This is a genomic window from Streptomyces antioxidans (genome assembly GCF_000968685.2).
GTDB lineage: Bacteria > Actinomycetota > Actinomycetes > Streptomycetales > Streptomycetaceae > Streptomyces > Streptomyces antioxidans.
In genome coordinates, this window is the sequence record NZ_LAKD02000032.1 from 114819 (window position 1) to 172489 (window position 57671).

General features: G+C 72.3%; 44 protein-coding genes and 3 pseudogenes (1 of these 47 only partly in view). 18 read left to right on the forward strand and 29 right to left on the reverse strand.

What is annotated here, in order from left to right; translation table 11 throughout:
* Together VT50_RS13715 and VT50_RS13720 are read right to left on the reverse strand one after the other, a co-directional pair.
* Positions 1 to 246, reverse strand: partial view of a HelD family protein gene (locus VT50_RS13715; RefSeq protein ID WP_046086624.1) — the 5' end (the start) only. 2097 nt of this gene lie to the left of the window's left edge; 246 of the gene's 2343 nt are visible here — the first part of the coding sequence; its start codon is at positions 244 to 246; the stop codon falls past the left edge of the window.
* Positions 247 to 383: 137 nt separating this feature from the next.
* Positions 384 to 1263, reverse strand: a pseudogene (locus VT50_RS13720) (NAD(P)-dependent alcohol dehydrogenase).
* Positions 1264 to 1300: 37 nt separating this feature from the next.
* On the opposite strand from VT50_RS13720, the gene VT50_RS13725 reads away from it, so the two are divergent.
* Positions 1301 to 1624, forward strand: a complete 324-nt coding sequence (locus tag VT50_RS13725) for a helix-turn-helix domain-containing protein (protein WP_046086626.1) — start codon at positions 1301 to 1303, stop codon at positions 1622 to 1624.
* A 1-nt stretch (position 1625) separates the two neighbouring features.
* On the opposite strand, the gene VT50_RS13730 is transcribed toward VT50_RS13725, so the two are convergent.
* The 3 genes from VT50_RS13730 to VT50_RS13740 form a co-directional block, all read right to left on the reverse strand.
* On the reverse strand, positions 1626 to 2147 hold the full coding sequence (locus VT50_RS13730; RefSeq protein ID WP_046086627.1) for a CAP domain-containing protein: 522 nt from the start codon (positions 2145 to 2147) through the stop codon (positions 1626 to 1628).
* Between the two features lie 350 nt (positions 2148 to 2497).
* Positions 2498 to 4189, reverse strand: coding sequence for a phospholipid carrier-dependent glycosyltransferase (locus tag VT50_RS13735; RefSeq protein WP_046086628.1), 1692 nt, complete (start codon positions 4187 to 4189; stop codon positions 2498 to 2500).
* 109 nt (positions 4190 to 4298) lie between these two features.
* On the reverse strand, positions 4299 to 4862 hold the full coding sequence (locus VT50_RS13740; RefSeq protein WP_046086629.1) for a TetR/AcrR family transcriptional regulator: 564 nt from the start codon (positions 4860 to 4862) through the stop codon (positions 4299 to 4301).
* Positions 4863 to 5023: 161 nt separating this feature from the next.
* On the opposite strand from VT50_RS13740, the gene VT50_RS13745 reads away from it, so the two are divergent.
* A complete protein-coding gene (locus VT50_RS13745) occupies positions 5024 to 6589 on the forward strand; it encodes an MDR family MFS transporter (RefSeq protein ID WP_046086630.1) in 1566 nt (521 codons plus the stop codon).
* A 47-nt stretch (positions 6590 to 6636) separates the two neighbouring features.
* On the opposite strand, the gene VT50_RS13750 is transcribed toward VT50_RS13745, so the two are convergent.
* The 7 genes from VT50_RS13750 to VT50_RS13790 form a co-directional block, all read right to left on the reverse strand.
* Positions 6637 to 9507, reverse strand: coding sequence for an NHLP bacteriocin export ABC transporter permease/ATPase subunit (locus tag VT50_RS13750; protein ID WP_046086631.1), 2871 nt, complete (start codon positions 9505 to 9507; stop codon positions 6637 to 6639).
* 1 nt (position 9508) lies between these two features.
* Positions 9509 to 11791: an NHLP family bacteriocin export ABC transporter peptidase/permease/ATPase subunit gene (locus tag VT50_RS13755; RefSeq protein ID WP_075200369.1), complete on the reverse strand. Its 2283-nt coding sequence runs from the start codon at positions 11789 to 11791 to the stop codon at positions 9509 to 9511.
* Positions 11788 to 12594 (reverse strand): HlyD family efflux transporter periplasmic adaptor subunit, encoded by an 807-nt coding sequence (locus VT50_RS13760; RefSeq protein WP_046086632.1) that lies wholly within the window; start codon positions 12592 to 12594, stop codon positions 11788 to 11790. Before VT50_RS13760 ends, VT50_RS13755 begins: the two co-directional genes overlap by 4 nt.
* Positions 12595 to 12701: 107 nt before the next feature.
* Positions 12702 to 12920, reverse strand: coding sequence for a hypothetical protein (locus VT50_RS13765; RefSeq protein ID WP_046086633.1), 219 nt, complete (start codon positions 12918 to 12920; stop codon positions 12702 to 12704).
* Positions 12921 to 13468: 548 nt separating this feature from the next.
* The gene (locus VT50_RS13770) at positions 13469 to 14488 is read right to left on the reverse strand and encodes a glutathione S-transferase family protein (RefSeq protein WP_046086656.1); all 1020 of its coding nucleotides are present in this window, start codon (positions 14486 to 14488) and stop codon (positions 13469 to 13471) included.
* 488 nt (positions 14489 to 14976) lie between these two features.
* Positions 14977 to 16704: a helix-turn-helix domain-containing protein gene (locus VT50_RS40415; RefSeq protein ID WP_046086634.1), complete on the reverse strand. Its 1728-nt coding sequence runs from the start codon at positions 16702 to 16704 to the stop codon at positions 14977 to 14979.
* A 133-nt stretch (positions 16705 to 16837) separates the two neighbouring features.
* On the reverse strand, positions 16838 to 17446 hold the full coding sequence (locus VT50_RS13790) for a TetR/AcrR family transcriptional regulator (protein WP_053048588.1): 609 nt from the start codon (positions 17444 to 17446) through the stop codon (positions 16838 to 16840).
* Positions 17447 to 17621: 175 nt separating this feature from the next.
* On the opposite strand from VT50_RS13790, the gene VT50_RS13795 reads away from it, so the two are divergent.
* The 4 genes from VT50_RS13795 to VT50_RS13810 all read left to right on the forward strand — a co-directional run bounded on the left by VT50_RS13795 (position 17622) and on the right by VT50_RS13810 (position 23806).
* Positions 17622 to 18845 carry a cytochrome P450 gene (locus VT50_RS13795; protein WP_046086635.1) on the forward strand — a complete coding sequence of 408 codons (1224 nt, stop codon included), beginning with the start codon at positions 17622 to 17624 and terminating at the stop codon, positions 18843 to 18845.
* Positions 18846 to 19020: 175 nt separating this feature from the next.
* Positions 19021 to 20163, forward strand: coding sequence for an amidase domain-containing protein (locus VT50_RS13800; RefSeq protein ID WP_046086636.1), 1143 nt, complete (start codon positions 19021 to 19023; stop codon positions 20161 to 20163).
* 201 nt (positions 20164 to 20364) lie between these two features.
* On the forward strand, positions 20365 to 23034 hold the full coding sequence (locus tag VT50_RS13805; protein WP_078840733.1) for a beta-glucosidase family protein: 2670 nt from the start codon (positions 20365 to 20367) through the stop codon (positions 23032 to 23034).
* A complete protein-coding gene (locus tag VT50_RS13810; RefSeq protein WP_046086637.1) occupies positions 23012 to 23806 on the forward strand; it encodes an SDR family NAD(P)-dependent oxidoreductase in 795 nt (264 codons plus the stop codon). Before VT50_RS13805 ends, VT50_RS13810 begins: the two co-directional genes overlap by 23 nt.
* Positions 23807 to 24050: 244 nt before the next feature.
* Here VT50_RS13810 and VT50_RS41345 read toward each other — a convergent pair.
* Positions 24051 to 24792, reverse strand: a pseudogene (locus VT50_RS41345) (ATP-binding cassette domain-containing protein); the annotation flags it as partial.
* A 123-nt stretch (positions 24793 to 24915) separates the two neighbouring features.
* Positions 24916 to 25527, reverse strand: a pseudogene (locus VT50_RS41350) (ATP-binding cassette domain-containing protein); the annotation flags it as partial.
* A gap of 486 nt (positions 25528 to 26013) precedes the next feature.
* Between VT50_RS41350 and VT50_RS13820 the strand changes: the two are divergent.
* Positions 26014 to 26664 carry a hypothetical protein gene (locus VT50_RS13820; RefSeq protein ID WP_240529166.1) on the forward strand — a complete coding sequence of 217 codons (651 nt, stop codon included), beginning with the start codon at positions 26014 to 26016 and terminating at the stop codon, positions 26662 to 26664.
* A 36-nt stretch (positions 26665 to 26700) separates the two neighbouring features.
* Here VT50_RS13820 and VT50_RS13825 read toward each other — a convergent pair whose 3' ends face one another.
* The 5 genes from VT50_RS13825 to speB all read right to left on the reverse strand — a co-directional run bounded on the left by VT50_RS13825 (position 26701) and on the right by speB (position 31001).
* A complete protein-coding gene (locus VT50_RS13825; protein WP_046086640.1) occupies positions 26701 to 27453 on the reverse strand; it encodes a class I SAM-dependent methyltransferase in 753 nt (250 codons plus the stop codon).
* Positions 27454 to 27677: 224 nt separating this feature from the next.
* Positions 27678 to 28190, reverse strand: coding sequence for a GNAT family N-acetyltransferase (locus VT50_RS13830; RefSeq protein WP_046086641.1), 513 nt, complete (start codon positions 28188 to 28190; stop codon positions 27678 to 27680).
* 60 nt (positions 28191 to 28250) lie between these two features.
* Positions 28251 to 28457, reverse strand: a complete 207-nt coding sequence (locus tag VT50_RS39970) for an aldehyde dehydrogenase family protein (protein ID WP_338058322.1) — start codon at positions 28455 to 28457, stop codon at positions 28251 to 28253.
* A 47-nt stretch (positions 28458 to 28504) separates the two neighbouring features.
* Entirely contained in the window at positions 28505 to 30046 is a 1542-nt protein-coding gene (locus VT50_RS13840) for a purine-cytosine permease family protein (RefSeq protein WP_046086643.1), read from the reverse strand.
* Positions 30039 to 31001, reverse strand: coding sequence for an agmatinase (speB, locus tag VT50_RS13845; RefSeq protein ID WP_046086644.1), 963 nt, complete (start codon positions 30999 to 31001; stop codon positions 30039 to 30041). The genes VT50_RS13840 and speB overlap by 8 nt, the downstream gene beginning before the upstream one ends.
* A gap of 110 nt (positions 31002 to 31111) precedes the next feature.
* Between speB and VT50_RS13850 the strand changes: the two genes are divergently transcribed.
* Positions 31112 to 32572 carry a PucR family transcriptional regulator gene (locus tag VT50_RS13850; protein WP_078840734.1) on the forward strand — a complete coding sequence of 487 codons (1461 nt, stop codon included), beginning with the start codon at positions 31112 to 31114 and terminating at the stop codon, positions 32570 to 32572.
* Between the two features lie 45 nt (positions 32573 to 32617).
* Here the strand turns inward: VT50_RS13850 and VT50_RS13855 are convergent, their stop codons facing one another.
* From VT50_RS13855 to VT50_RS13865, 3 genes are read right to left on the reverse strand one after another with little or no spacing between them, the layout of a single operon-like run.
* The gene (locus tag VT50_RS13855; protein WP_046086645.1) at positions 32618 to 33424 is read right to left on the reverse strand and encodes a methyltransferase; all 807 of its coding nucleotides are present in this window, start codon (positions 33422 to 33424) and stop codon (positions 32618 to 32620) included.
* Positions 33425 to 33472: 48 nt separating this feature from the next.
* Positions 33473 to 33931 carry an RrF2 family transcriptional regulator gene (locus VT50_RS13860; RefSeq protein ID WP_046086646.1) on the reverse strand — a complete coding sequence of 153 codons (459 nt, stop codon included), beginning with the start codon at positions 33929 to 33931 and terminating at the stop codon, positions 33473 to 33475.
* A 33-nt stretch (positions 33932 to 33964) separates the two neighbouring features.
* Positions 33965 to 35161, reverse strand: coding sequence for an acyl-CoA dehydrogenase family protein (locus VT50_RS13865; protein ID WP_046086647.1), 1197 nt, complete (start codon positions 35159 to 35161; stop codon positions 33965 to 33967).
* Positions 35162 to 35316: 155 nt separating this feature from the next.
* On the opposite strand from VT50_RS13865, the gene VT50_RS13870 reads away from it, so the two are divergent.
* The gene (locus VT50_RS13870; RefSeq protein WP_046086648.1) at positions 35317 to 38334 is read left to right on the forward strand and encodes an ATP-binding SpoIIE family protein phosphatase; all 3018 of its coding nucleotides are present in this window, start codon (positions 35317 to 35319) and stop codon (positions 38332 to 38334) included.
* Positions 38335 to 38386: 52 nt separating this feature from the next.
* Here the strand turns inward: VT50_RS13870 and VT50_RS13875 are convergent, their stop codons facing one another.
* A complete protein-coding gene (locus tag VT50_RS13875; protein ID WP_046086649.1) occupies positions 38387 to 39127 on the reverse strand; it encodes an SDR family NAD(P)-dependent oxidoreductase in 741 nt (246 codons plus the stop codon).
* Positions 39128 to 39300: 173 nt separating this feature from the next.
* Between VT50_RS13875 and VT50_RS13880 the strand changes: the two genes are divergently transcribed.
* Entirely contained in the window at positions 39301 to 40119 is an 819-nt protein-coding gene (locus VT50_RS13880) for an SDR family oxidoreductase (protein ID WP_046086650.1), read from the forward strand.
* A gap of 42 nt (positions 40120 to 40161) precedes the next feature.
* Positions 40162 to 41895 (forward strand): IlvD/Edd family dehydratase, encoded by a 1734-nt coding sequence (locus VT50_RS13885; protein ID WP_046086651.1) that lies wholly within the window; start codon positions 40162 to 40164, stop codon positions 41893 to 41895.
* Between the two features lie 117 nt (positions 41896 to 42012).
* On the opposite strand, the gene VT50_RS13890 is transcribed toward VT50_RS13885, so the two are convergent.
* From VT50_RS13890 to VT50_RS13905, 4 genes are all read right to left on the reverse strand, one after another.
* The gene (locus VT50_RS13890) at positions 42013 to 43023 is read right to left on the reverse strand and encodes an alpha/beta hydrolase fold domain-containing protein (RefSeq protein ID WP_046086652.1); all 1011 of its coding nucleotides are present in this window, start codon (positions 43021 to 43023) and stop codon (positions 42013 to 42015) included.
* 161 nt (positions 43024 to 43184) lie between these two features.
* Positions 43185 to 43976, reverse strand: a complete 792-nt coding sequence (locus VT50_RS13895; protein WP_046086653.1) for a TIGR03943 family putative permease subunit — start codon at positions 43974 to 43976, stop codon at positions 43185 to 43187.
* Positions 43973 to 44986: a permease gene (locus VT50_RS13900; protein ID WP_079343831.1), complete on the reverse strand. Its 1014-nt coding sequence runs from the start codon at positions 44984 to 44986 to the stop codon at positions 43973 to 43975. The genes VT50_RS13895 and VT50_RS13900 overlap by 4 nt, the downstream gene beginning before the upstream one ends.
* Before the next feature lie 120 nt (positions 44987 to 45106).
* On the reverse strand, positions 45107 to 46261 hold the full coding sequence (locus VT50_RS13905; RefSeq protein WP_046088360.1) for a Gfo/Idh/MocA family protein: 1155 nt from the start codon (positions 46259 to 46261) through the stop codon (positions 45107 to 45109).
* A gap of 112 nt (positions 46262 to 46373) precedes the next feature.
* On the opposite strand from VT50_RS13905, the gene VT50_RS13910 reads away from it, so the two are divergent.
* The 7 genes from VT50_RS13910 to VT50_RS13940 all read left to right on the forward strand — a co-directional run bounded on the left by VT50_RS13910 (position 46374) and on the right by VT50_RS13940 (position 55149).
* Entirely contained in the window at positions 46374 to 47393 is a 1020-nt protein-coding gene (locus VT50_RS13910; protein WP_046088361.1) for a LacI family DNA-binding transcriptional regulator, read from the forward strand.
* 168 nt (positions 47394 to 47561) lie between these two features.
* A complete protein-coding gene (locus VT50_RS13915) occupies positions 47562 to 48206 on the forward strand; it encodes a TetR/AcrR family transcriptional regulator (RefSeq protein ID WP_078840854.1) in 645 nt (214 codons plus the stop codon).
* 86 nt (positions 48207 to 48292) lie between these two features.
* Positions 48293 to 49522, forward strand: coding sequence for a cytochrome P450 (locus tag VT50_RS13920; protein ID WP_046088401.1), 1230 nt, complete (start codon positions 48293 to 48295; stop codon positions 49520 to 49522).
* Positions 49523 to 49664: 142 nt separating this feature from the next.
* Positions 49665 to 51299: an NAD(P)-binding domain-containing protein gene (locus tag VT50_RS13925; RefSeq protein ID WP_078840849.1), complete on the forward strand. Its 1635-nt coding sequence runs from the start codon at positions 49665 to 49667 to the stop codon at positions 51297 to 51299.
* 9 nt (positions 51300 to 51308) lie between these two features.
* Positions 51309 to 52427, forward strand: a complete 1119-nt coding sequence (locus VT50_RS13930; protein WP_107424796.1) for an alpha-hydroxy acid oxidase — start codon at positions 51309 to 51311, stop codon at positions 52425 to 52427.
* Positions 52424 to 53875, forward strand: coding sequence for a cytochrome P450 (locus VT50_RS13935; protein WP_046088364.1), 1452 nt, complete (start codon positions 52424 to 52426; stop codon positions 53873 to 53875). Before VT50_RS13930 ends, VT50_RS13935 begins: the two co-directional genes overlap by 4 nt.
* Positions 53872 to 55149: a cation:proton antiporter gene (locus VT50_RS13940; RefSeq protein WP_046088365.1), complete on the forward strand. Its 1278-nt coding sequence runs from the start codon at positions 53872 to 53874 to the stop codon at positions 55147 to 55149. Before VT50_RS13935 ends, VT50_RS13940 begins: the two co-directional genes overlap by 4 nt.
* 86 nt (positions 55150 to 55235) lie before the next feature.
* Here the strand turns inward: VT50_RS13940 and VT50_RS13945 are convergent, their stop codons facing one another.
* Complete coding sequence (locus tag VT50_RS13945) at positions 55236 to 56813, reverse strand: class I adenylate-forming enzyme family protein (RefSeq protein ID WP_078840850.1); 1578 nt, start codon at positions 56811 to 56813, stop codon at positions 55236 to 55238.
* 187 nt (positions 56814 to 57000) lie between these two features.
* Entirely contained in the window at positions 57001 to 57606 is a 606-nt protein-coding gene (locus tag VT50_RS13950) for a GOLPH3/VPS74 family protein (protein WP_046088366.1), read from the reverse strand.
* Positions 57607 to 57671: the final 65 nt, after the last annotated feature.

Consider the following 57671-nt stretch of genomic DNA (forward strand, 5'->3'; position numbering starts at 1 on the left):
GTAGTCGCGGCCGTCGCGGAACAGCAGCCGCCCGAAGCACAGCCCACGCTCCCCCGCCTCGAACGCGGCGAGCAGCCCGGACCGCTCGGCCACCAGCACATCGCGCTCCAGCCGCGCCTGGAAGGTGGTGCCCCCCAGGGACAGGGCCTCGGTCACCGATTCCTCGGCCCGTGCCCTGAGCTCGGCGAGGCGACCGTTGAGCAGATCGAGGAATTCTTGCTCACGGCCCCATTCCTCATTTGACAATTCGACTCCCGCCGGGATACGGTGACTTCATCAGGTTTCCTTGTGCCCCAAATGGAATGGCATACGGAAATCCCCAATATACGCAGAGAAACGCCCCGGCCGTCAAGGCGGCCGGGGCGTTTCTCTGTTTTATGGCCTCATCTCACCTGGATGACGTGTTTGCCGCGAACACCACCGACACCCAAGGCGCGATGGGCCTCCGCGATGCCGAAGAGCGGATGAACGGTGTCGACGACCGGCCGGATCGCCCCGTTCTCCACCTACGCGGCGAGGTCCACGAAGAGCCGGTGCAGGGGTTTCCCGTGGAGAACCGCACCCGCCGGGTGCCGTGCACGGTGGAGAGGAGCATGGCGCCGAGCGAATGCAGCGGGCGGTCGGCGTCGAAGGCGATGGCCACCATCCGCCCACCGGGCGCCAGCATCCCGCGATAGGCGCCGAGCTCGGTGCCCACCGTGTCCAGCACGGCGTCGAACGGCCCGAGGGCGGCCGGGCCGGTGGTCCGGTGGTCACGCGCCTCATCCGCGCCGAGCTCCCGGACGAGGTCGAGCGCCTTCGCCCCGGCGAGCGGGGCGACATGGGCGCCGAGCGCGTGTCCGAGCTGGACGGCGACACTGCCGACGCCACCGGCCCCGCCACGCACCAGCAGCCGCTCGCCACTCATCAGGCCGGTCTTGTCGCGCAGCGCCGTGATGGCCGTGGCGCCGACCGCGGGCAGCGCCGCGGCCCGGACCAGATCGACGCCCTCGGGGCGAAGGAGAGCTGACGGGGCCGGACGGCCACGTACTCGGCGGCCGCCCCGAACGTCAGGTGCGGCATCGCGCCCCACACCCGGTCGCCCACCCGGAGATGGCGCACGGAGGAACCCACCTCGGCGAGCTCCCCGGCGATGTCGACGCCGGTGCCCTTCGGGAACCTCCTCCCGGTCACCAGCTTCAGCCTGCCCGCCCGGCCCGAGAGCTCGCCGCCGTTCACACTCGTGGCATGCACGCGCACCAGCACCTCACCCGGACCGGCCACCGGCTAAAGATCGGACCGGCCACCGGCCAAAGAGGGGTTGCGGTCCGATGCGGCGTCCAACCACCGGCGTGTCCTCGAGGCGGCCCGGACGCTGTTCGTCTCGCGTGGGCTCGATGTGCCGATGGCCACCATCGCCCGTCGTGCCGGGGTGGGGGTGGCCACGCTCTACCGGCGCTTCCCCACCAGGGAGGCGCTGGTCACCGAGGTGTTCTCGGACGAGTTCGCCGTCTGTGCGACGGTCGTCGCCAAGGCCGCGGGGCGGCTGCGGTCCTTCGAGGCGGGGCGGGCCGAACCGGCCCGCCCCCTCCCGCCACCCGCCCCGCTGGGGCCGGGCCGGTCGCCCCGGACATCCGGGGGATGAGCTATCGGGCGGTGCCGAAGTCCTGCGTCCAGTAGTTGCCGGGCTGTGCCACGCCGACGCCGATCTCCTTGAAGTCACAGTTCAGGATGTTGGCCTTATGGCCGGAGCTGTTCATCCAGCCCTCCATGACGCTCTTGGGCGAGTCATAGCCGTAGGCCACGTTCTCGCCGTAGCTGCTCCAGGAGTAGCCCGCGCGCTCGATCCGGTCGCCCGGGGAGGAGCCGTCGGAGCCGGTGTGCGACATATTGCGGTGGGCCGCCATGTCCTCGCTGTGGTCCTGGGCGGCCTTGGTCAGCTTCTTGTCCACAGTCAGCGGCTCACAACCGGCCTTGTCGCGCTCGCTGTTGACGAGGTCCACCACTTCCTGCTGGTCGGTGGCGGCCGCGGAGGCGGTGGAGGGGGAGCCGGTGGATGCGGCGGACTGTGACGCCATCGCGGCCGAGGGAACGCCCACGGCGGCCACGGCGAGCGCGGTGATGGCTATCTTGCGGCGGGGCGTCGTGCTGCTGCGGTGCTTGCTCATGCGGGACCTCACACTCGGTTGAGGCCCGTCATTCTTGGAGCCGCCCGCCACACGAGCAACACATGTGTTCGTACGACACGAGTGCGTAGTGAGGGCGGAACTTGCGCTCAGCGACGAGTCATGCTGAAGGGGTTCCGGGGAAGGCCACGGCGGCCCGACGCGCCATCAGGAAATCGCGGCGAACAGGCGGGTGGGTGGCGGTCCGGACGCGCCGGAGTCGCAGCGATGGGGAAACCACCATGTCCGACAGTGCAGACAAAGGCCACTATGCCGCCTCGTCGATATGCACCGCTACGACCCTTTTACTCTGGCGCTCGATGTGAGAGATGTCATGACATGACAGTGGGCGGTCAACGGCGGTAGATGGTGATCGAGTGGCCGACCTCGTCGATCGGACGGCTGCCGTCGATCAGCGCCGCCAGCCGTCCGGTGGCCCGGGCGGCCGAGGAGTCCGAGACCACCAGCAGTCCGCGCACCCGCTCCGGGGCGGCCCGGCGCGGGTCGGACGCATGGACGCCGTAGGCGGACGGCACACCGCTGCCCTTGTAGACGAGCCAGATCCGCTCGCCCCGGTAGCGCTCCCGCAGACGGTCGGCCAGCCGCCCCAGGTCCTGCCCCCAGTCCACGTTCGAGTCATGCAGCCGCAGATGGGTCCGGGACGGGCCGCCGAACGCCTCATTGGAGTACGGCAGGTAGTAGGGATACGTCCGCAGCGAACTGACCGCGACGAACAGCACGAGACCCAGCGCGGCCCCGTACGCCCAGCGCCGCCGTACGGCCGTCAGCCCGGCCGCCGCCACCGCCAGGAACATCGGCAGGAAGACCGCGTACCTGACACCGAGGTTGCGGGCCCCGTCCAGGGCGGCGAGCAGCAGTACGGCGGCGGGGAGGAGCACATACGGCGCGGCGGGCCGCAGCCGGGGCACCACCAGCGTCGTGACCGCCCCCGCCGACCAGAGCGCCAGCATGCCCAGGGGCGTCTTCACCAGCAGTGCGACGGGCAGGTAGTACCACAGCGACCCGACGTAGCGGCGGCCGAGCAGAAAGCCACGCCAGGTGTCCTGCTCGAAGCCGAACTGGATGCGCATCCCGTCGCGGTACGCCTCCGGGAGCGGCAGCCCGTGGACGGCGAGCCCGCGCAGCCCGTGGACGGCGGGCACGGGCCCGGTGGGCGTCCAGCGCAGCCGGGGGTCGACCAGGGCGTACGCGAACCACACCACGGCCACCGCGATCAGCGCCATGGCCACCGCCGCCGCCACTCCGACGGCGAGCGACCGCGCAGGGTCGCGCGGTGCGCGGTGGTGGGCGCGGCGGGCGTACCAGACCGAGCACACGGCCAGGAGCAGCAGCACCGGGACCGCGGCCAGCGTGCTCATCTTCGTGGCGAGGGCGGCGCCCAGCGCCACTCCCGCGAGTGGCAGGTGCCATCGTGGCCGCCGCCGCGCCCGCCACAGCAGCCAGGCCGACGTCAGCAGGAAACCCGCCGCCGGTACGTCGAGCGTGGCGAGCGAGCCGTGTGCGATGACGTCCGGCGAGAAGGCGTACAGGGCCAGCGCCACCGCCCCGCCGACGGGGCCGGTCAACTCGCGGGCGAACGCGAACACCACCAGCCCGAACAGCAGCGTCAGCGCGATCATCGGAAGCCGTGCGCACAGCATCAGCCGCCAGGGGGCGTTGCCCGCCTCGTACAGCACATGCCGTCCGAGCGCCGTCTGGTCACCGGTGAAACCGGCGTCGAGGTGCGGCCGGGCGAACGCCACCCCCGCCGCGACGATGAGCTTGCCCAGCGGGGGGTGTTCGGGGTTGTAGCGCACCCGGTGGTGGTGCAGGGAGTCCACCGCAGCGCCGACGTACACGGGCTCGTCGATGGTCGGCGTCTGCTCCACCGCCGTGGTGACCATCGCGACGGCCATCTGGACGAGGAGCGCCACGACGGCGGCCACCACCAGCCACCGCCGATGCCGCTCGGGCACCGCCGGCCACCGGCGCTTCGGCCCGCCGACGGCCGTGGTCGCACTGTCGATCACACCGGCCCACCGCATAGCGACAGACGCTAACGCCCCCGTGCCCCCGCGTCGGGCATCCGCCGGAAACTCGCGCCAAGTCCGCAGAAGAGTCCGGACGTTGCGGCGGGCATCGGGTGGCCGGCCGCTAACCGGCCGCGGGCCAGCCGTGTTCGAGGAGGGCGAAGGCGGCCTCGATGGCCTGCCGGGCGTCGGCCCGGCCCCGGGCGAAGCCGACGGTCTCCAGCGCGAAGTGGGCGAGCGCCGCACACCCGGGGTCGTCCTCGGGGGCTCCGGTGGCCTCGGCGATGGCGGCGGCGAGCGCGGTTTCGTGCCGCATCCACATGCGACGGCCGTACTCCCGCAGCGCCGGGGTGCTCTCCGTCAGCTCGATGAACCGCGCCATCCCGGGGTCGCCCGCGCCATCGGAGTGCACCCGCAGCGTGTGTTCGCGCAGGGCACGGGGGACGGACACCCCCTCGGGCCGGTCGCGCACGACGGCTATGAGGGCGGCCTCCCGGTCGGAGTCCTGGTCGAAGAGCAGGGCCTCCTTGCTGGGGAAGTGCTTGAAGACCGTGGTGGTGGAGACGTCGGCGGCCTCCGCGATGTCCCGCACGCTCACCCGGTCGAAGCCGCGGTCGAGGAACAGCCTCAGGGCCGCGTCCGCCAGTGCCCGGCGGGTGGCGGCCTTCTTGCGCTCACGGCGCCCCATCGTCTCGCTCACGGGGACCACCCTACCCGTAGGTGGACCGAATAGAAAAGTTGAGTCGTTGCACTTTTTTAGTCAGTGTGCTCTTCTGTTCGGGCCCCGCCCCTTCGGTTCCCCTCTCCCGTAACCCCGTGCCGAGCGCGCAGAGAAGGAAGTGATCAGCCATGTCCGTATCCGACACACCGCCGTCCAGCAGTCCCGCCCCGCCGGAGACCACCCCGAGAGGCGTCCGTCTGGCCCTGCTCGGTGTGTTGCTCGCGATGCTGCTGTCGATGCTCGACTCCACGATCGTCGGCACCGCGATGCCGACGATCGTCGGAGACCTCGGCGGCCTGGAGCACATCTCCTGGGTGGTGACCGCCTACACCCTGGCCACCGCCGCCTCCACCCCCGTCTGGGGCAAGTTCGGCGACCTGTACGGCCGCAAGCACATGTATCTGATCGCCGTCGTCGTCTTCGTACTCGGCTCGGCGCTGTCCGGCGCGGCCCATACGATGACCCAGCTGATCGTCTTCCGGGCGCTGCAGGGGCTGGGCGCGGGCGGGATCGGCGCCGGTGCCTTCGCCCTGATCGCCTCGCTGGTGCCGCCCCGGGAGCGGGGCCGCTACCAGGGCATGACCGCCTCCATCATGGCCATCGGCACCATCGGCGGCCCACTGCTCGGCGGCTTCATCACCGGCCACTTCGGCTGGCGCTGGGCCTTCTTCATCAATCTGCCGCTCGGCATCCTCACCCTGGTCTGGTGTCAGCTGATGCTGCGGCTGCCCGCCACCCGCGCCAAGGCCCGTATCGACTGGCCGGGGATCGCCGTGATGACGACGACCGTCTGCGCCCTCACGCTCGCCGCCACCTGGGCCGGTTCCACCTATGCATGGGCCTCATGGCGGATCCTCGGCCTGTTCGCCGTGGCCGTGGTGGGCGTGGCCGCCTTCGTGGCCCGGCAGCGGCGCGCGGTCGAACCCCTCATGCCGTCGCGCATCTTCACCGGGCACCGCAACTTCTCCCTGGCGTCCTCGCTGATCCTGGTGGGCGGGGTGGTGATGTTCGGCTGCTCGCTGTATCTGCCGCTGTATCAGCAGACCGTCCAGGGCGTCTCCGCCTCCCGCTCCGGTCTGCTGCTGCTCCCCCTGATGATCCCCGTCGTGATCATGTCCCAGATCGGTGGCAAGGTCATGTCCGCCACCGGGCGGTACCGGATCTTCCCCATCGTGGGCACCGTCTGCATGGCCGTCGGCCTGTTCCTGCTGGCCACCATGGACACCACGACCTCCCGCGCGGCCACCGGATGCTTCATGGCGCTGGTGGGCACCGGCATGGGCTGTCAGATGCAGATGGTCACCACGATCGCGCAGAACAGTGTGGAGATGCGCGACATGGGGGCCGCCTCCGCGTCGGTCACCCTCTTCCGCACCATCGGGGGCTCCCTGGGCGTGGCGGTCTTCGGGTCGCTCTTCACCGCTGCGGTACGGGGCCACGCGCCCGCCGGGGCGGAGACGGGCGGGGCCCGACCGGATCCGGCGGCGCTGGCCCGACTGCCGGAGCCCGTCAGGGACGGCTATCTCCACGCGGTGGCCACCGGCACCCAGCGGATCTTCCTGACCGCGGCCGTCGTGTGTGCCGTGGCCTTCGTCGCCGCCCTGTGCGTCCAGGAGGTCCCGCTGCGGGGCAGGCCGGGCCCGGCGGCCCAGCCGCACAGGCCCGAGGAGGCCGCCGCCCCCGCCGCCCCGTAGCGCCTCGGACGCTCCGCCGCCCCGTGGCCCCGGTGGGCCCCGCCTCGCTAGAGCGTCTGGCGCCGCACCAGCTCGTGCAGCTTGCCGCCCGCGATGGCCATCAGCTCGGCCGGGGCACCCTGCTCCACGATCCGGCCGTCCTCCATGACCAGGACGCGGTCGGCGTCCATGACGGTCGACAGCCGGTGGGCGATCACCAGCCGGCTGGCGTTGAGCCGCCGGGTGCTGTCGATGACGATGCGCTGGGTCTCGTTGTCCAGGGCACTGGTGGCCTCGTCGAAGAAGAGGACGCGCGGACGGCGGATCAGCGCCTGGGCGATCATCAGCCGCTGCCGCTGGCCGCCGGAGATGGCGCCACTGCCGGAGATCATGGTCTGCAGCCCCATGGGCATCTGCCGGATGTCCTCGGCCAGACCCGCCAGTTCGGCGGCCTCCATGGCCTCCTCGGGGGTGTACGGCTCGGCGCCGCGGATGCAGTCGAGGATCGTACCGCCCAGGGGCTGGGCGTTCTGGAGTACCACCCCGCACTGGCGGCGCACGGCCGCCTGGTCGAGTGCGGCGAGGTCCTGGCCGTCGTAGAGCACACTGCCGGACACCGGCCGTTCGAAGCCGATGAGCAACCGCAGCAGGGTCGACTTGCCGCAGCCACTGGGACCCACGACGGCCACGAACTCGCCCGGCCGGATCTCCAGCGAGACGTCGTCGAGCACCAGCGGCCCGTCGTCGCCGTAGCGGAAGGTGAGGTTTCTGGCCCGGAGGTCGCCGGAGAGCCGCCCCGGCTGGGCACTGCCGCCGCGCACCTCGGGTGGCTCGTCCAGGATCGGCTTGACCTGCTCGAACATGGGCAGGACCGCCACCGCGGAGACCAGGGAGTTGGTGAGCTGGGTGAGGGAGGTGAGCAGCATGGTCACCGAGGTGTTGAAGGTCAGGAAGGCGCCCGCCGACATGCTCCCCCGCGCCGGACCGGCCAGCAGCATGAACACCGCGAGGGAGACCAGCGGAAGGTAGACGGAGTCCAGCACCTGGGTGAGGTTCTTGATGCGCCCGGTGCGCTGGTGCAGATCGCGGGAGTGGGCGAAGCCACGGGCCCAGGCCGCGTAGGCGAAGTTCTCGGCCGCGGCGACCCGCAGCTTGGGCAGCCCGCGCAGGGTCTGGAACGCCTGGTTGTTGAGCTTGTTCTCGCTCTCCACCAGCCGTCGCTGCCAGCGCACCTGCCACAGCCCCATGCCGAGGAAGACCCCGGAGACCACCAGCAGTACGGCGATCACCGCGAGCGCCAGGGAGGCGCTGTAGTACAGCAGCAGGGCGAGGTTCATCACGCCCACGGTCCCGGCCTGGAGGACCGTCGGGGCGATCCCGGACATCACCCGGCGCATGGTGCTGATGCCCAGGGCCGCGCTGGCCAGCTCTCCGGTGGAGCGCTGGGCGAAGAAGGTGGTGGGCAGCCGCAGCAGCCGGTCCCACACCGCGGGCTGGAGGGTGGACTCCAGCCGCCCCTCCAGGCGCAGCAGGGTCAGGTTCTGCAGCAGCATGAAGGCGGCCGCCACGACACCGGCCACGATCAGGGCCAGGGAGATCTGGACGATGGGGCTCTTCTCGGCACGGGGTACGTAGCCGCCCAGCACCTGGCCGGTGGCGAGCGGCACCAGCGCGCCGAGCGCCACCGTCACCAGCCCGCTGATCAGGAGGTTGCGGACGTCCCCCGCGGCGCCGCGCACGCTGAAGCGCATCAGCCGCCACACCGTCATCGGCCGGTCGGGCAGCGGACGGTAGAACATCACTCCCCGCGGCTCGAACTCCTCCGCGTTGCCGCCGCCCACCCGGATCCGCAGGCCGGAGGCGGGGTTGACCGCCTCGTACCGGCCGCGCCGCCACAGCAGCGCCACCGGGGCCCCGGACTTGGCGCGGTAGCCCACCAGCGGTCCGGTGTCCTCCCGCCACCACTGGCCCTCGAGGCGGACGGCGCGGGTGCGGATCCGGGCGTGGGCGGCGATGCGCTCCACCGGGTCCGTACGGTCGTCGATGGCGCGGCCCCTCGGCGGGTCGGGCAGGGTGATCCCGGCGGCCTCCGCCACGGCGCGGCACACCCCGTGCACGGCGTCGTCGGTGCTCTCCTCCGACGGCCGCCGGTCCCGCCGGGGCCCTCCGATGGAGGCGATCAGCGCCTGGTCGGCGCGGGTGCGCACGGCCTCTCCGGCCCGGATACCGGCCGCCGTACGGTCGGCGTGGGCCCGCTCCATGGTCTCGATCCAGCGGTCCACGGCGGTGCCGAGGCGGTACTGCTGGTTGACCATCCGCTGCCACAGCGCACCGTCGATCAGCAGGTCACCGGCGGCCTGGGCGCTGTACTCGGCGCCGTAGCGCACACTGCCGGGCGGCACCGGGAGCCAGAGCAGGTCCTCGTCGGCCGCCTCCGCCTCGGACGCGGCCCCGCCGTCCAGCGGGGCCTGGAAGAGGACGCCGAGGCTGCGGCTGACCCCGAGCGCCACCGCGTGTTCCAGCGGGGTGGGCGGGGTGTCCTGGAATCCGCCGCCGTACGTGGCGTACGGATCGCCGGACTGGCCGGTGCCGTACGCGTCGTGGGCCTCCGGGCGGTACAGCTCGCGCAGCGGGATGCGGCGCACCAGACAGTCCTGCGAGGGCCGGCCCAGCAGGGTGTGGCGCGGCCCCTCGACCGGGCCGGGGAGCGCCGCGCCCGTCTCCAGGCGGCCGAGGAAGTGCCACTGCCCCTCCTCGGCGGCGTCCACCGCGAAGAGGTCCAGGGCGCCGCCGACGACGAGCCAGAGCACCTGCGGGCCCTCCAGCGGGAGGCTGCGCAGCCCGGCGCAGTCGACGGGCGTGCCGAGGGCGCCCAGCGCCTGGACCACCGCGTCGCCGCCGTCCGCGGCCACCGCCGCGGCCGGGTGAACGGACGCCATGTCAGTGCTCCTTCATCAGCTCGGCGTACGGGCCCCCGGCGGCGGCGAGGTCCTCGTGCCGGCCGCGTTCGACCACCGTGCCGCGGTTCAGGACGAGGATCTCGTCGCTGTCCCGTACGGTGCTGAGCCGGTGGGCGATCACCACACACGCACAGCCGCGGCGGCGCAGGTTGTCCATGACGAGCTGCTCGGTCCGGGCGTCCAGGGCGCTGGTGACCTCGTCCAGCACCAGCACACTGGGGCGGCGCACCAGGGCGCGGGCGATCTCAAGACGCTGCCGCTGGCCGCCGGAGAAGTTGCGGCCGTCCTGCTCCACCCGGCAGTGGATCCCCTCCGGGCGCCGTGCGATCACATCGTCGTAGAGCGCGGCGTCCCGCAGGGCCTCTACCACCGCCTCGTCCGGGATCGAGGGGTCCCACAGCGCCACGTTGTCCCGCACGGTCCCCTCGAACAGGAAGATCTCCTGGTCGACGAAGGAGACGGAGGCGGCCAGGGCGCCGCGGGGGATGTCCTCCAGGCGCTGTCCGTCGATCCGGATCACCCCCTCCCAGGGGGTGTAGAGGCCGGAGACGAGCCGGGAGACGGTGGACTTGCCGCTGCCGGAGGCGCCGACCAGCGCCACCTGCCGGCCGGGGCCGACGAACAGCGAGAAGTCGCGCAGCAGCGGCTCGTCCAGCGGGTTGTAGCCGAAGGTGATGTTCTCCAGGGTCACCTGCCCGGTGAGACGGCGGGTGTCCTCGCGCGGTTCGTCGCGGGTGTAGAGGGAGTCCACCGGGAAGTTCTCCACGTCCTTGAGCCGGGCCACGTCGGCGGAGAAGTCCTGGATGCGCCCGGCCACTCCGTTGAGCCGGGTGATGGGCGCGGTGAAGCGGGTCACCAGCGCCTGGAAGGCCACCAGCAGACCGATGGAGATGTGGCCGTCGACGGCCCGCAGCCCGCCGATCCAGAGGATGAGGGCGCTGTTGAGCGTGGCGAGGGTGGGGGCGACCACGGCCAGTACGGAGCTCGGCACCCCCAGGCGCTGCTGCTCCTCCAGGGTGATGGCGTGCTGACCGGCCCAGCGGCGGAAGTAGCCCGCCTCGCCACCGGTGGCCTTCACCGTCTCGATGAGCTGGAGACCGGTGTACGAGGTGGTGGTCAGCCGCGCGGTGTCGGCCCGCAGCTTCTGCGTCCTGGTGGCCCGCAGCCGCACCACCACCCGTATCGCCACCACGTTGAGCAGCGCCAACCCGATGCCGACGCCGGTGAGTTGGGGATCGTAGGTCCACAGCAGCACGGCGTAGAGCACCACTACGACCCCGTCGACGGCCGCCGCGGCCAGATCGCGGGCCAGCGTCTCGGCCACGGTGTCGTTGGAGCGCAGCCGCTGGACCAGGTCGGCCGGGCTGCGCTGGGCGAAGAAGGTGACGGGCAGCCGCAGCAGATGGCGCAGGAAGCGTGCGCTGCTGAGGGTGGAGGAGATGATGCGCCCGCGCAGCAGGTTGGCCTGTTGGACACCGGTCAGCAGGGCGGTGAGGACCACCGCCACGGCCATGGACGCGAACAGCGGCCGCAGTGTCGAGTCCTGGCCGGCGATCAGGAAGGTGTCGATGTAGGTGCGGCTGAGCGCCGGGACCGCGGCCCCCACCGCCACCAGCAACAGGCTGGCGAGCAGTGACGCGAGCAGGGTGCCGGTGGTGCCGCGCATCCGCGGGGGCAGGGCGCCCAGCACCCCGGGGCGGCGCCCGCCCCGGCGGAAGGACTCCTCGGGTTCGAAGACCAGGACCACACCGGTGAAGCTGGTGTCGAACTCCTCGATGGGCACGAAGCGGCGCCCCTTGTCGGGGTCGTTGATGTGGACGCCGCGCTTGCCGAACCGGCGCCCCATGCCGTCGTAGACGACGTAGTGGTTGAACTCCCAGAACAGGATGGCCGGGGCCTGGACCTCCACCAGGGCCTCGGGCTCCATCTGCATGCCCTTGGCGCGCAGACCGTAGCTCCGGGCGGCCTTGAGCAGATTGCTGGCGCGCGAGCCGTCCCGGGAGACACCGCAGGCGATCCGCAGCTCCTCCAGCGGCACATGGCGTCCGAAGTGTCCGAGCACCATGGCCAGCGACGCCGCACCGCACTCCAGGGCCTCCATCTGGAGCACGGTGGGGGTGCGTACGGTACGGCGCCCTGGCTTCCGCGGCCCGGCTCCGCCACGCGGGGCGCGCCGCCGTCCGCGGGCCGGCTGGGGGCGCCGCGCCCCGCTGCTTCCGGCGGGTGCGGGCCGGGGCGGTCCGGCCTCGTTGGTCGCGGTCACGGGAGCAGCCAATCGATGGGGTGCTGGGCGTCCAGGTGGACGGTGCCGCCGGTCAGGGTCATGGAGCCGAGGGCGAACGGCGGTCCTTCGGGGGATGACCAGCGGTAGCCGGAGCGGGTGCCGCGCTCGCGCTCGAGACGCACCTGGACGGCGACCGGCGGGCCGTGTTTGGAGAACTCCTCGCCCAGTTGCTCACTGCCGAGGTAGGAGCCGATCTGCTGACTGGACTGGGCGGTACGGCCGACGGCCCGCACCTCACCGCGGAGCACCCCGTAGGTCTGCGTGGGCGCGGACTGCACACTGAGGTCGACCGAGGCGCCCACCCGTACCGACGCCGCCCGGTCCGCGGGCACGTACAGGGTGGCGACCAGGGGGTCGTCGGAGTGGCTGACCCGCTCCACGGAGGCCACGTTCGCGCCGGTGTTCAGCACGGCGCCGATCGACGCGGAGAGGGTGGTGAGGCGGCCGGCGGCGAGGGTGCGCACGACGGTGGTGCCACGGGTGGTGCGGACCTTCAGCAGCGGCGCGCCCGCCGGGAGGGTGCTGCCCTCCCGCGCGAGGACGGAGGTCACCTGGCCCGCGATCGGGCTCTGCAGCACATAGCTGCCCTGGCCGTGGGTGAGGATCCCGGTGGCGTCGAGGGTGTTGGACACGGTGCCCGTGACGGCCCATACGGCGGCCCCGGCCATGACCACCACCGTGACCGCCAGCGCCAGCCACCCCTGGGGACGGGCGTAGCGCACCGGCAGGTCGATGTCCTCTGCCGACTGTGCCTTGGAGAGGGCCTGCTGGCGGAACTGCACGAGAGTCTTTCCCCAACCGCGAAGGGAGTGTTCGAAGAGTGTGCCGTGGACCGCCGAGTGCCCCGGACCAGGCAGGCCCGGGGCACAGGGAAGGCGGTAAGTCAGCCTCAGAGGCTGCCGACGACCCCACCGACGATGCCGGTGGTGTTCAGGCCGGTGAGACCGTCAACCGTGCTGGTGGCGGTGCCGACGGCGCCGGTCACCGGGCCGGTGACGGTGTCGACGGTGCCGAGGACGTCGCCCACCGGGTTGCCGATTCCGCCGGCCACGTTGTCCAGTTCGGCGTCGGAGATCTCCTGGGTGGCGACCTTGGGCGCGTTGTTCATTGTTGCGTCTCCCTTGCGGTGACTGTCTCGTTGAGCTTGCAACAGCGCATGGGTACCGAGGGGAATCGGCTCCCACAGCATGGCCACGGGGTTCCGGCGGGAACCGGGGATCCGTGGATGCCTTAGCGCGGACTGGGATGTAACCACGGGTCTCGCCACGCTGCGAGTCGACCCCGGGCCGGAACCGGGCATTCCGCCACTTTCCGATCACATGGCGGGCACAGGCGCGCACCTCGTCGGCGCCGTTCCCTCACAGAAAGGTCACCGAACTCACCGCGCCCCGTGCCCTTTGTGCGAGGTGACGCGCGTCATGTCGGGCCTGACCGCCACGGCCGGGGCCGGGGCGGCGCACCAGCCGGGGCGCACACCCGGGATGTGTGTAACCCGTGTGCCGATCACTTGAAGACCGGGCGAACGAAGCGACATGTGGCGCCGGGCGGCACGGGAACGCGACATGTGCGACGTCAGGTCACCGCGACATGTGCGACGTCAGGTCACCCGGCCCGCGCGACATGTGCGGCGTCAGGCCGCTCGCGGCATACGCGGCGTCAGGCCGCCCGGCCCTCCTCCGGTACCGCCTCGCCGTCCGGCACCGGTCCGGGCGCGGTGCCGTCGCCGAACGGCCGCCCGCCCAGCTCCTCGCGGTGATGCGGCGTCAGCCACCCGGTGAGGTCGGGGCCGAGCGGAACGATGCGACGGGGATTGATGTTGGTGTGCACCTGGTAGTAGTGGCGCTTGATGTGGTCGAAGTCGACGGTGTCCCCGAAACCCGGCGTCTGGAAGAGATCACGGACGTATCCCCACAGCACCGGGTCCTCGCTGAGCTTGTTGCGGTTGCACTTGAAGTGGCCGTGGTACACGGCGTCGAACCTGACCAGCGTGGTGAACAGCCGGATGTCGGCCTCGGTGATGGTGTCGCCGACCAGATAGCGCCGCCCGGCAAGACGCTCGGACAACTCATCCAGCCGCGCGAAGAGCCGCCGGTACGCGTCGTCGTAGGTGTGCTGGTGCTCGGCGAAGCCCGCGCGGTACACACCGTTGTTCACATCGCGGTAGATGCCCTCCGCCACGTCGTCGATCTCGTCGCGGTGCTCCTCGGGGTACAGATCGGGGGCGCCCTCGCGCTGGAGGGCGGTCCACTCGGTGGCGAGGTCCAGGGTGATCCGGTGGTAGTCGTTGGTGACCAGTTGGCCACTGGGGACGTCCACCACCGCGGGCACGCTCACCCCGCCCGGATATCCCGTCTCGCGGGCGTCGTACGCCTCGCTGAGGAACCCGATGCCCAGCACCGGGTCCCGGTCCCCCGGGTCCAGGGTGAAGCGCCAGCTGCGCTCGTCCTGGATGGGGTCGGTGACGGCCAGCGACAGGGCCCGCTCCAGTCCGAGCAGCCGCCGTGAGACCAGCGCACGGCTCGCCCAGGGGCAGGCCCGGCTGACCACCAGCCGATAGCGCCCGGCCTCCACCGGCCAGCCGTCCCGGCCGTCGGCGGTGATCCGGTCGGCGAAGTGCGGCGCGGAACGTCGGAACTCCTTGCGCTCGCGAGGTGTCTCCTGGTCAGCGGTGTTCAACGGGACCACCTACCACCTTCCGAAGCGGGAACCGTCGTGGACGGTCCGGGGCATGGGTCGACTGCCGGGGCTCGTTTGCCACGGTGACATCTACCCGGTTCCACATCTCGGGAAGGGATATTCCTCGCGGAACGGACAGAATGGTGGCAGGGAACGGCCGGGGCCGGGGCGGCGCGCCAAGCGGGCGCCGGGCGCCCTGGTGCCGCTGTCGGGGGCGGTGCCCGCCGTCACTCGGGCTCGGGGACGTGTACCGGCACGTCCCCGAGCGCGCTCCGCGCCCACCGCGGGAAAGAGGCCCTCGGAGCTGTGAGCACCGTACGGCGCCGGGCTGCATCACTCCCCTCGTGGTGATACAGACCGCCCGCCACGCTGGGAGGCGGGGCCTCGTTCCCGCGCGGTGCGGCAGGAGTGACGCTAAAGCCGATCACGCGGGCGGGCAACGGTGCACGGTGCGCACCGCCCGCCCGCGACATGTGCACGGTGCACGGTCAGTCCTCCGGGTGGAGTCCGGTGATGTGCAGGGCGTGCACCAGGTCGTGGATCCCGGAGCCGGTGGTGAGCAGGTCCCGGCTGAGCAGGCGTTCGGCGGCCCGCAGATGAGCCCTGACGGTGTTCCGGCTGAGACCGAGGTGGCGGGCGGTCCGCTGGGCGTCGGTGTTCGCGTCGATCCAGCCGCGCAGGGTGGTGTGCAGATCGCGGCCGCGGGTGTCCTGGAGCGGGCGCAGGAACTCCCGCGCCCAGGCGTGGGCGGGCGCGGTGCGGAACAGCTCCTCCAGGGTGGGCACCGGCCGCACACCGTGGACTCCGAAGCCACCCGCGGAGCCGAAGCCGGTCTCGGAGCCCAGGCCGCCGTCCGGCTGCCCTCCGGTCAGGCAGAAGGCCAGGTCGAGGGCGGCCCGGGTGCGTACATCGCCCAGGTCGAGGCCGAGGGTGGCCTCCACCCGGCCGAGGTGGTGGGAGACGGTGTTGCGGCTGATGTCCAGCAGCCGGGCCACCGCGGACCGGGGAAAGGTGACGGCGAGCCGGGTGATGTCCAGGGTGGCTCTCGGAGTGGACCCCAGGGGCCCCAGCAGCGCGCGGGCCCAGCTGCCCGCCTCGCTATGGGGCAGCAGGGGCACCAGCGGTGTCCGGCCGAGGTACGCGGCCATCCGCTCGGGCGTATGGCGCGCCGCCGCCAGGGCGTGCAGCGCCTGTCCGTACGCCTCGGCCGTCGCGCCGAGCGGATACGGACTGCTGATGCCCAGTGCGTAGAGCGGGTTCTCCCGCACCAGGCGGCGCAGCACCGCGCCCTGGCCTTGGGGCCTCTCGGGGCCGTCGGCGGAGCCGTGGGGGTCGGCGTCGGGCTCGCCCCCGGGCCCGGCGTCGAACCGGCCACCGGCCTCGTCGGCGGACTCCGCGCCGGATCCGTCGGGGTCGGCGGGCCCGTCGGCGGCTCCGTCAGTGGGTCTGTCAGTGGGTCTGTCGGCGGGCCCGTCAGTGGGTCTGTCAGTGGGTCTGTCGGCGGGCCCGTCCGCGCCCTCCTCCGCGACCAGACAGATGAGGTGCTCCTTGAAGGCCGGGCAGTGCACCATCAGGCCCGTGCCGTGGTAGCCCGAGCCGTCCTGGTAGGTCTGCGCCAGCCGGTCCCGGTCCTCCGGCGGGCAGTGCAGCAGATAGACGCGCAGCCGTGCGGCGTCCAGCAGCGCGGGGACGGCACCGGTGGTCATCCGGCGGGCCAGGGTGAGATCCCCGGCCAGCAGGGCGCTGAAGACGGCGAACCGCAGCTGTCGCGCCTTGTACTGATAGCCGCGGAAGGTGGTGTCCGCGTCCTGTGCCCGGTCCAGGAGCGCGATGAGCCCCCCGGCGTGCGAGACCAGCGACGCCGCCTCGCGGGTGGGTGCCGAGGTGCCCGCCACCACCAGCACGGGGCGTGGCGCGTGCGGGCCGAGCGCTTCGAGACGCACCTGGAGGGCGCCGCTCTCGATGGCCGCCGCGGCCATCTGCCCACCGGACAGCCGTGCCAGTGTCGGTTCGAGCGGGGGCAGGATCCGCCGCGGGAAGCGCGCGGTGGAGGCCTCGACGGCGCCCTCGCTGCCGAGCAGCGCGACATCGGCGCCGATCTGATGGCCCAGCCATTCGAGGACCGGCCGCGGATCCGCCCCGGCCCCCCGGCTCATCTGTCGCCGCACCTCGTGCAGCAGCTCGTCCAGCCGCCCGGTGTGGGCCCGTACCTCCACAGCCGTACTCCTTCTCACCCCCGTGCCGCGTCCATCCCGCGCGGACCGATCGGCGGTCCGCGCTCCGGCGTACTTTCTCCGACGTACTTTAAAGACCCGTAAACGGGAGCCCGGACAGCGCCGTGGACCGCGGTCAGGCCACCGAACGGAACAGGCCCTCCAGGGCCATCGCCACCTGGTCGGTGGAGAGCGGGTCGTCGACGCCGCCCGCCTCGTAGATGCCCCGGTCCAGCTTGATGCCGCGGGTCATCGCGCCGAGCAGCGCGGACAGTTCGGTGCCGCGCAGGGCGGGCCGGTGGCCCGCCCGGTCGAACAGGCCGTCCAGCATGCTGCCGATGCGGCGGCTGAACCGCTTCTCGTGGTCCACCAGCGCGGCGGCGGCATCGCCGTCCCGGAGCGCCATCAGCCGGAATTCCAGGTGGATGAAGACCCAACGGGCGTCCAGGCGCTCACCGTTGAAGATCTCGGCGAAGGTCCTGGCGAGCTGGGGGGCCAGGTCCCGTTCGGTGTCCATCTCGTCGATCCGCTCCCCGATGTAGTCGGCGGTGCGGTCGCTGTGCCGCCGGAAGACATCGAGGAAGAGCTTCAGCTTGCTGTCGTAGTTGGAGTAGAAGGCCCCGGTGGTCCTGCCCGCGCACTGACAGATGTAGCCGATCGACGCCCCGTGGAAGCCGCGTTCGGCGAACGCGCGCTCCGCCCCGACGATCAGCGCTTCCACGGTCTTTGACCGCTGCGGCGGCATCGGTGTGCCCCTCTCCCCCAGCTGTTCGGAAACCTGGCCAGATCCGTACGGTAGCCGATCTCCCCCTCTGTTCAGTAGGGAACCCTATCGGTAGCGTTCCCTATCGAAAGGCCACGGCCGACGGCTCCGGGGCGTTCGCCCCGGGACAGTACGAGGATCACGAAGGAGAGCCATCGTGAACGCTCCGACGCCCACGACCCATGACGACCTGCGAGACGTCCACGACCTCCCTTCGTATCCGAAAGAGCGGGACGACTTCGTCAACCCCGCACGAGCGCTGCTCACCGGGCCGCCGATCAGCCCGCTGAGGTTCGCGGGCGGCAGCACCGGCTGGCTGGTGACCGGGTATCACGAGGCGCGGGAGGTGCTGCGGGATGCCCGCTTCAGCGCCGAGCGCTGGCGGGGCGACGACGCGATGCGGCAGGTCCCCGAGTCGATCCGCAGGGACCGGAGCAGCGGGGCGGGGTCGTTCCTGGCCATGGACGCGCCGGAGCACGGCCACTACCGGGGGCAGCTCACCCGGTACTTCACGGTGCGCCGGATGCGGGAGCTGGAGGCCCGCGTCGAGGACATCGTGGCCGACCAGCTGGACACGCTGGAGGCGGCGGGCAAACCGGCCGATCTGGTGCGCCACTTCGCCCTGCCGATCCCCTCGCTGGTGATCTGCGAGATGCTCGGCGTGCCGTACGGGGAGCGGGAGCTCTTCCAGTCCGTCGCCGCGCGGCTGCTCCGCCAGGACCGCACCGACGCGGAGTTCGTCGCCGGGAAGACCGAGCTCGACACCTTCCTGCGCACCCTGGTCAGGGCCAAGCGCGAGGACCCGCAGGACGATCTGATCTCCCTGCTGACCGCCGTCGACGAGCTGACCGACGAGGAGATCGGCGGGATCGCGGGACTGCTGCTGATCGCCGGGCACGAGACCACCACCAATATGCTCAGCCTCGGCACCTTCGCCCTGCTGCGCGACCCCGGACAGCTGGAGCGGCTGCGGGCGGACGAGTCGCTGCTGCCCCAGGCCGTGGAGGAACTGCTGCGCTATCTGAGCATCGTCAACGCCTTCCCCGTCCGCATCGCGCTGGAGGATGTCGTCGTCGGCGGTGTCACCATCACGGCGGGGCAGTCCGTGGCCGTCTCGGTCCCGGCGGCGAACCGGGACCCGGCACTGGTGGACGACCCGGACACGCTCGACGTCGGGCGCCCCCGCAGCAGCCACCTCGCCTTCGGCTACGGCATCCATCAGTGTCTCGGACAGCATCTGGCCAGGATCGAGCTGGTGGCGGGCTACCGCGGACTGCTCCGCCGGTTCCCGGGGCTGCGGCTCGCCGTGCCCCCGGAGGAGGTCCGGATGCGCAGCGACATGGTCATCTACGGGGCGCATGAAATGCCCGTCACCTGGTGACAGGCGCACGAACCGCCCGTCGTCACCTGGTGACGGCGCCGGGCCGGACCCGGCCCGGCCTCCCGGCGGCCTCCCCACGGCCGAAATCGTCACATGAGCTCCACGCACACGGAGTTCATGTGATGATTCGGTGACCCCGGCCCGTCCGGTCCGGGGGTGTGGAGGGGAAATACACGTGAAGTCAACGACCTTCAGATCCGCCGTGGGGGCCGCGCTGACGGCGGCCCTGTCCGCCGTGGTCCTGCCCGCCTCCGCCGCGAACGCCGCGGAGGGCCCGGCGGCGGCCGGCACCGTGGACACCGCGACCGCGCGGTCCTTCGGGCGGCTGGCCGACGCGGTGCTGACCCAGCGCACGGCGGCTCTGCTGGACAACAACGAGCAGTCGGTGCGGCGTGCGGCCCCGCTCGCCGAGCGGAACGTCCGCCTGTCGGCCGGGCAGACCCGGACCGAGGACACCGCGCTGTCCGCACTGCGCACCCGCAAGGCGCGGCTCGCGGCCCTGGGCGAGGCGTACGCCTCCGCCCACACCCGGGTGGCGGTGGACCGGCTACGGGTGGAGGCCGGACGCGCCACGGTCCAGGCCACCGAGACCACGACGCTGGCCTACCGGAAGATACGCGGCGACGAGCCCGCGACCACCGGCTTCCAGGCGCACCACCGGCTGACCTTCGCCGCCACGGCGGACGGGGAGTGGCAGCTGACCGGCCTCACCTCGACCGACGACGGCCCGCTGGCGGTCAATGAGCCCGCCGCGGCGCGGGGGGCGGCGGTCCGGACGACGGCCCAGCAAGAGGCGAAACCCGCCGCCATCTCCAAGCCGTCCCAGCCGCAGACGAAGCCCGCGGGAAGCTATGACTACGCGGCGATGGCCTCGTACGCGGAGAAGTACTGGCAGAACTACAATCCCGCCTACCGGAAGTTCAACGAGGCCGGTGGGGACTGCACCAACTTCGTGAGCCAGTCCCTGAAGGCGGGCGGCTGGGCCAATAAGTCGGGCGACGCCGAGGACTACCGCAGCTGGTGGTACGACACCTCGTACCAGTCGACGTCCTGGGTGGGCGCCAACGAGTGGTCCTGGTTCACGCTCGACGCCAAGCGGGCCACCAACCTGGCGAACGTCTACTACATGGGCGTCGGTGACGTCATGCAGATGGACTTCGACAAGGACGGGTCCAAGGACCACACCATGATCGTCACCTATCGGAGCTCCAGCGGTGTGCCGTACCTGACCTACCACTCGGTGAACACCTACCGGAAGTCCATAGCGAGCATCATCGCCTCGTACCCGAACTCGCTCTACTACGCCTACCGCACCTGAGCCGCCAGCGCGCACCTGTGTCACCCGTGACACCCGTGACAGTGGACCCCGCCTCCGGGCGGGGTCCACCGCGTTCGCGCCCCTCGGCGCGGCGCCGACCGGCGACACCTCGATCCCGAAACCCGGTGCACCCCGGCGAGCGGCCGACCGCGTGATGTGATGTCCGCACGGTCATCGAGCCGCGAGAGATGGAGTGACGCCATGCCGGGCGCCCTGTCACGCCGTTCCGCCGTGTCCCTCCTCGGAGGGGCGATGGCCGTCGCCGCCACGGGCGGGAGCGGATGGCCGGTGGCCGCCGCCGACACCGATCCCGGGTCCGCGTCCGGTCCCGCCACTGGGCACACGCCGGGTCCCGGCCCCCGGGTGGACTCCCTCATCCGACGGATGACCCTCGACGAGAAGCTCGCGCTGCTGCACGGCGCGGAGGATCCCCACAGCCTCGGTCAGGCGGGCTACATCCCCGGTGTCCCCCGGCTCGGCATTCCGGCGCTGCGGCTCGCGGACGGGCCCGCCGGGCTACGGGTCACCCGGCACGCCACCGCGCTGCCCGCGCCGGTGCTGCTCGCCTCCGCCTTCGATCCGGCCCTGGCACGGGAGTACGGGCGCACCATCGGGCGCGAGGGCCGCGCACTGGGCCAGGATGTGCTGCTCTCCCCCATGGTCAATCTCATCCGCACCCCCTACGCCGGGCGCGACTTCGAGACCTTCGGCGAGGACCCGCTGCTGACCTCCGAGCTGGTGGCCGAGGAGGTGCGCGGCATCCAGGGCGAGGGGCTGATCGCCACCGTCAAGCACTTCGCCATGAACAACCAGGAGCACGAGCGGGAGTCGATCGATGTCACCGTCGACGAGCGGACGATGCGGGAGACGGAGCTGGCCGGCTTCGAGGCGGCCGTGCGGGCGGGCGCGGGGGCGGTCATGGGCGCCTACAACAAGGTCAACGGGGTGTTCGCCTGCGAGAGCGGGCCGCTGCTGACCGGGGTGCTGCGCGAGGACTGGGGGTTCGACGGCTGGGTGATGACCGACTGGCACGCCGCCCACAGCTCCGCGGCGGCCCTCGGCGCCGGGCTCGACATGGAGATGCCGGACGGGAAGTACTTCGGCGACGCCCTGCGGAGGGCGGTGGCCGACGGGACCGTGGCGGAGGCCGGGGTGGACCGCGCGGTCGGCCACGTCCTGACCGTCATGGACCGCTTCGGACTGCTGGACGGCAGCGCCCCGCCCCGGCCCGGCCGGGACCCCGGGGCCGGGGCGCGCACCGCGCTGAAGGTCGCCACGGCGGGCGGCGTCCTGCTGCGCAACGAGCGCGGCACACTCCCGCTGACCGGGTCCGCCGCCCGGTCGATCGCCGTGGTCGGGCCCACCGGCTCCGTCCCCTTCGTCAGTGGCGGCGGCAGCGCCCATGTGGTCCCCGACCACGCCGCGAGCCCGCTGGAGACGATCCGGGAGCGCGCCGGACGGGGGGCCCGGGTGGAGTACGCCCTGGGCGAGGACGTGTTCGGCAAGGAGATCCCCGCCGCCGCGCTCTCCCCGGCCACCGGACTGGAGCGGCGGACGGTGGCGGCGGGGAAGAGCTGGGCGTACGACGGCACCCTCACCGTGGCCGGGGCCGATGAGTGGACGTTCGTCCTGCACTTCAGCGGTCCGCCCACCGGCCGCCCCACGGTGCTGCTGGACGGCGAGGAGCTGTTCCCCTTCCGGCCGGGCCTGGGGGAGCAGTTCACCGGTGGCCTCGTCAGCGCCGCCCCGGACGGCCTCGCCGTGCGCCGCGCGACCGTCGGGCTGACCCCGGGCAGGCACCGGCTGAAGGTCACCGCCGAGGGCGGCGGAACGGGGCTGACCTTCCGGCTGCGCCACACCACCTCCGCCACCCGCGCCGCCGACGTGGCGGAGGCCGTGCGTGCCGCCCGCGCCGCGGACGGCGTGGTGGTCTTCGGCTACGAGGACGCCACCGAGGGCAGGGACCGGACCACCATCGCACTCCCCGGCCACCAGAACGCGCTGATCGCCGCCGTCGCCCGGGCCAATCCGCGCACGACCGTCGTCCTGAACACCTCCTCGTGCACCGCGATGCCCTGGCTGGAGCACACCGGCGCCGTGCTCCAGATGTACTACCCCGGGCAGGAGGGCGCCGCCGCCACCACCGCCCTGCTCTTCGGCGACGCCAATCCCGGCGGCAGGCTCACCCAGTCCTTCCCGGTCTCCGACGACCGCCACCCGATGGCCGGAGACCCCCGGCGCTACCCCGGGGTGAACGGCCGTGAGGAGTACTCCGAGGGCGTCCACACCGGCTATCGCTGGTATGACGCCGAGGGGGTGCGGCCCCTCTTCCCCTTCGGCCACGGCCTGTCGTACACCACCTTCGCCTATGCGGGACTGGAGCTGCGTCAGCGCGGAAGCGGCCTGGAGGCGGTCTTCACCGTGCGGAACACCGGGCGGCGGGCCGGGGCGGAGGTGGCCCAGGTGTATGTGGGCCCCTCGCCGGATCTGCCGCTCGACCAGGCCGGGCGGGCGCTGGCGGGATTCCGGCGCGTCCAGCTGCGGCCCGGCCAGGCGCGCCGGGTGACGGTCCGGGTGGCCGCCCGGGCGCTGTCCGCATGGGACTCCCAGCGCCATGGATGGGTACTGGGCACCGGGCGCCGGACCGTGGAAGTGGGCTCCTCCTCGCGCGATCCGAGGCTGCGAGGGCAGATCGAGGTCCGCCATGGCGGGGCCCGCCGTGGGGCCCAGACGTGGCGGAGCGCCACAGTCCCCGAAGGCGCGGAGGTCTGCCCAGGGGACTACGCTAGTATGGCGCGTGTGCAACTAAAGGCGCACGCAAGCAATAGGGCATCGATGAAGGAGCGCCGTGCAGATCGACCTTTCCGGTAAGACCGCCCTGGTCACCGGCTCCACGCAGGGCATCGGATTCGCCATCGCCGCCGGGCTGGCGCGGGCGGGCGCCCGTGTCGCCGTCAACGGGCGTCGGCAGGAGTCCGTCGAGGCCGCCATCCAGAAGCTGGAGGAGGACACGGAGGGCGGCTCGTTCATCGCCGCCCCCGGCGACATCACCACCGAGGACGGCGTCCGCCAGGTCACCGGCGCGGTGCCGGACACCGATGTCCTGGTCAACAACCTCGGCATCTTCGGGGCCACTCCGCCGCTGGAGATCGGCGACGACGAGTGGCGGCGCTATTTCGAGGTGAACGTCCTGGCCTCGGTCAGGATGATCCGGAGCTTCCTGCCCGGGATGAAGGACCGCTCCTGGGGCCGGATCCTCAACGTGGCCAGTGACTCCGCCGTCGTCATCCCCGCCGAGATGATCCACTACGGGATGTCGAAGACCGCGCTGCTCGCCGTCACCCGCGGCTTCGCCAAGGACGCCGCCGGTACCGGCGTCACGGTCAACTCGCTGATCGCCGGGCCGACCCACACCGGCGGGGTCGAGGACTTCGTCTACGAGCTGGTGGACCCCGAGCTGCCCTGGGACGAGGCCCAGCGGGAGTTTATGGCCAAGCACCGGCCACAGTCGCTGCTCCAGCGCCTGATCGAGCCCGAGGAGATCGCCAACATGGCGGTCTACCTCAGCTCCTCCTTCGCCTCGGCCACCACCGGCGGAGCCGTGCGCGTCGACGGCGGCTACGTCGACTCGATCCTCCCCTGACGCCGGGCCACCAGCCGATGGGCGTTGCAGCGGCGGTCTCAGTCCGCTTCCGCCACTTCCCCCGCCGCGGATGTCGTCTCGAGCACGTCCTGGACCTCATCGGCGGCGATCTCCCGCAACTCCTCGCCGACCAGCAGCCACCGGGTGATGCCGATCGACTCCAGGAACGCCAGATCGTGGCTGGCGACCACGAGGGCGCCCTGGTAGGAGTCCAGCGCGCTCGTCAGCTGTCGCACACTGGCCAGGTCGAGGTTGTTGGTCGGCTCGTCGAGCATCAGCAGCTGCGGGGCCGGCGCGGCGAGCATGGTGGCCGCGAGGCAGGCGCGGAAGCGTTCGCCACCGGAGAGGGTGCCCGCGGGCTGCTCCGCACGCGCGCCCTTGAAGAGGAAGCGCGCGAGCTGGGCGCGGATGTGGTTGTCGGTGACACCCGGCGCCCGGCGGGCCACGTTGGCCGCCACGCTCAGCCCGTCGTCCAGCACATCCAGCCGCTGGGGGAGGAACCGCAGCGGTACGTACGTCCTGGCCTCCCCCGACAGCGGGGCGAGTGCGCCGGTGAGGGTGCGCAGCAGTGTGGTCTTACCGGCTCCGTTGCGCCCGACCAGCGCGATGCGCTCGGGCCCGTGCACATGGAGGGTGGCATCGCGCAACGCGCCGTACTGGAGGCGCAGTTCACTCAGGGTGAGCACGGTGCGCCCCGCGGGTACGGCGGTGTGCGGCAGGCTCACCCGGATCTCGGCGTCGTCGCGTACCGCGTCCGCGGCCTCCTCACGCCGCTCGCGCGCCTCGTGGAGACGGTCTTCGTGGAGATCGCGGAGCTTACCCGCCGACTCCTGCGCCGCCCGCTTGCGGCCACCCGCGACGATCCTCGGCGCCCGCCGCTCGGTGTCCATCTTCTTGCTGTTCCGCTGACGGCGTGCCAGTTTGATGTGGGTCTCCTCCAGTTCGCGCTTCTGCCGCCGCACATCCGCCTCCGCGGCCCGCAGCATGCGCCCGGCCGCCTCCTGCTGGGTGGCCAGTGCCTCCTGGTAGGCCGACCAGCCGCCGCCGTACCAGGCCACCGACCCGGCCCGCAGTTCGGCGATGCGGTCCACCCGCTCCAGCAGCTCACGGTCGTGGCTGACCACGACCAGCACCCCGGAACGCCAGGAGTCGACGGCGTCGTAGAGGCGGCGCCGTGCGAACAGGTCGAGGTTGTTGGTGGGTTCGTCGAGCAGCAGCACATCGGGGCGCTCCAGGAGCAGGGCGGCCAGGCGCAGCAGCACGGTCTCCCCGCCGGACAGATGGCCGACGGTGCGGTCGAGTTCGACATCGCCGAGCCCGAGCGAGCCCAGTGCCGCCAGGGCTCGCTCCTCGACGTCCCAGTCGTCGCCGATCGTCTCGAAGTGGGCCTCGTCGACGTCTCCGGCCTCGATGGCGCGCAGCGCGGCGCGCCGCTCGGCGATGCCCAGGGCCTGGTCCACGCGGAGGGTGGTGTCGAGGGTGATGTTCTGCGGAAGGTGGGCGAGGCTGCCGCCGACGATCACCGACCCCTGGGTGGGGCGCAGCCGACCGGCGATCAGCCGCAGCAGGGTGGACTTGCCACTGCCGTTGGTGCCCACGAGTCCGGTGCGGCCCCGTCCGATGCCGAGCGAGAGCCCGTCGAAGACGGGCGTGCCGTCCGGCCACTGGAAGGACACCGCCGAGCAGGTCACGGAGGCGCTGGGGGTGGGGGATGTTGCCATGGTGTTCTCGCATTCGTCAGCGCTGTGAACAAGGGGCTACGTATGCGAGCACCACGCGGCGACCGAGCCGGGAAATGGGGTGCGGCCCTCCGGAGGGTGAGGGACGGCGTATGCACCGAGGTCGCATTCACGCGGGTCACGGGCGGCGGATGGGCCGACTACGGCGTGACGGGCTACGGCTTGTGCCGTACCGCGCGATGATCGCGAACCTCAGATACGCAACGTCCACCTCTATCGGAGACAACAGGACCCCAGCAGTGTACCCCAGCCGTGGCGTGTGAGGTCGTGGCGGCGGCCGGGCGGGGGCCGCGCCGCCACCTTCCTGCCAACCTTCTCCCACTCCCCCGCCGCCGCGCACGGCCACCGTTACGATCACCCGCATGACCTGGCGGCGCATCCACACCGAGAAGCGCCGCCCGTTTCGGATCGCATGGCTCATCGGATCAAGGGACGTGAGAAGTGAACACCCGGTTAAGCATCGCGGCCGTGTCGGCCATCTCCCTGGTGGCGCTCCTGGGCGGTACGACGGTGGCGACGGCGCAGGAGTCCGACCCGGCGCCGAAGTCCTGTGACGGTGTCCGGCTGACCGGCGAGCTCCCCGTACCGGCGCCCGGCCAGGCGGTTTCGGGCCAGATCACCATTGGCCCCGACTGCAAGCCGGAGCGGGTCTCCGTCCAGCGCGGCCCGGCGTCGGCCCGCTCGGCGCACACCGCGACCGCCGCGGTCACCAGCGCCACCGCCACTCATCAGCTGCGTGGCTGGAACGAGATGTACGACTGCTGCAACATCCGTATGACGGGCCTCTACACCGCCTCCTCGTGGGACACCGCGGAGGGCCGCATCACCACGGGCGGCACCGCGGCCTCCCAGGAGTGGAACCGCGAGCCGTGGGACGCCGGCTGGTCGCTCACCTCGCAGAACGCGAAGGACGACTGCGCCACGGACTGCGCCGAGGTCAACTCCGAAGCACACGCCGACTTCGCCTACCAGGGTGTCTTCGACCCGACCGGCGACTGGTACAACAACACCCACCACTCCTACGTGCGGTTGGCCGCGGACGGGACGGCGAGCTGCCGCTTCGATGTGGAGCTGCGGCACACCTTCGTCGGGTGGAACTGGCAGTACGGCTGCGAGTAACCAGCTCCGGTGCCGCCGGCCGCCGGCGGCACCACCTCAGGCCGCAGTGGTCCCCGCCCCCGTCGGACGCCGAAAGAGGGCCGCCCACAGGAACGGCTCCCCGAACAGCGGGGAGCCGGACGGCTCGTCGTGCATGCGGCGCAGCTCGATCTCGGTCAGCCCGGAGAAGATCCAGCGCAGCGAATCCGGTGTGTAGGCGAGGCCACCGTGCAGCGCGGACTGCCGGTAGAAGGCCGCGTCGGGGAGTTCGGAGCCCATGGCGCCCGCCGCGAAGCAGGTGAGGGCGAGATGGCCGCCGGGGGCCAGGGCGCGTTCGAGGAGCGCGAGGTAGCTGATCCGGCGGTGCGGTGGCAGATGGTGGAAGCAGCCGGAATCGCAGATCAGGTCGTACGGTCCGGCCAACTCACCGGCCGTGAGGGCGAAGGCGTCGCCACGGTGGAACCGGATCTCGGCCCCTGCCTCACGGGCACGCTCCTCGGCCCAGGAGATGGCCGTGGGCGAGAGGTCGACGGCGTCCACGGCGAAGCCGTGGGAGGCGAGGCGGAGGGCGTTACGGCCGGGGCCGCACCCCAGGTCGAGGGCCCTGCCCGGGGCGATCAGGCCACGGTCGAGATACGACACCAAATGCTCATCGGGCTTGGCCGCGAAGAACGGCACGGCCTCGGAGCGGTCCGCGTAGAAGCCGTCCCACCATGAGGCGCCGGAGGCCGTCCAGCGGTCGGCCTCCGGCGCGAAGAGGCCGTCCAGAAGTCTCAGGACATCGTCCACCGTGCGGATGTTCCGGTCCATTCGCTCCCCTTTCCGAGGACTGAAACATAGCCACGGGTACGGTGAAAGGCCAGCTCAGAGGGTATGCGGCAAGGGCGCGGACGGGCGTCGGCGGGATGCGGGGGCAACGCGGCGGAGGAGTTGTCCGCGGTCGTGGGCAACGGCCGCGGACAGGCCCGTGGAGGGCCACCAAGGGGCCGGTTTCGGCGGCTCCGAGGCGCCTTTTTCAGCGTCCTCGGACTCGGTCAGGGATGAGCGGCGATCTGTCGGCGGAAGCACACCCGGTGCTGCCCTGGGCCGTCGTAATCGCCGTGTACGGGAAGGCCGTTGACCTCACGGTCGCCCTCCTCGAGCATGAACCCCATGGCCCGGTGGAAGGCCACGGACCCGGTGTTCAGGGGCGAGGTGATGGCGTGCACCTCACGGCGGCCCGCCTCGGCGGCGCGCTGGAAGAACGCGGTGTAGAGCCTGCGGCCCACGCCCTGCCCGCGCAGCTCGGGCGCCACGCCGACGAAGTGGATGTACGCCTGGTGGTCGTCGTCCGCCGCGTGGAAACCCACGAGGAACGCCTTGATGCCGTCGCCGTCCTCCAGTACCAGGCTGGTGCCGGAGAAGAACTGCAGAAACAGCCTGGGCAGCAGCATGGAAAGCTCACGCGCCTGGTCGGGGGTGCGTGAGTCGCCCCACCACTCCCGCACGCACTCGACGATCGCCCCGTGGTCGGAGACGTGGGCCCGGCGCAGTGTCATCTCTCTCATGTCGCACCAGGCTACGCAGGTACCGCACCGGGCGTGACGGGACGGAGTGGCGGCGGTTGTTCACAGGGCCGTCATGACGTGCTTGACGCGGGTGTAGTCCTCGAAGCCGTACGCGGACAGGTCCTTGCCGTAGCCGGACTTCTTGAAGCCACCGTGCGGCATCTCGGACTGCGACCCCATGTCCAGGTGGGTTACGTTCACGCCGTCGGCCGCGACGCTCAGCGCGGGGGCGATGGCCACCCGCGGATCGCCGGGGTAGACCGGCATGTCCGTGGCCAGGGGGACGGAGAGGTCGACGAGGCGCACGGTGGCTCTCACGCCCCTTCCGCCACCGCGGGCACGGGCGCGCCGGTCTCCGTGGTGATCGGCGGTACGGACGCGTCCGAGGCGCGGACCAGCCGCGGCCCCTCGGGCCCGTACACCTCGCGCGGCTCGGGGAAGAGCCACAGCAGCGCCAGATAGAGGAGCGAGGCGGTGGCGAGGCCCACCGGCAGCGAGATGTCCGCGCCGTCGGCCAGTTCGCCGAGCGGCCCGACGAACTGGCCGGGGACGTTGACGAAGAGCAGCGCGAGCACCGCCGCGGTCAGCCAGGCGCCCATGCCACGCCAGTTCCAGCCGTGGTGGAACCAGTAACGGCCGCCGCGCTGGCGCCGGTTGAACACCTGGAGCGAATCGGGGTCGTACCAGCCGCGCCGGGTCACATAGCCGAGCACCATGATGATCATCCAGGGGGCGGTACAGGTGATGATCAGCGTGGCGAAGGTGGAGATGGACTGGGAGAGGTTGGCGGCGAACCGGCCCAGGAAGATGAACCCGATCGAGAGCACCCCGACGAACAGCGTGGCCTGCACCCGGCTGAAGCGGGTGAACACGCTGGAGAAGTCCAGCCCGGTGCCGTAGAGCGAGGTGGTGCCGGTGGACAGGCCGCCGATGAGCGCGAGCAGGCACACCGGCAGGAAGTACCAGCCGGGCGAGATGGCCAGCAGTCCGCCGACGTAGTTCGGCGCCCCGGCGTCCATGTACGGCGCGGCCTTCTTGGCGATGATCGAGGCGGTGGCCAGGCCGAAGAAGAACGGCAGGAGGGTGGCGATCTGCGAGGCGAACGCCGCCGTGACGACCTTGCGGCGCGAGGTGTCGGCGGGGATGTAGCGCGCCCAGTCGCCGAGGAAGGCGCCGAAGGACACCGGGTTGGACAGCACGATCAGCGCCGAGCCGATGAACGCGGGCCAGAACCCGGGCGTGGACGCGGAGGGGAACACTCCCTGGTAGCCGGGGTCGAAGTCCCCCACGAAGGCGAAGAAGCCGAGGACGAACAGCGTTGAGGCCGCCACCACCGCGATCTTGTTGACGAAGAGCATGAACCGGAACCCGTACACGCACACCGTCAGCACCAGCGCCCCGAAGACCCCGTAGGCGAGGGCGAACGCCCCGTCGTTCTGTGGCACGTCCATCAGCCGGTGGGCGCCGCCGACCAGCGCGTCACCGGAGGACCACACCGAGATGGAGAAGAACGCGATGGCGGTGAGCAGCGACAGGAACGAGCCGACGATCCGTCCGTGCACCCCCAGGTGTGCCGAGGAGGAGACCGCGTTGTTGGTGCCGTTGCACGGGCCGAACACCGCGAGCGGGGCGAGGATCAGGGAGCCGCCCAGCACGCCGAGCACGGTCGCCGCCAGGCCCTGCCGGAAGGAGAGCCCGAAGAGGATCGGGAAGGCGCCGAGCACACAGGTGGCGAAGGTGTTGGCGCCGCCGAACGCGACGCGGAACAGGTCGAAGGGGGTCGCGCTGCGGTCCGCGTCGGGGATGCGCTCGATCCCGTAGCTCTCGACCTCGGTCAGGGCCGGAGAATCACTCATCCGTCTTCTCCCGCTTTTCTTGGAGTGCGAGCAGGCTGATCAGGTCGTAGGCGACATGGGAGGCCGCGACCGAGGTGATCTCGGCGTGGTCGTAGGCGGGCGCCACCTCCACCACGTCCGCGCCGATCAGACGGCATCCGGCCAGTCCGCGCAGGATCTCCAGGAGCTCGCGCGAGGTGAGGCCGCCCGCCTCGGGGGTGCCGGTGCCGGGGGCGTGGGCCGGGTCGAGGCAGTCGATGTCGATGGAGATGTACAGCGGCCGGTCACCGATGCGCTGCCGCAGCTGGTCGGCCACCTCGTCGGCGCCGCGCCGGTAGACATCGGCGGAGGTGACGATGCCGAAGCCCAGCTTCTCGTCCTCGGTGAGGTCCTGCTTCCCGTACAGCGGGCCGCGGGTGCCGACGTGCGAGAGGGCGGAGGTGTCGACGATTCCCTCCTCCACGGCCCGGCGGAACGGGGTGCCATGGGTGTGCTCGGCGCCGAAGTAGGTGTCCCAGGTGTCCAGGTGGGCGTCGAAGTGGAGCACCGCGACCGGGCCGTGCCGCCCTGCGGCTGCGCGCAGCAGCGGGAGCGCGATGGTGTGGTCGCCACCGATGGTGACCAGGCGGGTTCCTGCGGCCTGGAGGGTGCCCGCGGCGTCCTGGATGGTCTCGATGGCCTCGCCGATGTCGAAGGGGTTGACCGCGATGTCGCCGGCGTCGGCCACCTGCTGGGTGGCGAACGGGGACACGTCCAGGCCCGGGTGGTAGGGGCGCAGCAGCCGGCTGGCCTCGCGGACCGCGGCGGGCCCGAAGCGGGCGCCGGGGCGGTAGGAGACACCGCCGTCGAACGGGACGCCCACCACCGCCACGTCGGCCCCCGCGACCTCGTCGAGGCGGGGCAGCCTGGCGAAGGTGGCCGGGCCGGCGAAGCGCGGGACCCGGGAGGAGTCGACGGGTCCTCGGGGTTCGGTCATGGTGGTGCGGTCCCTTCTTGACGTGCGCAGGTGCGGTCCGGTCGAGCGAGTCTGCACAGCGGAGGAACCGCGCGACAATCGTTGCTGGGACAAAGAGTTAGGCTCAATTTGTGGTGAACGACAAAGAGCAGGGTGTGACGGTCGACGATCTGCTGTCGTATCCGGCTCTGCAGCTGCGGTTGATCGCGGGCGGCGCGGGGCTGCACCGCTCGGTGTCCTGGGCGCACGTGAGCGAGCTGGACGACCCCACGCCCTGGCTGCTCGGCTCCGAGATGATCATGACGACGGGGATAGCGATGCCCCGCTCGGCGGCCGGACAGCGCGCCTATCTGGAGCGGCTGGACGACGCCGGGGTGGCCGCCCTGGCGGTCTCCGCCCAGCTGCGGATGCCCCCGCTGCGCCGGGCGTTCTTCGACGCCGCCGAGGAACGGGGGATGCCGGTCCTGGAGATCCCGCTGGCCGTGCCGTTCATGGCGGTGGCGCAGGAAGTGGCCGCCGCCGTACAGGAGGACGCCCGCCACCGGCTGGGCGCCCAGCTGCAGGTGTTCGGCGCGCTGCGCTGGCTGACCTCGGAGAACCTGGACACCGCGACGCTGTTCGGACGGCTGGAGAAGCTGTCCGGGTACGACATCTATCTGTGCACCCCCCAGGGACGGCCGCTGCTGCCGGGGGTGCCCGCGCCCGACGCGTCGGTGATCCCCGGCTCGGCGGACGCCCCGCCGACCATCCCGGGTGGCTTCGCCCTCCCGGTCCCCTCTCCCGGTGGCCCGGCGGGCTTTCTCATCGCCTTCGAACGGGAGGGCGCGCGCCCGGCGGGGCTCGCCGTGGTGCAGCACATCGCCACGGTGGCCGCCCTCCAGCTCGCCATGGTGCGCACCGAACGGGAGACACTGCGCCGCGAGGGCGCGGAGATCCTCGCCGAGCTGCTGCAGGGTGCGCTCGAACCCGCGGTGGCGCGGCGCCATCTGCTGCGCCATTCCATCGAGGGCGAGACCGTGCTGGCGGTGGTCAGGGGCGTCACCGAGGACGCGGTGCTGCGGGCACTTGAGGACCAGCCGTGTCTGCTGCTCAAGCGCGGCGAGGACCGCTATCTGCTCGGTTCGCCCGGCCTGGGGGACGCGGTCGAGTCCCTGCCGGATGTGGCCGCCGGGATGAGCCGCCCGTTCAGCCCCGGCTCCCCGCTGCGGATCGCCCAGCGCGAGGCGCTGTGGGCGGCGTCCCACGCCGTCGCGTCCGGCCGCGCCCTCGTGCGGTACGGCGACGATGTCACCGGCCGCTGGCTGCCGGACGACCCGGCCGCGCTCAGCGATCTGGTCGAGCATGTGCTGGGCGAGGCGCTGCGCTACGACACCGGCCACGGCTCACGGCTGCTGACTTCGGTGCGCACCTGGATGGAGCGCGACCGCCGTACGGACGAGGCGGCCGCGGCGCTCCATGTGCACCCCAACACGCTCGCCTACCGGCTGCGCCGCTTCAGCGAGCTGACCGGCCGCGACCTGTCCACCACGGGCGCGTTCGCCGAGGTCTGGCTGGCGATCCGGGCCGCGAGCCAGCTCGGTCTGCTCGACTGATTGTGGATTCCCGGAGCGTCCGGCGCTCAGTGCGGGGATCCGCGCTCAGTGCGGGCGCCGGCCCCAGCAGGTGATGAGCGGGGCGGTGGTGACGTCCATGCCCTCGCCGCGCAGCTGGTCCAGATGGCGCCCGATCTCCTCCTCGGTGGCCAGGCCGCCCGCCACCAGTCGCCCGCGCAGCTGACGCACGGTGGCCGCCTCCAGCTCCCGGCAGGCCGGGGAGGTCAGCGGGAAGCAGCCCTCGGCGCGGACATCGTGCAGCCCGGCGCCGCGCAACAGCGCGGGCAGGGTGCGGCCGAAGGCGAGGTCCGCCCCGCGCCCGGCGAGCAGCGCGCGGAATCCGCGGCGGATCCGGTTGGCCAGCTCCTCGGCCGGGCCGCGCTCATCGGGGCAGGCCAGGGGCTGGAGCGCCGGATCGGCGTCCTCCACGACCAGCCATCCGCCCGGCCGCACCGCCCCGGCCATCCGGCGCAGCGCCTCGGCCCGGTCGGGCAGATGCACCAGCACCAGCCGGACGTGGACGAGGTCGAAGCCGTCGCCCGGCGGCTCGTCGCGGGCCACGTCATGGCGCCGTACCTCGATCGGTCCGGTGGCCGGGCCGGACAGCCCGGTGAGCCAGGAGGTGTCGATGTCGGTCACCAGCACCTGCCCGGTGGGCCCGACCCGCTCGGCGAGGGCGGTGGGCACCGAGGGCCCGCCCGCCCCCACCTCCCAGCAGCGCCATCCGGCGGCAAGGCCGAGCCGGTCGAGGTGGTCCAGGGTCCAGGGGTCGAAGAGCTCGGCCAGCGCGTCAAAGCGCCGCCCGGCCTCGCGCTGCCGGTTGTCGAGCAGATAGCCGCTCTCGGATGTCATGCGCCCATCCTCCCGCGCCGGACGCCTCCAGCCGGTCAGGCCCGGGACCTAGGGGTTGGTCCACGCCTCCGGGTCCTCGGCCAGGCCCAGGACGTCGCCGGGCAGCTTGGCCGCGGCCACCTCCGCGAGGGTCACCTCGCCGAGGATCTTGCGTACGTTGGCCCGTACCGCGATCCACAGCGGCAGCAGCGACTCCGCGGGGCCGCGGTACGACAGCGCGGGCGGGCGCACTCCCCGCACCGACACCAGGGGGCCGTCGACCACCCGGATCACCTCGGCGATGCTGATGGTGTCCGCCGGACGGGCCAGCCGGTAGCCGCCCTTGCCGCCGCGCTGGCTGGCCACCAGGCCGCCCCGGCGGAGATCGCCCAGGATCCCCTCGAGGAACTTGTGCGGGATGCCCTGCGCGGCGGCGATCACCTCGGCCTTGACGGAGGCGTCCCCCTCCGTCGCGGCCAGTTCCAACGCCGCCCGCACCGCATAGTCCGCCTTCGCCGAGATCCGCATGCGCTGATTATCCGCCCCTTGGGCGCCGGGCCGTCAGAAGGGCAGGGTGAACGGGGGGTGCTCGCCGTTGAGGAAGTAGTCCCCGACCTCGTGGAGCCGGTGGGCCACCGGGTCGTAGAGGGTGTGGGTACGCGCATTGCGCCAGAAGCGGTCGAATCCGTAGGCCGAGGAGGCGGAGCGGGCGCCGACCACGTCCAGGGCGCGGGCGGCGGCGTCGTGGGCGGCCCGGGAGGCCGCGGCCTCGGCCGCGGCGGCGAGCACGGTGATCTCCGCGCATTCGTCGTCGGTCAGCTCCTCGCCGCGCGCCAGACCGCCGTCCAGGGCCTCGAGCGCCTGATCGGCGAGGGCGGCGGCGGAGAAGGTGGCGACGGTCAACTCCCCGTAGGTGGTCAGCGCGTACGGATCGCGCGGGGAGGTGTGCGGCCAGGGCGCGTGCACCGCCCTGGTGTATTCGCGGGCCTCGGCGAGCACCCCCTGCGCGATCCCGAGACATATCTGCGCCGAGACCAGTCGGCCGGTCGGCGCGGCCAGACCGCTGAACGGCGAGAGGGTGTCCTCGTCCCAGGAGAGCGGGCCGAGCACCGCGTCGTCCTCGACCGGCACCGCGTCGAACTCCACGCTTCCACCGGCCGCCAGCCGCTGCCCGAAGGTGTCCCCGCCGTCGCCGCCGCACACCACGCCGGGGTGGGCCGTGTCCAGGAGCACGGCCAGCGGTTCTCCGGTGTCGGCGTGGGTGACGCGGACGGCCAGCCGGTCGGCGACCAGCACACCGGTGGCGTACCCCTGACGTCCGTTCACCAGTCGGCCGTTCCTCGAGGAGGTGAGCGTCAGCCGTGGCTCGCGCGGGGTCAGACCGCCGCCCCAGCACCACTGCCCGGCCGCCGATTCGCGCTCCACCCGGGCGGCGAGATCGGCCCCGCCGAAGAAGCGGGCGCTGAAGGACAGCAGGTAGTGGCAGCCGAGGACCTGGCCGATCGCGCCGTCGGCCGCGGCGATCTTCCGTACGACGGCGCAGGCCGTGGACCATCCCGCTCCTCCGCCGCCGTGCTCGACGGGGACCAGCAGCGCCAAGAGCCCCGCCTCGCGGAGGCGGGCGATCTCGTCGTACGGCGCCTTCCCGGCCTGGTCGCGGACGACCGCGTCCGTGGCGAGGTCGTCCGCCGCCTCACCGGCGATCTGCAGCCACCACGCGCGGTCGGGCGCCTCGGCCGCCGCATCCACCACCGTCACGCCCGCTCCCCTCCATCCGGCCGAACTTCATCATTCCCTATTTTTCCAGTAGGGAAAATAGGGAACTTGGCGGCGGACGTCCGGTGAGTGATTCCCGGCATATGCCAGTGCTACGTTTGTCCGAGAACGCCCTATTCCGTGAGTGAGGTTCTGGGATGGCGGAGTGGCGCGGAACAGACGCGGTGGGGCACGGCCACTCATGGGGTGATGAACGGCTATCCCTGCTCTCGTCGGTCGGCGCCGCGCTCACCGACCGCGAGGTGATGCAGCACGCACTGGACCAGGCCGTCTGCGAGCTGGGCGGCCTCGCGGGCCTGGTGCACTGGTCCTGCGGCCCGGCCGGGAGCCGTACGCTGCGCCTGGTGCTCGCCAGCGGGCTGCCGCTCGCCGCCCTCGGCGGCTGGGAGGAGATCCGCCAGGACGACACCCCGCTCGCGCCCGCCCGGGCCGTGCGGGACGGCCGCTTCGTATGGCTGCCAGCGGCCTCCGGCGAGGCCGCCCGGCCGGGCGATCCCCCTGGAACTGGGCCCGGAGGGACCGCCCGTGCCGCCTCCGGGTGCCTTCCTGCGGCGGCCACCGTGGCGTCGGTTCCGCTGACCGGCCCTGACGGGCCGGTGGGCGCGCTGTCCGTCCTCACCGGCCCGCGGGAACCGGCCCCGGAGCAGGCCGCCTTCCTCGAGGCGGTGGCGCGCTGGGCGGAGCGCCGCCTCGCGCGCTCGGGAGTCGGGGTCGGCGACTGCGACGAACACCCCTGGTGGCAGCAGCGGCCGGGCGGCTCGGTGGTCCAGCAGTCCCTGGACGCGGTCAAGGCCGGTTCCTGGGAGTGGTGCATCCACACCGGTGAGATGCGCTGGGACCGGGCGGGGCTGACGCTTCTCGGCCTCCCCGGCGGCTACCGGCGGCGGATCGAGAGCTGGCTCGGCCTCGTCCACCCCGAGGACATGCCGCGGGTGATGGCCGCCACCGAGAAGTCGCTGCGCGAGCGGAGCGGCTACGAGGCCGAGTACCGGGTCCGCCGCCCCGACGGGACCACCGGCTGGGTGCAGAGCCGCGCCCATCTCGAACTCGACGAGAACGGCGAGCCGGTCCGCATGCTCGGGAAGGTCTGGGACACCACCGAGAGCCGGATGGCGCGGGAATCGGTGGGGCAGGCGCTGCGGTACATGAGCGACGCGTTCTTCGCGGTGAACCGGGACTGGCGGATCACCTTCCTCAACGTCGAGGCCGAGCGCCTGGTCGGCCCGGCCGGGGAGGTGCTCGGCCGGCCGCTCTGGGAGGGCCCCGCGGGCACCGTCCCCGAGCTGGAGGACCGCTGCCGGCGCGCCGCCGCCGACGGCAGGCCGACCGGGTTCGACATCCAGTGGCCCACCGACGACCGCTGGTACCACATACGGCTGGTCCCGGTGCCCGATGGGCTGACGGCCTATCTCACCGATGTCACCGAACGGCGCACCCGGGCCGCACGGCGCGCGGAGGCCGAGCGTGCCGGCGCCGACCAGGCCGCGAGGATCAATGAGTTGGGAAACGCGCTGGCCGACACGGTGACCACCCAGGACGTCATCCAGGTGGTGGCCGCCCATGTGCTGCCGCCGTTCGGCGCCTCGGGGCTGCTGGTGCTGTGTCTGGAGGGCGGCCGGCTGAACGTGGTGGGCTCCGTGGGCTATCCCGGGGCCTTCCTCACCAAGGTCGACGGGGTCCCGGCGTTCGGGGGCTACCGTCTGCTCAACGAAGTGCTCAGCTCGCGCCGGCCGCGCTTCATCTCCTCCGCCGAGGAATACGAGCAGCTGTTCCCCGATCTGACCGGCAACCCCGCCCTCGCCCGGAAGAACGCCTGGGCCGTGCTCCCCCTGATCGCCTCGGGCAACGCCATCGGCACCTGCGCCGTCTCCTTCGACAGGCCCCGCCGCCTCTCCGCCGACGAGCGCACCCTGCTCAGCGCCCTCAGCGGCATGGTCGCCCAGGCGCTGGCCAGGGCCCGGCTCTACGACACCGAGCACGCCCGCGCCCAGGCGCTCCAGCGCGGTCTGCTGCCCCGGGTCCTGCCCTGCCCGGCGGCCCTCACCCCCGCCGTGCGCTATCTGCCCGCCAGCAGCGGTACCGACATCGGCGGCGACTGGTACGACGTGATCCCGCTGTCCGCGGAGCGGGTGGCCCTCGTCATCGGCGATGTGATGGGCCACGGTCTGGCGGAGGCCGCCACCATGGGGCGGCTGCGCACCGCCGTACACACCCTCGCCAATCTCGAGCTGCCGCCCGAGGAGGTCCTGGCCCATCTCAACGAGGTCGTCTGCGATCTGGGCGACGACTCCTTCGCCACCTGTCTGTACGCGGTGTACGACCCCATCACGGGGTACTGCTCCCTCGCCCGCGCCGGTCATCCCCCGCCCCTGATCGTGCGCCCCGACGGAAACGTGGAGTGCCTGGAGCCGACGCCCGATCCGCCGCTGGGCGCCGGGGAGCCCCCGTTCGCCACGGTGGATCTGCGGTTGCCCGACGACAGCCTGCTGGTGATGTACACCGACGGTCTGGTGGAGTCCGCGGCGCGTGACATCGACGCCGGTATCGCCGAGTGCACCCAGGTGCTGACCAGCGAGTACGGGCGGCTGCTCACCTGTCCTCCGCCCCGGCCCCGCATCAGCGGTCGCCGCGCGGGCGGACGGCACGGGCCGGACCACGACCGGCTCGACCGGCTGTGTGACCTCCTGGTCGGGGCCATGCTGCCGACGAGGCGGCTGACCGCCGACGACACCGCCCTGCTGATCGCCCGGCTGCACGGGCTGGCGTCCGGGAACACCGCCGGGTGGCCGCTGCCGGCGGATCCGGTGGCCGCCGGTCTCGCCCGCACCCATGTGCGCGAACAGCTCGAGGCATGGGGCCTCGGCGAGCTCATCAAGACCACCGAGCTGCTGGCCAGCGAGCTCGTCGCCAATGTCATCCGGCACGCCAGGGGGCCCACCCGGCTCCGGCTGATCCGCGGCACATCGCTGATCTGCGAGGTCTCGGACGCCAGCGCCACCACCCCCCGGATCCGCCGGGCCGCCGAGACGGACGAGGGAGGCCGGGGGCTGCAGCTGGTCTCCGCCCTCTCGCAGCGCTGGGGTACCCGCTACACCGCCGAGGGCAAGTGCATCTGGACGGAACAGCCCATCGCGTGGACCGGCGCACCGCCCTGAGGCCACCCCGGGCCCCATGACCCGTGCCCCATGCCCGAGGGGCCGATGGGCGTCAGCCGATGGCCAGCTCGCCGCCCCGGGCCTCCAGGACGGCGCCGGTGATGTAGCTCGCCCGCGAGGAGACGAGGAAGAGCACGGCCTCGGCGATCTCCTCGGGCGTCGCGGGCCGGTCCAGGACCGTGGCCCGCGCCACGGTCCGCAGGGCCTCGTCCCCCATCTCGGAGGTGCCCGGAGTGCGGACCGGGCCCGAACGGACGGCGTTGACCCGGACTCCCCGGCCGCCGAACTCATCGGCCCACACCCGGGTCAGCAGCTCCAGCGCGGCCTTCGAGGCGCCGTACGCCCCGGCGTCACGGGCGGGGGTACCGGCGGCGATGGTGCTGAGGCTGACGATGGCCCCGCGGCCCCGGGCGGCCATACCCGGTGCGAGCAGCCCCACCAGCAGAAGCGGCGCACGGGCGTTGATGGCCATGTGGACGTCGAACATCTCGGACGAGGTCCCCGCGGTGTCCGCGAACCGGTACACACCCGCGTTGTTGACCAGGATGTCCACGTCCCCCGCCGCTGCGGCCAGCCGCCGCACATCGTCGGCCTCGGCCAGATCCGCCGCCACGAACCTGGCCCTCGCGCCCGCCGCGGACACCTCCTGGACCGTCTCCGCACCCCGACGCGCGTCCCGGCCGTGGACGACGACCTCGGCCCCCAGCACTCCCAGTCGCAGCGCCACGGCCCGGCCGATCCCCGCCGTAGCGCCCGTGACCAGGGCCGTGGCACCGGACAGCTCACCACTCATACGGACACTCCTCACCGTAGGCCGGACACCGATCCACCCCCACCCACCGGATCCTTACCGCACCCGCCCCCGCCGATCCGCACGGCTCGCCGCCCCAGCGGCCGAACGGCCGTCCACACGGACACCGAGGGCACGATCTTCCGCGTGGCGCTCGTCTTTGCTGTACTGCCGGGGTGCGGGAAACTTCGTCAACCAGCCATGTCGCCCTGGTAACGGGGGCGAACCAGGGGATCGGCGCCGCGACGGCACAAGCGCTGGCGGCCCGTGGTGTCGCGGCGCTCTGCACCTATCTGCGACCACCGGGCGGCGCCGGCGAGGGGGACGCCCCGGATCCGTACCACGCCGCGCGGTCCACCGACGGCGAAGAGGTCGCGGCGGAGATCCGCCGGGCCGGGGGGCGGGCCGAGGCCATTGAGGCGGACCTCGGTGACCCGGCGGTTCCGAAGCGGCTCTTCGACCTCGCCGAGGAACGCCTGGGCCCGGTCGACATCCTGGTCAACAACGCCTCGGGGTGTATCCAGGACACCTTCACGCCCGATCCGGCCGACCGGTTCGACCGGCCGCTGCGCCCCGTCACCGCGGAGACCTGGTCCCGGCAGTTCTCGGTGGACGCGATGGCGCCCGCGCTGCTGATCGGCGAGCTGGCCCACCGCCACCGGGCCCGCGGGGCCGGCTGGGGGCGCATCGTGGGCCTGACGTCGGGAGGGGAGCTCGGTTTCCCCGGAGAGGTGTCCTACGGCGCGGCGAAGGCCGCACAGACCGACTACACCCTGTCGGCGGCGGCGGAGCTGGCCGACCTCGGCATCACGGCCAATGTGGTGCAGCCGCCGGTGACCGACACCGGGTGGGTCACCGACGAGGTCCGGCGGTTCGTCGCCGCGAGCCCCACCCATTTCCATGTCGCCGATCCGGCCGAGGTCGCGAAGACCATCGTCTTCCTCACCTCGGACGAGGCCGCGCTCATCACCGGAAACGTCATCACCCTTCGCTGACAAGGATTTTCGCCGTTCGCCCATTCCAGAGGGAGTGCAGAAGTGACTGACACGGGAACACACGGACGTCGGCGCAGCGCGGCGTGGTTCGGGGCGGAGGGGCGGTCCGGGATGGTCTATCGGTCCTGGATGCGGAACCAGGGCTATACCAGCGAGGTGTTCGACGGGCGTCCGGTGATCGGCATCGCCACCACGTGGTCGGAGCTGGCGCCCTGCAACAGCCATCTGCAGCGGGTGGCGGAGTCGGTGAAGCGCGGGGTGTGGCAGGCCGGTGGCTTTCCGCTGGAGTTTCCCGCGATGGCGCTGGGCGAGACGCTGATGCGGCCCACCGCGATGCTCTACCGCAATCTGCTGGCCATGGAGGCCGAGGAGCTGATGCGGGCCAATCCGCTGGACGGTGTGGTGCTGCTGTCCGGCTGTGACAAGACCACCCCGGGTCTGCTGATGGCCGCCTCCAGCGTCGATCTGCCCGCCATCATGGTCACCGGCGGTCCGATGCTGAACGGCAAGTACCGGGGCGGGGACGTGGGCTCGGGCACCCAGGTGTGGCGGTTCGAGGCCGAGTTGGCGGCCGGGCGGATGACGGAGGAGGAGTGCTTCTTCGCCGAGGGCTGTATGGCCAGGTCCAACGGGCACTGCATGACGATGGGCACCGCCTCCACCATGGCGTCGATGGCCGAGGCGCTCGGCATGCAGCTGCCGTATTCGGCGAGCTGGCCCGCGGTGGACTCGCGGCGCTACGAGACGGCGCAGCGCGCCGGGCAGCGGATCGTGGCCATGGTGGACGAGGATCTGCGGCCGTCGCAGATCATGACCCGGGAGGCGTTCGAGAACGCGATCCGGGTCAACGCGGCCATCGGCGGCTCCACCAACGCGGTGATCCACCTGCTGGCCATCGCGGGGCGGCTGGGAGTGCCGCTGAGCCTGGACGACTTCGACACGCTGGCCCGGGAGGTGCCCACGCTGGTCGATCTGCAGCCCTCCGGACGGTTCCTGATGGAGGACTTCTGCTACGCCGGTGGGCTGCCGGTGGTGATGCGCGAACTCGGTGCGCTGCTCCACCCCGGGGCGGCCACGGTGACCGGCCGTACGGTGGCGGAGAACGTCGCCGACGCCGAGTGCTGGAACCGCGAGGTGATCCGGACGCTGGACGACCCGTTCCAGGACGCGGGCACCGGCACCGCCGTACTGCGCGGCAACCTCGCCCCGGGCGGCGCGGTGGTCAAACAGTCCGCCGCATCGCCCCAACTGCTCACCCACCGGGGCCGGGCCCTGGTGTTCGACACCCCGGAGGACTACCTCGCCGTGCACGCCGACGAGGACCTGCCGGTCGACGAGAACACCGTGCTGGTGATCCGGGGCAGCGGCCCGCGCGGCTACCCGGGCATGCCCGAGGTGTCCAATGTGGTGCTCCCGCCCAAGCTGCTGCGCAAGGGCGTCGAGGACATGGTGCGCATATGTGACGGCCGGATGTCCGGCACCGGCTTCGGCACCGTGGTGCTCCATGTGTCCCCCGAGTCCGCCGTCGGCGGCCCGCTGGCGCTGGTGCGCGACGGCGACTGGATCACCCTGGACGTCCCGGCGCGTGCGCTGACCCTGGAGGTGGGCGAGGAGGAGCTGGAGCGCCGACGGGCCGCCTGGGAGCCCCCGCCGCCGGTCGCCGACCGGGGCTGGAGCAGGCTCTACACCGAGCATGTGCTGCAGGCTGACCGGGGCCTGGACCTGGACTTCCTGGTCGGCGGCAGCGGACATCCGGTACCCCGCGAGTCCCACTGATCCCGTGATCCTGACGGTCATCGCGCGGTGGTGGGTACGGCCGGTGCGCGGCCACCGTCAGTGGCCCGGGCCCGCGCCATCCGCCGTCAGTGGGCCAGGCCCGCGCGGCCACCGCCCTCAGTGGGCCAGGAGTCTGCGCAGCCACCGCAGCCGCGCCGCCCGCGCGTCCCGCGAGACGCCCGCCCGGGGTGCCATGTCCGCGAACCCGTGGAAGGCACCGGGCCACACGTGCAGTTCGGCCTGTCCCCCGGCCCGCCAGATGCGGGCGGCGTAGTCGACACCCTCGTCGCGGAAGGTTTCCACGGCCCCCACGTCGATGAACGCGGCGGGCAGACCGGACAGATCCGTCGCGCGGGCCGGTGCGGCGTACGGCGAGACGCCGTCGGTCCCGCGCGCGGCGCCGAGCAGTGCCGTCCATCCCGCCTCGTTGGCCGCCCTGTCCCACACCCCGACGCCGGTCATCTGCAGCGCGGATGGCGTGTCATTGCGGTCGTCCAGCATGGGACACATCAGCAGCTGCCCGAACAGGGCGGGGCCGCCGCGGTCCCGGGCCAGCAGGGCGACGGCCGCGGCGAGGCCGCCGCCCGCGCTGCCCCCGACGACGATGACGCGCCCCGGGTCGATGCCCAGTTCGGCGGCGTGTTCGGCGGTCCAGAGCAGACCGGCGTAGCAGTCCTCGACCGGCCCGGTGTGCTGGGTCCCTGGCGCCAGCCGGTACTCGACGGAGACCACGGAGAGCCCCAGTTCCTGGGCGAGGTCGAGCATCTCGGGCACGCCCGTGCGGTTGTCCCCGACCGTCATGCCACCGCCGTGGATGTGGTAGAGCGCTGGCACCTCGGTGGCCGCGGCCACCGGGCGGCAGATCAGCAGGGAGACGTCCGGCGCGCCCACCGGGCCGGGGACGGACCGCTCCTCGACCCGGAAGGCCCCGTCGCGCTCCAGGGCCTCGTTCGTCACCGGCGCCAGCCCGGGCACGTCCTCAGGGGGCGTGGCACCCGGATCGGCCCCGGAGCCGCCGGGCGGCAGGAGCTCATGGATGGCCGCGAGCGCCGTGGTGAGTTCCGGGTCGAACGGCGGCGGTGGCCCGAGCGGTGCCGTGGCCGCCCGTTCGGGCGAGGTGTGCTCCATGGTCGGCTCCAGAGTGGTGGCAGGAAGAACTCCTATGGTCGGCCGCCCACCGCTCCAAGATCAGCAGCCGCGCGGCGGATTGTATCGGCCGGGCGGCGCGGCGGTACGGAGCGTCCTGACGCATGGTCAGTCCTCGCCCCGACGGCTCCGGCTCCCGTCGCTCAGCCGTTCCAGCTCTCGTCGTAAGGATCGCGCGGTGCCGGGACCGGCCTGGACCGGCTGACCTCGAGGTACGGGATGGCGCCACCGCCCACCGGGTCCTTGCTCCGCTTGGCGGTGTAGGTGCCGATGGCCTGGAGCCAGGTGTCGGGTTCCAGCACCGGGGGGATCCGTCCGGTCAGACCGATCTTGACGGGCTGGGCATCGGCGGCGCAGCAGTTGAGCGCCATGCGGACGAGGTAGGGGGCACCGTGACCGTCGAGGGCGACAAAGCCGGTGATCTTGACCGTCCGGTGCTCCAGGGAACGCCCGTGGTCGTACACCGCGCGCCCGGCGTAGTCGGCCACATTGAGCGGCAGCGGGTCCCCGGCGGGCAGGGCGGGGAAGCCCCAGGGGCGTTGCAGCGCCGTGCCGGTGTGCATGGCGGTGTACGAGCCGAGCGCGGGCGGCGCCACCAGGATGAGCGCGAACAGCGGGAGCACGAGGAGCCAGGAGACACGTGGTTCGCGGTGACCGTGGCCGCCTTCGCTCTCCCTCAAGCCCTCCCCCGAGACCTCCCCCGAGCCTTCCCTCGTGCCCTCCCCGACACCGTCCACCGCACCCTCATCCGCCACCCGCGCCCGCCGCTCGTACCAGACGGTGGCGACGGCGGCCGCCATCAGGACCACACCGGCCGCGAGCAGCAGCGGGCGCAGCCCCGCCTTCACATAGCGCAGATAGAGATCGGTGGATCCGGCCCGCAGCACCGCCCCGCCGACCAGGAACAACACGATCGCCTGCGCCTTGCGGTTCACAGCAGCACCGCCCCGACCAGGGTCGACACCACGACGGCGAGTACGAAGGTGGCGGGCGCGAACCGCAGTGCGAAGCCACGGCCGAAGGTGCCGGTCTGCATGGCGAACAGCTTCAGGTCGATCATCGGCCCGACGACGAGGAACGCCAGCCGGGCGGTGAGCGAGAACTGCGACAGGGACGCGGCCACGAAGGCGTCGGCCTCGGAGCAGATCGACAGCAGCACCGCGAGGACCGCCAGGGCGAGGACCGACACGGCCGGGTCATCGGCGGCGCCGCGCAGCCAGCTCGCCGGGACCACGGCCTTGAGGGTGGCCGCCGCCATCGCGCCGACGACGAGGAAGCCCCCGGCGTGCATCACATCGTGGCGTACGGACGCCCAGAACGCGGCGCCCCTTCCGTCGCCCTGGAAGGCGGGGCGGGCCGGTGGGCGCAGCCAGTCGGCCCGCCCCAGCCGCTGCCACAGCCAGCCCATCGCACACGCCACCACCAGACTGGCCACGAACCGGGCGAACACCATCTGCGGCTGACGGGGGAACGCGACCGCCGTGGCGGTCAGCACGATCGGGTTGATCGCCGGTGCGGACAGCAGGAACGCCAGCGCCGCCGCCGGGGTGACACCCCGGCGCACCAGCGCCCCGGCCACCGGTACGGAGGCACATTCACAGCCGGGCAGCACCGCCCCGGCCACGCCCGCCACCGGCACCGCGACGGCGGGACGCCGCGGCAGCGCGCGGGCGAAGAACGACGGCGGGACGAACACCGCGATGAGTGCCGACAGCAGCACCCCGAGCACCAGGAAGGGCAGGGCCTGCAGGACCACCGCGGTGAACACGGTCATCCAGCTCTGTGCCACCGGAGCCGACAGCGCCCGGCGTACCGGCCCCTGCGCGACCACCACCAGGAGCAGCAGCATGATGAGGCCGAGGGAGGAATCGAACCGCCCGCCCCGCGGATCGCCCGCGTCGCGGCGGCCGGCCCCGGTCGGGGCCGCTTCGGTGGTGGTGGTCACGGGTGAGGTACCTCCGGCGTCGAGGGTGGCTGGCGCGGTTCCCCGCCCCCTCCAGTACGCCGGTTCGGCCCCGCGTGCTCACCGCGGCCGCCATGAACCCCGCGCCCTGCGCCACTTCGTTCAGCCAGGGCTCACCCATGTGCCCAGGTCGGCGGAGCGGGTCATGGCGTCCAGCGCGGTGGCGCTGTGCACGGCGTCGTCCAGCGTGGCGCCGTGGGCGGTGCCCTCGGCGATGGAGCGCAGGAAGTGGTACGCCTCGATCACCTTCAGATCGTCATAGCCCATGCCGTTGGCCGAGCCGGGCTGGAAGGCGGCGTACTCACCGTGGCCGGGGCCGACGTACACCGTGGACACGGGCTGGTCCTGGTACGCGGTGCCGCGGCTGACGCCGAGTTCGCCCATGCGCCGGAAGTCCCAGAACACCGCGCCCTTGGTGCCGTGGATCTCGAAGCCGTAGGTGTTCTGTTCGCCGACCGAGACCCGGCACGCCTCCAGCACCCCGCGGGCGCCGGAGGCGAAGCGCAGCAGACAGGAGACGTAGTCCTCGTTCTCCACCGGGCCCAGCTCACCGCCGGTAGCCCGGGTGTGACCGGCGGTGGCGCCGGTGGGGCGGGCCCGCTCGGGCACGAACACGGCGGTGTCGGCGGTCAGCGCGTCGATCTCGCCGAGCAGGAAGCGGGCCAGGTCCACCCCGTGCGAAGCGAGGTCACCCAGCACTCCGCTGCCGCCGCGCCCACGTTCGTACCGCCAGGTCAGGGCGGACTCCGGATGGGCGGCGTAGTCGCTGAAGAGGCGGACGCGGGCGTGGGTGACGGTGCCGACCTCCCCGGCGGAGATCATGGCGCGGGCGGTCTGGACGGCGGGTGCGTTGCGGTAGTTGAAGCCGACCGCGCCCTGGACCCCGGCCTCGGCCACGGCCCCGGCGACCGCGCGGGCGTCGTCGGTGGTGAGCCCGACCGGCTTCTCGATCCAGATGTGCTTGCCCGCCCGGGCCATGGCGACGCCGATCTCGCGGTGCAGGAAGTTCGGCGCGGCGATGCTCACCGCCTGGACCCGGGGGTCGGCGGCGACCTCCTGCCAGTCCCGGGCGGCGGTGGCGAAGCCGTACCGCCCGGCGGCCTCCTCGGCCCGGCCGGGCACCTCGTCGGCGACGGCGACCAGTTCGGGCCGTACGGACAGCTGGGGGAAGTGGTGCGGCAGCCGGACGTACGCCTGGGTGTGCACCCGCCCCATCCAGCCGAATCCCACGACGGCGACCCCGAGCGTACTCACCATGACTGCCCTTCTTTGGACCGTTCCAGAACCTTCCCGGCCCACACTGAAAGCCCAACTCCGCAGGTGTCAACCCCTTTGACAACCGTGTTCACCCTGTGGAACGGTCCACACCATGAGACCACCGACGATCCGCGATGTCGCCGAACGGGCCGGAGTGTCGAAGTCCCTGGTCTCCCTGGTGCTGCGCGGCTCCGAGCAGGTGCGCCCCGAGAAGCGGCGGGCCGTGCTGGCCGCGGTCGAGGAGCTGGGCTACCGGCCCAACGCCGCCGCGCGCAGCCTCAGCGAGCGGCGCACCAGGACCGTCGGAGTGCTCCTCAACGACCTGCGCAACCCCTGGTTCGTGGAGCTGCTCGACGGCCTCAACTCCGAGCTGTACGCGAGCGGTCTGCGGACGCTGCTGGCCGACGGCCGCCTCAACCGGCGGCTCGGCGAGGACCTCACCCACACCTTCACCGAGCTGCGGGTGGACGGCCTGATCGCCGTGGGCACGCTCCCCGACCCGGCGGCGGTGCGCACGGCGGCCGCGCGGCTGCCCACGGTGGTCGCGGGCACCCGCGAGCCCGTACTGTCCGCCGTGGACATCGTCGCGGGCGACGACGAGCTGGGTGCCCGGCTGGCCACCGAGCACCTGATCGGCCTCGGCCACCGCCACATCGCCCATATCGCGGGGCAGGGCTCGGTGGGCACACTGCGCCGCCGCGGCTTCGAGGCGGTGATGCGCGAGCACGGCCTGTCCGGGTCGGCGGCCGTGGAGCAGGGCGATCTGACCGAGGAGGGCGGCTACCGGGCCACGGTCCGGCTGCTGGCCGCGCCGCACCGGCCCACCGCCGTCTTCGCGTTCAACGACATGGCCGGGGTCGGCGCCCTGTCGGCCGCCGAGGAGCTGGGCCTCCGGGTGCCGGGCGACCTCTCCCTCGTCGGCTACGACAACACCTATCTCGCACGGCTGCGCCATCTGTGGCTCACCACCGTGGACAACGCGGGTCATGACATCGGCCGCCGCGCCGCGCGCCGACTGCTCGACCGGATCGCCGACCCCGCCCGCCCCGGCGAGGTGGCCCTCACCGCCCCGGTCCTCGAGGTCCGCGGCACGACGGCGCCGCCGCGCCCGTCCGACCCCCGAGAGAGCTGAAGACCCCCGAGAGAGTTAAATCAGTCGCTTGACTTAAGGGGGCCGTTGGGGTTGCCTGATCTTGTCGATGACCGCCCCGGGCCGAGGGAGAAGCGCCGTGGAGCAGCTGTGGCAGTCGCGGGGCCTTGCCGTGGGCGGGCCGTGCGGGCTCGCGGTGCGGTGGTGACCGTGGTGGGAAGGGCCGTACGGCATGAGCGGGCCGATGCCACGCGTGGGGCGATCCTCGCCGCCGCGGAGCGGCTGTTCGCCGAGCGCGGGGTGTACGCGGTCTCCAACCGCCAGGTCAGCGAGGCCGCGGGGCAGGGCAACAACGCGGCGGTCGGCTACCACTTCGGCACCAAGGCCGATCTGGTGCGGGCGATCGCCCGGCAACACGCCGAGCAGATCGAGCGGTTGCGGCTGCGGGCGCTGGACGGGATCGGCGACTCCACCGACGTTCGGGACTGGGTGGCCTGTCTGGTGCGCCCGGTCCTCGAGCATCTGGCGGAGCTGCCCAGCCCGACCTGGTACGCGCGGTTCTGCGCCCAGGTGATGACCGACCCGGCGCTCCACGAGATCATGGCCGATGAGTCCCTGGCCTCCCCGGCGCTGCGGCAGACCGTCGAGGGGTTCAACCGGTGCCTCCCCGAGCTGCCGATCGAGGTGCACATCGAGCGCGGGGCCATGGCCCGCCAGCTGATCCTGCACATGTGCGCCGAGCGGGAGCGCGCCCTCGCCGAGAACACCGCCACGCCCCGGGCCAGTTGGCACGACGCCGCCACCGGCCTGATCGACGGGATCGTCGGGCTGTGGCTGGCGCCCGTCACCCGCTGATCACGGGTCCACGCACCAGCGGCCCGTGCGGGCCGTCGATCGACAACGGGGGTTTCACCACACGCCTCACACGAATCGAGGGATCGATGACCGGCACAGTGCACCCGGTGGACGAACGCACCGCGCGGGCCCCGGAGTTTCCGATGGCCAGGGCGGCGGGCTGCCCGTTCGACCCGCCCCCGGGGCTGCGGGACCTGCAGCAGGAGGGGCCGCTGGCGAAGGTCCGCCTGTGGGACGGCAGTACGCCGTGGCTGGTGACCCGGTACGCCGATCAGCGGGCGCTGCTGGGCGACCCGAGGGTCAGCGCCGACATCCAGCGGCCCGGCTACCCCCGCCAGGCCCCGATGCCGCCCGGAGGTACGGGGGTCAGCTTCATCCTGAAGGACGACCCCGAACACGCCCGGCTGCGGCGGATGGTGACGGCGCCGTTCGCCATCAAGCGGGTGGAGGCCATGCGGCCCGGTGTGCAGAGGATCGTGGACGACCTGATCGACGAGCTGCTGGCGGGTCCGAACCCGGTGGACCTGATGGAGGCGTTCGCCCTGCCGGTGCCCTCGCTGGTCATCTGTCAGCTGCTCGGAGTGCCCTACGCCGACCACGACTTCTTCCAGGACAACAGCAAGGTCATCATCAACCGGAGCGTCACCCCCGAGCAGCGCTCGGCCGCCCATGGCAATCTGATCGAGTATCTGGACGGCCTGCTGGGCGAGAAGATCGCCCATCCCGCGGACGATCTGCTGTCCGGTCTTGTCGAGCGGGTCACGGCGGGCGAGCTGTCCCGCAACGAGGCGGCGCAGATGGGTGTGCTGCTACTGATCGCGGGCCACGAGACCACCGCGAACATGATCGCGCTCGGCACCCTCGCGCTGTTCGAGCACCCCGGACAACTCGCCCTGCTGCGCGACACCGAGGACCGCCGTCTGATCGCCTCGGCGGTGGAGGAGCTGCTGCGGTATCTGCACATCACCCACAGCGGGCGGCGCCGGGTGGCGGTGGAGGACATCGAGATCGGCGGGGAGGTCATCCGTGCGGGCGAGGGGCTGATCCTGGCCAATGACATCGCCAACCGGGACCCGGGGATGTTCGCCGAGCCCGACCGGCTTGACCTCCGGCGGGACGCCCGCCGCCATGTGGCCTTCGGCTTCGGGGTGCACCAGTGCCTGGGCCAGCCGCTGGCCCGGATGGAGCTCCAGGTCGTCTACGGCACCCTCTACCGCCGCATCCCCACGCTGCGGCCCGCCGTCGGGCTGGAGAGCATCCCGTTCAAACACGACGGATCCGTCTACGGCGTCTACGAACTGCCGGTGACCTGGTGATGAGGGGGTAGGTGCGCGGGCGGAGGCGGGCCAGGCCGCCTCCGCCCGCGATCCCACTGGCCTGTTTTCGATGTTGCTGAAGTTGAACAGAGCTCAATAGAGTGGTTGTTGAGTTTTAAAGGAAATTGTCCACGGCTTTCCCATGGCATCACGCTCCTGGAAGGAAGGCACTGTGCACAAGGAACCCCTCCACTCTTCCCAGGTCCTCGACTACCTCGTGATCGGCGCCGGCCCCGCCGGCCTCCAGCTCGGACACCAGTTGGCCACGGCGGGCCACCGCTATCGAATCCTGGAAGCAGGGAGCACACCGGGCACCTTCTTCCGCACCTTCCCCCGCCACCGCCAGCTGATCTCCAGCAACAAGGTGCACACCGGCATCGACGACCCCGAGTTCAACCTCCGTATGGACTGGAACTCCCTGCTGTCCCCGGATCCCGAGCTGCTCTTCACCCGTTACAGCAAACGCTATTTCCCGGCCGCCGACGATCTCGTGCGCTATCTGGCCGACTTCGCCGAGGCGTTCGGCCTCGAGATCGCCTATGACACCCGGGCGGAACGGATCCGCCGCGGCGACGAGGGCTTCATCGTCACCGATCAGCACGGCACCGACCACCGCGCCCGGCGGCTGGTGATGGCCACCGGAGTGAGCCGCCCCCATGTCCCCGATGTGCCGGGCATCGAGACCGCCGAGAACTACACCGCCGTCTCGGTGGACCCCGACGACTTCACCGACCAGCGGGTGCTGATCCTCGGCAAGGGCAACTCCGCGCTGGAGACCGCCGACAACCTCATCGAGACGGCCGCCGTCATCCACGTGGCCGGACCGCACAGTCTGCGGCTGGCGTGGAAGACCCACTACGTCGGCCATCTGCGCGCCGTCAACAACAACTTCCTCGACACCTACCAGCTCAAGTCGCAGAACGCCATCCTCGACGGCAATGTGCTCTCGATCGAGAAGGAGCCGGGCGACGGCGGCGGGTACCGCGTGCGGTTCAGCTTCTCCCGGGCGGACGAGGTCGTGAAGGAGCTGCGCTACGACCGGATCATCGTGTGCACCGGCTTCCGCTTCGACGCCTCGCCGTTCGACGCCGAGTGCCGCCCCGACCTCGTCATCAACGACCGCTTCGCCGCCCTCACCCCGGCCTACGAATCGGTCAACGTGCCCGGGCTGTACTTCGCCGGCACCCTCACCCAGCAACGCGACTTCAAGCACTCCACCAATGGCTTCATCCATGGATTCCGTTACGGCGTACGGGCGTTGGGCCGGATCCTCGACGAGCGCCACCACGGCCGGCCCTGGCCGCACCAGCCGCTGGCCGCCGAGCCGTCCGCGCTGGCGGACGCCGTGGTGGCGCGGGTCAACCGCAGTTCCGCGCTGTGGCAGCAGTTCGGTGTGATCGGCGATCTGCTGGTCACGGAGGGCGGCGGCCAGAGCCGCTACCACGAGGAGGTGCCGGTCGCCTACGCCCATGAGTCCCCCCTGACGGCGGGCGCCGACTACTTCCTCGTCACCCTGGAGTACGGCCCCGACCACGACAAGGTCGACCCCTTCGACATCACGGTGCGCCGGGCGGCGCAGAACTCGGTCGGGGAGGCCTTCGACGCCGCCTATCTGCATCCGGTGATCCGCCACTTCCGGGGCGGTGAACTCCTCGGCACCCACCACATGGCCGAGAACCTGGAGAACGAGTGGAACCACCCGAAGGTCCACCACGCCCCGCTGGTCGAGTTCTTCGCGCATGAGCTGGACGCACAGCCCACCGGCGCGGGGCGGTGACCCCGCCCCATGCTGATGACCGTTAAGGACTTCGAAACCGCCGCCCGGAGGAGACTCGATCCCGTCCACGCCGACTTCATCGCCGGCGGGGCGGCGGACGAGATCACCGTACGGGCCAATGAAGAGGCGTTCCGGCGGCTGCGGCTGCTGCCCAGGGTGCTGCGCGGCAGCGCCGAGCGGTCGCTGGACATCACCGTGCTCGGCGGCCGGGCCAGGACACCGGTCCTGCTCTCGCCGACCGCCTTCCACAAACTCTGCGACGGGGAAGGGGAGTTGGCCACCGCACGCGCCGCCGCCGCGGCAGGCGCGATCATGATCGTGAGCATGGCGTCCACGGTGGCGGTGGAGGACATCGCGGAGGCCATCCGGGGCTCCGGTGAGGACGGCGCCCCGGCGCCCCTGTGGTTCCAGCTCTACCTCCAGCCCGACCTGGACTTCACCCGGACCCTGGTACGGCGGGCCACCGACGCCGGGTGCGGCGCGCTGGTGGTCACCGTGGACTCCCCGGTGCGCGGCGCCCACGAGCGCGACCTGCGCAACGGCTTCCTGGATCTGCCGGACGGACTGCGCTGCGCGCACATGGCCGAGCCGGGCGAGGGCGGCCGGGTGCGGCAGATCGCCATGTCGCCGGAGATCTCCTGGCAGCACATCGACTGGCTCCGCGGCATCACCTCGCTGCCCATTCTGCTCAAGGGCGCCCTGCACCCCGAGGACGCCCTGCTGGCGGTGCGCCACGGGGTGGACGGGCTGCTGCTCTCCAACCACGGGGGCCGTCAGCTGGACACCGTGCCCGCCACGATCGAGCTGCTGCCCGAGATCCACGCGGCGGTCGCCGGCCGGATCCCGATCGTGCTGGACGGCGGGGTGCGGCGGGGCACCGATGTGGTCAAGGCGCTGGCGCTCGGCGCATCCGCCGTGGGCATCGGCCGCCCGGTGATGTGGGCCCTGGCCGAGGGCGGGGAGAAGGGGGTGCGGCGGCTGCTGGAGCTGCTGCGCGACGAGGTCGACCAGGCGCTGGCACTGTGCGGCGCCACCGGTGTCCGGGACCTCACCCCGGACCTGGTGCGCGCCCCGGTCTGGCCGGACACCGCTGGGTATGCCGTCCGGCCCGGTGGGGCGGTCTCATGAGCCGCGTCGGACGCCCGGCCGCCGCTGCGGCGGCCGTGGCGCTGACCGCCAGCCTGCCGTACTGGCTGCCCCGGACGGTGATCGCCCTGCGGGTGCGCCTCTTCGCCCGGGTCAACGGCGAGGAGGGCATCCCGGCGCCCGGCCGGGAGGTGCCCGTCGAGGAGTTCAAGCGGGTCTACGGGCATCCGGCCGCGAACGGCCGCAGCCGCGGCGCCGCCCTCTCCGACCTCTTCTGGTACTGGCTCTCCCCCGGCCCCGAGGTCCACCAGGAACATCTGGAACCCGGCCCCCGCTACGACGACGTGGCCAGGAGCACCCGGCAGATCCTCGCCGGGCTCTCCCGCGAGCGGTGGAGCGAACTGGTCGGCCGCTGCACCCGGCGGGTGCTCGATGAACTCGACGAGCGGACCGGCGGACACGGCACCCGGGAGCACCGGGTGCGACTGCGCGATCTGATGATGCCGGTGTGGGCCGAGGTCTACTACGAGGTGGTCTTCCGCGAACCGTGTCCGCCCCACGTCCGCGACCTCATCGTCGCCAACGCCGAGGACGTGGTCAGCGCACTGAAGTGCACCAGCCTGCGCCATATGGACCGGCGGGACCGGCTCACCGCGTATCTGCGCGAACGGCTGGCGGGCGATCCCCCGCCGGTGCCGCTGCCGTCCCTGCTCACCGAGCGGGAGCGGGCGTACTACCTGCAGGGCACGTTCTTCAACACCGCAGTGGTGCAGACGTCGGAGGCGATGGCCCATCTGCTGCTGGCCCTCGCCACCCACCGGGGCGTCCAGGACCGTCTGCACTCCGGCGAGGAGGACGACGGCTACCTGGACCGGGTCATCGACGAGACGCTGCAGCACTTCCCGCTGTTCGGCGTGGCCCACCGCATCACCACCGACGAGATCCCCCGGGCCGGAAGACCCGCGATACCGGCGGGCTCGGTCCTGCTGTTCAACTACCCCGAGTACCAGCGGTCGGGAGCCACCGGGCCGCCGCGGTTCGACCCCGGCCGCTGGCTGTCCGCGGACACCCGGCCCACCGCCTTCATCCCGTTCGGCGTGACCGCCAACCGGCCCTGCCCGGCCCGTGGTTTCGCCGTGCTGACCATGCGGGTGGCGGCCGAGGAGGTCCTGCGGCGCTTCCGGCTGGCGTCCACGGCCGAGCACACCCGGTCGCTGCCCAGCCGCGGCCCCTGTCTGCTGATCCCGCACACCCCCCGGCGGGCCCGGGTGGCCTGGCGACCGGCCGCCCGGGCGGCGAGGCTCGCGGGGATGCGGCTGGGCGACCGCTGGGAGGCGGTGCCGCGCAGCCTCACCCAGCTGGTGCTCGGCGGCTACATGGTGTGGGACGCCCGGCGCCAGGGGCTGTGCCGCGACTACTTCGCCACGGCGTCCGGTGACACCGCCTTACCCCGCCGTCGCCGGGAGCCGATGAGGGGGGCGGGACGATGACTCCCACGGAACTCGCCCCCGCCTTCTTCATCGCCGCCGTGGTCATCCTGCTGACCTGCCGTCTGGTGGTGCTGGTGATGGGCCGGTTCGGCCAGCCGCCGGTGGTCGCGGAGATGATCGCCGGCGTGGTGCTGGGCCCCTCGCTCTTCGGCCTGGTGGCGCCGGGCGCCTCTGACGCGGTCTTCCCGGCGGAACTCATACCGGTGCTGTACGTGGCCGGGCAGATCGGTCTGGTCGCCCTGATGTTCCACGCGGGGTACGAATTCCGGGCCCACGCCGGGCGCGGGCTGGCCGGAACCGCGGTGACCGTCTCCGCCGCCGGGGTGCTGGTGCCGCTGCTGCTGGGTGTGGGGCTGACCCTCGCCTCGCACGGCCACGTCCCCATCTTCGTCGACGGGGTCTCGGTCTGGGTGACGGCGGCCTTCGTCGGGGTCGCCCTCGCCGTCACCGCCTTCCCGATGCTGGCCCGCATCATCACCGAACGGGGGCTGTCCGGGACCCGCTTCGGCTCGCTGTCCCTCGCCTCGGGGGCCACCGATGACGCGGTCGCCTGGCTCCTCCTCGCCGGAGTGCTGAGCGTGGCCTCGGAGAAACCTGGGCCGATCGTCAAGGCGCTGGGCGGTTCGCTGCTCTTCGTGGCCGTCCTGCTCCTGGTGGGGCGGCGGCTGCTGGCGTGGATCGTGACCAGGCCGGGGCTCAGCGACGAGTCCCGGCTGCTGTTCACGGTCGCGGTGCTGTTCTGCGGCGCCTGGTTCACCGACACCATCCAGTTGTACGCCGTCTTCGGGGCGTTCTCCGTGGGGCTGGCCATGCCGCGCCACGAGGCGTCCGAGCGGGTGGTGCGGACCGTCCAGGGGCCGACCCAGGTCATCTTCGTGCCGATGTTCTTCACCTACTCCGGTCTGAACACCCGCTTCGACGTGTTCTCCGACCCGGCCGTGATGGCCTTCGGCGCGGGCTGTGTCGTGCTCGCCTCGGTCGGCAAGTTCGGCGGCTGCTGGGTGGCCGCGAAGCTCTGCGGGGAGCCCGGTCCGGTGGCCGTCCGGGTCGGCGCCCTGATGAACGCGCGCGGGCTGATGCAGCTCATCGCGCTCAACATCGGGCTGTCGGCCGGGATCGTCGGTGATGAGCTGTTCGCGGCGCTGGTCCTGGTGGCCCTGGTGACCACGGTGATGACGGTCCCGGTGCTCAACTGGCTGGACCGCAGGGACGCCAGGTCCCGGGCGGCCGGGGAGCCGAGCGACACCGCGGCGGCGGTCCCGGCGGGGAGCTGAGCGCCACCCACCGCACGGAAGCGGACGGGTTCCCGGTGTGCCCGCGGGCACACCGGGAACCCCTCAGCCCGGGCGACCCCACACCGTCACGCCGTCTCCAGCGGCCCGGCGACCCGCGACAGCAGCGCCCGCTTGTCCGGTTTCCCGCTCGCGGCGACCGGCACCTCGGTCACGACGGTGACGGTGGCGGGGACACTCGCCTCCCCCAGCTCCGCCGCGACGAACGCGCATACGGCGCCGAGGTCCGGTGCACGGCCCCCGGCCGGGACGACGAAGGCGTGGGCGGCCTCACCGGTGCGCTCGTCGGGCGCGCCCACCACATACGCCTGGTCGACATCGGGATGGGCCGCCAGCGCCCGTTCGATCGCCCCGGCGTAGTGCACGATCGCGTTGATGATGACCACGTCCCTGGCGCGCCCGGTGAGCCGCAGAAAGCCGTGGCCGTCCAGGTGTCCGATATCGCGGGTGCGCACCCACCCCGCCCGCAGCACCTCCCGGGTCCGCTCCTCGTCCTTCCAGTAGCCTGCCATCGCCGAGTCGGTGCGCACCCAGATCTCGCCGGTGGTCCCGGTGGGCACCGGCCGCCCCTCGGGGTCGCGGACGTCCATCTCCACCCCGGACCACGGCCGGCCCACCGAGTCGTACACCCGGTCCGGAAACTCGGCCATCTCATCCGGCGTGAGCAGGGCGAGCATGCCGGTCTCCGTCTGCCCGTAGCCCTGGTGGACCACCGGGCCGAGCAGCCGGGCCGCCTCCGCGAGCCGGTGCGGGGCGAGCGGGGACCCGGCCACCAGCAGCACCCGGAGGCTGGAGGTGTCCACGCGGTCCGTGCGCAGCACGTCCAGCACGTGGTGCAGCCGGGGCACGGTCAGCAGACACGCGGTGATCCGGTGGCGCTCGAAGACCTGGGGGAAGACGAACGGCGGTTCGGGGATGACGGCGGTGCCGCCACCCATCAGGCAGACCCCGAGATGCTCGAAGATCACCGCACTGCTCAGGGTGCCGAAGAGCAGATACCGCTCGTAGCCCACCGCGAGCCGTGCGGTCCGCTCGGGCCAACAGGCGGGCTGCCAGGCCCAGTTGAGGGAGAGCGAACGGTAGCTGTGCGCACAGCCCTTGGGCTGTCCGGTGCTGCCGCTGGTCAGCGTCACCAGGGCGATGTCATCGGGACGGCCCTCGGCGGTCAGCTCACCGGTGGCCTTCGGGTGGGCGTCCAGGAGGTCCGGGCCCAGCCGCAGCACGGTCACCCCGCCCGCCGCGTCCAGCAGTTCGGGGGTGGCCCCGGTCTCGTCGGCCACCAGGACGTCGATTCCATCGGAGAGGACGTACACCAGCTGGGCCGGGGTCATGCCGGGGCGCAGCCCCGTCACCCGGCAGCCCAGCGCGTAGGCCGCCATCAGCAGCGCGAAACCCTCGGGCGTCACATCGGTGGCCACCGCCACCGAACGGCCCGGGCCGAGTCCGGCCACCCGCAGCCCGTCGGCACACCGGCCGATCAGCTCCAGCACCTCGCCGCGGGTGCGCACACGTGAGCGGTGTTCGAAGGCGGGCAGCTCCGGCCGCGTGCGGAAGTCGTCGATGAGGGCCTGCGGAAAGGGTGCCGTGCGGGGACCGGCGTCGTGGTGGGGGGATCTGTGGCCGGACGCTCGGGCGGATGTGTCCATGTGCGTCTCCGTTCGGGGGTGGTGCCCAGTGGGACGTGTTGGATCACCCGACACGATACGGCGGCACGGACCGCCCGCGGCCACGGTTGCCATCATCGACGGCGCGCGACCCCCCGGCGGCACCGCGCCACCCGCGACGGCGCCGCGCCACTCCCGCGGGGTACGCCACCCCCTCACCGTCACGCGGTCATTCGCCGCGCCAGATGTTGTCGTAGGCCGCCTCCTCGATGGCCCGCCGCTGCCGCTCGGCCTCCAGCTCCATCACGGCGTCGTTGACGGCGGCGAGCACGGTCACGGCCGCGTCGCCGACCGGGCCCGCAGCGTCTTCCGCGGGCTCCTCACGGATGCCGATGGCCGCCGCGAGGGTCGCGAGGACGGGCTCGTCCGAGGCCCAGCGGTCCATCGCGTGGCGGCGGGCGGGTGAGTCGACCGGCACCGCCTGACCGGCGCGCAGCGGCAGCCAGCCGTGGCGCCGCCGGGTGAGCTGTCCCGCCTCCTCCAGGGCGTCCAGATAGGCGGAGGACAGACCGCGGCCCCGGCGCCACAGCCACTCGCCGACCGGCTCGTGGGGCGACTGGCCGACGAGCGACGCCGCGGCCTCGTCCAGCAGGCGGTCCCCGGTCGGCGGGCAGAGCCCCGGCACGATCCGCTCCTCCTCGATCGTGAGCGCCTCGATGCCGAGGAGGTCGATCAGCTCGGCTCCCGCGAGCGCGAGCGACAGGTCGCCCCGCTCCAGGGGTCGGATGGGCGCCACGTCGAGAGTGACGATCAGCAGGTCCCGCGGTGTGGTCATCAAACGCTCCGCTCGCCGTTCCTCGCCAACGATACGTTCCGAAGCGTAAGGCCGTCCGCCGACGT

What these genes read in the sequence shown, in the direction of transcription:
- VT50_RS13730 (WP_046086627.1), bottom strand. Translation starts at nt 2,147, where the DNA reads ATGAGCAAGCACCGCAGCAGCACGACGCCCCGCCGCAAGATAGCCATC.
- VT50_RS13735 (WP_046086628.1), bottom strand. Translation starts at nt 4,189, where the DNA reads ATGCGGTGGGCCGGTGTGATCGACAGTGCGACCACGGCCGTCGGCGGG.
- VT50_RS13740 (WP_046086629.1), bottom strand. Translation starts at nt 4,862, where the DNA reads ATGGGGCGCCGTGAGCGCAAGAAGGCCGCCACCCGCCGGGCACTGGCG.
- VT50_RS13745 (WP_046086630.1), top strand. Translation starts at nt 5,024, where the DNA reads ATGTCCGTATCCGACACACCGCCGTCCAGCAGTCCCGCCCCGCCGGAG.
- VT50_RS13750 (WP_046086631.1), bottom strand. Translation starts at nt 9,507, where the DNA reads ATGGCGTCCGTTCACCCGGCCGCGGCGGTGGCCGCGGACGGCGGCGAC.
- VT50_RS13765 (WP_046086633.1), bottom strand. Translation starts at nt 12,920, where the DNA reads ATGAACAACGCGCCCAAGGTCGCCACCCAGGAGATCTCCGACGCCGAA.
- VT50_RS13790 (WP_053048588.1), bottom strand. Translation starts at nt 17,446, where the DNA reads ATGCCGCCGCAGCGGTCAAAGACCGTGGAAGCGCTGATCGTCGGGGCG.
- VT50_RS13805 (WP_078840733.1), top strand. Translation starts at nt 20,365, where the DNA reads ATGCCGGGCGCCCTGTCACGCCGTTCCGCCGTGTCCCTCCTCGGAGGG.
- VT50_RS13825 (WP_046086640.1), bottom strand. Translation starts at nt 27,453, where the DNA reads ATGGACCGGAACATCCGCACGGTGGACGATGTCCTGAGACTTCTGGAC.
- VT50_RS13830 (WP_046086641.1), bottom strand. Translation starts at nt 28,190, where the DNA reads ATGAGAGAGATGACACTGCGCCGGGCCCACGTCTCCGACCACGGGGCG.
- VT50_RS39970 (WP_338058322.1), bottom strand. Translation starts at nt 28,457, where the DNA reads ATGCCGGTCTACCCCGGCGATCCGCGGGTGGCCATCGCCCCCGCGCTG.
- VT50_RS13840 (WP_046086643.1), bottom strand. Translation starts at nt 30,046, where the DNA reads ATGAGTGATTCTCCGGCCCTGACCGAGGTCGAGAGCTACGGGATCGAG.
- speB (WP_046086644.1), bottom strand. Translation starts at nt 31,001, where the DNA reads ATGACCGAACCCCGAGGACCCGTCGACTCCTCCCGGGTCCCGCGCTTC.
- VT50_RS13855 (WP_046086645.1), bottom strand. Translation starts at nt 33,424, where the DNA reads ATGACATCCGAGAGCGGCTATCTGCTCGACAACCGGCAGCGCGAGGCC.
- VT50_RS13860 (WP_046086646.1), bottom strand. Translation starts at nt 33,931, where the DNA reads ATGCGGATCTCGGCGAAGGCGGACTATGCGGTGCGGGCGGCGTTGGAA.
- VT50_RS13870 (WP_046086648.1), top strand. Translation starts at nt 35,317, where the DNA reads ATGGCGGAGTGGCGCGGAACAGACGCGGTGGGGCACGGCCACTCATGG.
- VT50_RS13875 (WP_046086649.1), bottom strand. Translation starts at nt 39,127, where the DNA reads ATGAGTGGTGAGCTGTCCGGTGCCACGGCCCTGGTCACGGGCGCTACG.
- VT50_RS13890 (WP_046086652.1), bottom strand. Translation starts at nt 43,023, where the DNA reads ATGGAGCACACCTCGCCCGAACGGGCGGCCACGGCACCGCTCGGGCCA.
- VT50_RS13905 (WP_046088360.1), bottom strand. Translation starts at nt 46,261, where the DNA reads ATGGTGAGTACGCTCGGGGTCGCCGTCGTGGGATTCGGCTGGATGGGG.
- VT50_RS13910 (WP_046088361.1), top strand. Translation starts at nt 46,374, where the DNA reads ATGAGACCACCGACGATCCGCGATGTCGCCGAACGGGCCGGAGTGTCG.
- VT50_RS13920 (WP_046088401.1), top strand. Translation starts at nt 48,293, where the DNA reads ATGACCGGCACAGTGCACCCGGTGGACGAACGCACCGCGCGGGCCCCG.
- VT50_RS13925 (WP_078840849.1), top strand. Translation starts at nt 49,665, where the DNA reads ATGGCATCACGCTCCTGGAAGGAAGGCACTGTGCACAAGGAACCCCTC.
- VT50_RS13930 (WP_107424796.1), top strand. Translation starts at nt 51,309, where the DNA reads ATGCTGATGACCGTTAAGGACTTCGAAACCGCCGCCCGGAGGAGACTC.
- VT50_RS13935 (WP_046088364.1), top strand. Translation starts at nt 52,424, where the DNA reads ATGAGCCGCGTCGGACGCCCGGCCGCCGCTGCGGCGGCCGTGGCGCTG.
- VT50_RS13940 (WP_046088365.1), top strand. Translation starts at nt 53,872, where the DNA reads ATGACTCCCACGGAACTCGCCCCCGCCTTCTTCATCGCCGCCGTGGTC.
- VT50_RS13945 (WP_078840850.1), bottom strand. Translation starts at nt 56,813, where the DNA reads ATGGACACATCCGCCCGAGCGTCCGGCCACAGATCCCCCCACCACGAC.
- VT50_RS13950 (WP_046088366.1), bottom strand. Translation starts at nt 57,606, where the DNA reads ATGACCACACCGCGGGACCTGCTGATCGTCACTCTCGACGTGGCGCCC.